Raw genomic sequence first — 56715 nt, forward strand, 5'->3', positions numbered from 1 at the left:
CGTACGGATCAAGGAGACACGACGTCAGCGAGCGACCAACACCCATTTTCAGCCCGGAACGGGCCACCTCGCCAGAGGCGACAGGGACTAGCCCCCTGAGCTACCACCGTTCCCAACGGTGGTAGCTCAGCGCGTCATTTGGGGCTCGGATGCCGCCCTGAGCTACCACCGTTGTGGGCGGTGGTGGGTCGGGGCGGTGTTTGGGGCTCGGATGGCGGGCGGGGCTACCACTGGGTGGGGTGACCGACTGGGAGGCTGGGCCGTTGCCGCGGACCGGCCTCCCAGGTCGGCGTCCTACTGGAGGAACGCGCCGAGCGGCGAGAGCAGCAGCTTGCCCAGTGACGCCGCGGTGTCGTCGAGCCGCTCGCGCTCCCTGGCCGTCGCGCCCAGGTCGTGCCGGCAGGCCCAGAGCTTCTGCGCGTTGCGCCAGGCGACGTTGCGGGTGTATTCCACCACCTCGCCCTGCCACCAGTCGTCGAGGTCGCCGTTCATGGTGTCGAGCAGGAGCTGCCACTTCTCCAGGTAGCCGCGGCGCAGCTCGGGGATGGCCTCGGCGAAGATGTCGTTGATCTGCAGGTAGTCGCGGTGTTGCGCGCTCTCGTCGACCGGGTCGGAACCGATGTGGTCGAAGGTGGTGACCAGCGCGAAGGCCAGGTCGAAGTTGATGTGCGCGTTGACACCGGCGGCGGCCGACGGCAGCGGGCGGGAGTCGGGCCCGGCGATCCGTGCGAACAGGATGTGCCACACCTTGGGGCAGACGGTGTTGCCGAAGCTGAAGCTGCGCAGCGCGTCGAAGTAGCGGGCCGCGAACTCGACGTCGAGCCGGGACAGGAACTGTGGATCCTCGAAGCTTCCCTCGTAGAGCCGTTCCAGCACGCTGCTCGTGATGCGCAGGTAGAGCCGGTTGAAATCGGCCAGCGGGTTGCTGTTCAGCAGCGGCGGGACCCGCTCCAGGACGTCCTGCAGCTTGGTGAGCTGGTCGACCACCGCGGGCACGTCCTCGGGATGACGTGTCAGCAGGGCGCACATGTCCTGATGCGCAGGTCCCCAGACCGACTCGGTCATCGGATCCTCCAAAGAAGTAAGGCCCCCAGCACCGACCGGCGTCGGCAAGACGCCGGTCGGTGCTCCCCCGTGGCTCGAAGCCTTCCACCGGGTACGTACGCAGGGATCGGTAGAACTACCTATATCCGGGTCAGGCCGCGCGGTTCTCGAGGAACACCCGGCTGGCCTGGACCCGGGTGCGTACCTGCAACTTGTCGAAGATGTGGCCGACGTGGACGCCGACCGTACGTTCGCTGATGAACAGCCGATGGCCGATCTCGCGGTTGGTGAGGCCCTCGGCGACCGCGCTGAGCACCTCACGCTCACGACCGGTGAGCGCGGACAACTTGTCGCCGGGCGGCTCAGGGGCGGCCGGGGCCGGGGTCTCCGGGTCGTCGGCCAGCGGGATGCGGGCCCGGCCGGCCACCGCGGCGACCTCGGCCCCGAGCGGCTTGGCGCCCATCGACTGGGTGGTGGTCCACGCCGCGCGCAACGCGGCCGTGGCGGCGGCCCGCCGCCGGTGGTGCAGCAGCGCCTCGGCCTGGCGCAGCCGTGAGTAGGCCGCGGGATAGGGGTGGTTGCGCTTGTCCCAGACGGCGGCCGCGCGCCCCCACACGGCCGGGTCGTGCTGGTCGTGGATGCGGCTCAGCTCGGCCGCGCAGAGGTCGAGGTAGCCGTCGATCACCGCGCGGACCGGCGGCGCGGCCTTGTCGACGCCCTTGGCCATGCGGTCGACGACCACGGTCAGCCGGCGGATGGCGCCGTGGTCGACCGGCATCTCGCCGCCGCAGTGGGCCTCGGCCTCGGCGCGCAGGCCGTGCCAGGCCAGCACCCCGAGCAGGACCAGGTCGTCGGAGCGGGTCTCGGTCAGGCCGCGCTGCACGGCGGCCCGGGCCTCGTCGTGCCGGCCCAGCCACATCGCCCGGCCGGCCCGGAGGGTGAGCATCGGCAGCACGTGCCGGGCGCCGCCGCCGGCCAGCACGGTCGCGACCGCGTCGAGGTCGCGCTCGGCCGCCTCGACGTCGCCGAAGCCCACCCACAACCGGCACCGGGCCAGCAGGATCTCGACCGCGTCGGCGCCGGACGGCCGCCGGCGCATGGCCGCGTCGAGCATCCGGTCGGCCTCGGCCCACTGACCGACCCGGAACAGGCCGTTGGCCGCGATGGCCAGCAGCCGGAGTTGATAGGAGCGGCCGACACCCAGGTCGGCCAGCCGCTGCGCGCCGCGCCGGGCGACCAGCACGCCCTCTTCCAGCGAGTTCAGCGGGCCGGTGAGCAGCTCGGCCAGGTGGAGATAGGCGCAGCCGAGGTCGTCGGGGTGACCGGACTCCTCGGCGATCGCCACCGCCTGCCGGATCACGGCCAGGCCGGCGTCGGGGTCGGCCCGGAACGCCTGGCTGAAGCCGAGCGCGGCCGACGCGCGGACCCGATCGGCGGTGGACCCCTCGACCTGCTCGGCCAGCTCGAGCGCCTCGCGCGCCCGCGCCCCGGCGTCGGCATAACGGCCCAGGTGGAGCAGCAGCTCGGCCAGGTGGGCGGCGGCGGTGACCTTCTCGGCCGGGGTGCAGCCGGGGACCGCCAGCGCCGCCCGGAACTCGGTCTCGGCGGTGGCCGAACGCCCGGCCGCGGCCAGGTAGCGGGCCCGGCGCAGGTGGATCTCGCAGGCGCCCGGTCCGTCGGGACGGGCGGCCAGCTCTTCCAGCCGGGCCAGCGCGCGCTGGTGTTCGCCGTTGTGGTGGGCCGACTCGGCGGCGTGCCCGAGCAGCTCGGTGCGGCCGGCGTCGTCGTCGGCGGTCAGCTCGAGGGCCAGTGACCAGTGCCGGTGGGCCTCGGCGAAGCCGTAGAGCGACTCGGCCGCCCGGGCCGCGGCCACCACCGAGGGCAGCGCGCGCTCGGGCTCGCCGGCCCGCTGCCAGTGGTGGGCGAGGCGGGCGTGGTCGCCGCCGCCGGACAGCGCCTCGGCGTACCGCCGGTGGAGCCCGGCCCGCTCGACCGGCAGCACCTCGCGCTCGAGGATCTCGGCGACCAGCCGGTGGCGGAGCCGGTAGCCGTCGTTGGCGCTGGTCACGATGCGGTGGGACACGGCGGCCCGGACCGCGTCGATGAGCTCGTCGCCGGCCACCGGCACCACGCCGGAGAGCAGCTCGTGGGGCACCGGCTCGACCCCGGCGGCCACCGCCCGGACCACGTCGTGAGCCGCCCGGGGCAGCTCGTCGACCCGGGCCAGGAAGATCTCGCGGAGCGTGTCGGACAGCTCGACCCGGCCGTCGCGCAGGTCGCGGGCCAGTTCCTCGGCCACGAACGGGTTGCCGCCGCTGCGCTTGAACACCCGGTCGGCGTCCTCGGCGGGCACGGCGGCGCCGGCGATCGCGGTGACCAGTTCCTGCGTACCCATGCGGTCCAAGGGGTTGAGATCGACCACCCGCACCGACCGCAACCGGCGCAGCTCGGCCAGCACCCGGCGCAGCGGATGGGTGCCCTGGAGCGACTCGGCGCGCACCGCGGCCAGCACCGACAGCCGGACCTCGCCCAGCCCGGCCAGCAGGTAGAGCAGCAGCTGGCGGGTGCTGCGGTCGGCCCATTGCAGGTCGTCGAGGATGAGCAGCAGGCGGCGGTCGCCGGCCACCTCGCGCAGGGCCCGGGAGACCCGGTCGAGCAGGGCGCCGGCGTCGGGACCCTCGGTGGCGAAGCCCGGATCTTCCCGGCGCAGCGCGGCCAGCACCGGGTGGAGCGGGGACGCGTCGCCGATGTCGAGGCAGGCGCCGGTCAGCACGGCCGTGCGGGACGGGGTCGCCTTGGCCGCAACCTCGCGCAGCAGCCGGCTCTTGCCCACCCCGCTCTCGCCGGTGACGAAGACCGCCGCGGTGCCGCCCGGACCGACATCGGCCAGGTCACGACAGATCTCGTCCAGCGTCTCGGCGCGCCCGACAAGGGGCGTGTCGTCCGGTTCGCTGGTCATGCACGGGAGCCTAAACCGGATCCCCCTACCACCTACTCGTCGGTTCAGGCTGATCTGCGTCACAAAAATTACCGCCGGTTTGTGTATCACGAGCATCTAAGTAGTTCTGCCGATCCGGGACCCTGGGGCTTCCTGCGAATCTTCAGTCTCACCAGCGCCGATCCAGGGAGCGTGGGAGATGGCCGTCATGGCAGGCGTACGCCGGCAGACCGTGTCCGTCCTGTTCGTCGACATCGTCGGATTCACGACGCTGGTCGACGAGCTCGACTGCGCGGATGTCCGGGCGCTGCAGATGGACTACTTCGCCCAGGTGTCGGCGGTGGTCCGCGAGCACGGCGGGATCGTCGAGAAGTACGTCGGCGACGCCGTGATGGCGGTGTTCGGCCTGTCGTCGCGGCGTCCGGAGGGGGGCGCCGCGGCGGCGGTCGGCTGCGGCTTGGCGATTCAGGAGGCGCTTTCGGGTGTACGCCTGGCCGGCCGGCACGAGATCAGCACGCGGGCCGGTGTCGCCACCGGCGAGGTCATGGTCGACGTGGCCGCGGCCCAGGACGGCGGCTTCGGCATGGTCAGCGGGAGCGTGGTCACCACGGCGGCCCGGCTCCAGGCGTACGCGCCGCACGACACCGTGGTGGTGGACGGCCAGACCCAGTCCTACTCGCACGCCGCGGTCGCCTACCAGGAGTTGCCGCCGGCCGTGCTGACCGGCCGCGCCCGCCCGGTCGATCTCTTCCGGGCCCTCCCGCTGGACGCTCGAACGTGTGTTCTAGCTCACCAGCCGTGACCTTTGTCCCGTTTGTCAGGCGACGTGCGGTTCCCCATCCGGCTCGTCGGCGCGAACTCGTCAGCCCGCCCCGGTAGGCTCGCCGCGACCTGATAGCGAACCAGCCGAGCGGGGAGTAACACACCGTGACCGCGCAACCCGAGATCTTGTACGGCGCCGACGACCTCACGCATCTCGAGGGCCTCGACGCTGTCCGCAAGCGCCCGGGCATGTACATCGGCTCGACCGACAGCCGCGGTGTCAACCACCTGGCCAACGAGATCATCGACAACTGCACCGACGAGGGCGTCGGCGGCCACGCGACCAACGTCGCGGTCTGGCTGCACGCCGACGGCTCGGTGCAGATCGACGACGACGGCCGGGGCATCCCGACGGCGATCAACACCAAGAGCGGCCTCAACGGCGTCGAGCTGGTGCTGACCCGGCTGCACGCCGGCGGCAAGTTCGGCGGCTCGGGCTACAAGACCTCCGGCGGCCTGCACGGCGTCGGCGCCTCGGCCGTGAACGCCCTCTCGCTGCGCTTCGACGTCACGGTCAAACGCGACGGCAAGGTCCACGCGCTCTCCTTCCAGCGCGGGGTGCCCGGCGTCTTCGACGGCGACGGCCCCAAGGCCCGCTTCACCCCCGAGTCGGGGCTGCGGGTGGTGCGCAAGATGAAGCGCGGCGAGGCCGGCGGAACCTCGATCAGATACTGGTACGACGCCCGGTTCTTCGAGACCGGCGCGCGGCTCGACGTCGACGTGGTCCGGGCCAAGCTGCGCAACACCGCGTTCCTGGTGCCCGGCGTGGCCTACACGCTGCGCGACGACACCGCCGAGGAACCGGTCACCGAGACGTTCCACTTCCCCCACGGCCTCACCGACATGGTCGAATTCCTGAGCCCGCCGGCCGACAAGCCGGTGTCCCAGATCCTGGTCGTGACCGGCGAGGGGACCTACAAGGAGAACGCCGCCGACGAGAACGGCGTGATGCAGTCCAACGTGGTCCGGCGGGCCGAGATCGAGATCGCCTTCCGCTGGGGTACGGGCTACGACCGTACCGTCGAGTGCTTCACCAACACGATCCACAACGTGCACGGCGGCACCCACCGCAAGGGCTTCGAGCGCGCGCTGGTCCGCGCCCTCTCCGACGCCGTCCGCAACACCCGCGGCCTGCTCAAGCCCAAGGAAGAGGCGCCGGTCCTCGACGACTACCTCGAGGGCATGACCGCGGTCATCCACGTCCGGGTGCCCGAGCCCCAGTTCACCTCGCAGACCAAGGACGAGCTGTCCACCGCCGGCCTCACCCGGGTGCTCCAGGGCCTGGTCGAACAACACCTGAAGGAGTACGTCGACGGCCGGCGCACCAAGTCCGAGGCGCGGACCGTGCTGCAGAAGGTGGTCGACGCCGCCCGGGTCCGGCTGACCCAGAAACAGCAGAAGGACGCGGCCCGCCGCAAGACCGCCCTCGAGGGCGCGTCGATGCCGCCCAAGCTGGTCGACTGCCGCAGCACCGGCATCGCCCGCAGCGAGCTCTACATCGTCGAGGGCGACAGCGCGCTGGGCACGGCCCGGATGGCGCGCAGCTCCGAATACCAGGCGCTGCTGCCGATCCGCGGCAAGATCCTGAACGTCCAGAAGGCCAGCCTCCAGCAGGTCCTCGACAACCAGGAGTGCTCGGCCATCGTGCAGGTGCTCGGCGCCGGCTCGGGCCGCACGTTCGACCTGCCCGCGATGCGCTACGGCCGGGTCATGATCATGGCCGACGCCGATGTCGACGGGTCACACATCCGCACCCTGCTGATCACGCTCTTCGCCAAGTACATGCGGCCGGTCGTCGAGCAGGGCCGGCTCTTCGCCGCCATGCCGCCACTGCACAAGGTGGTCACCAAGGGCCGCAACAGCGAGACGCTCTACACGTACACCCAGCAGGAGATGGAGTCGACCGTCACCCGCCTGGAGAAATCCGGCAAGCAGGTGCAGAAGCCGGTGCCCCGGTTCAAGGGCCTGGGCGAGATGGACGCCGACGAGCTGTGGGACACCACGATGAACCCGGCCACCCGGACCGTCCGGCGGATCACGCTGAACGACGCCGAGCAGGCCGAGGCCACGCTCGAACTGCTGATGGGCGAGCGGGTGGAACCGCGCAAGAACTGGTTGATCGAGGCCGCCGGCCGGATCGACCAGGAGACGATCGACGCCTGAGGGGGCAAGGTTCATGGCACGCCGCAAGAACGAGTCGCAGCGGGTGGACCTGTCGGCCTTCGACCAGGCAGGCGCCCACGTCATCGACAACTCCGTCACCACCGAGGTGGAAGACTCCTACCTGGAGTACGCTTACTCGGTCATCCACTCGCGCGCCCTGCCCGACGCGCGCGACGGCCTCAAGCCGGTCCACCGGCGCATCCTCTGGTCGATGACCGAACAGGGCCACCGCCCCGACCGCCCGTACGTGAAGTCGGCCCGCGTCGTCGGCGACGTGATGGGCCGCTACCACCCCCACGGCAACCTGGCCATCTACGACGCCATGGTCCGCCTGGCCCAGGACTTCTCCCTGAACGCGCCCCTGATCGACGGGCACGGTAACTTCGGGAGCCCAGACGATGGCCCGGCCGCCGAACGCTACACCGAATCGCGGATGTCGCGTGAGGCGATGTTGCTGGTCGGGGAGCTGGGCGAGGGCACGGTCGACTTCAAGCCCAACTACGACGGCTCCGAGCTGGAGCCCAAGGTGTTGCCCGCGGCGTTCCCGAACCTGCTGGTCAACGGCACGTCGGGGATCGCGGTCGGGATGGCCACGAACATGATTCCGCACAACCTGGGTGAGGTGGTCGCGGCGGCGCGTCATCTGATCACGCGGCCCGAGGCGGATCTCGACGAGATCATGCGGATCGTGCCGGGGCCCGATCTGCCGACCGGCGGGCAGCTGCTCGGGCTCGACGAGGTTCGGCGGGCGTACGAGACCGGGCGCGGTGTGGTCCGGATGCGGGCCCGGGCCGTTACCGGGCCGCTGGAGGGCGGGCGTGGGCGGCAGGCCGTCACGGTCACCGAGCTGCCGTACGGGGTGGGCACCGAGAAGATCATCGAGGCGATCACCGACGAGGTGAAGGGCAAGCTGATCGTCTCCGGGCCGCGGAAGGGCCAGCGTCAGGCCGCGCGGCTGCAGGGGATCGCCGACGTGAAGGACCTGACCGACCGCGAGCACGGCACCCGCCTGGTGATCGAGTGCAAGGTCGGCGTCAACCCGCAGGCGCTGCTCGCCGACCTCTACCGGCTCACCCCGCTGGAGAGCTCGTTCGGCATCAACAACCTGGTGCTGGTGGACGGGCAGCCGCGGACGCTCGGGCTCAAGGAACTGCTGGAGGTCTTCCTCAAGCATCGGTACGACGTGGTCACCCGGCGGACCCAACATCGGCGGACCAAGCGGCAGGACCGGCTGCACCTGGTCGACGGCCTGCTGATCGCGCTGATCGACATCGACCGGGTGGTCGCCATCATCCGGGCCAGCGACGACGCGGCCGCGGCCAAGGCGTCGCTGATGAGCGAGTTCGGGCTGAGCGACATCCAGGCGACGTACATCCTGGACACCCCGCTGCGGCGGCTGACCCGGTTCGACCGGATCGACCTGGAGACCGAGCAGGAGCGGCTGCGCGGCGAGATCGCCGAGCTGAGCCGGATCCTCGACGACGACGCGGTGCTCAAGGGTGTCGTCTCCGACGAGCTGGCCGAGGTGGCGTCCGAGTTCGGTGGCCCCCGGCGGACCACGCTGATCGACGGCGACCTCAAGGAGGTGCTGGCCGCGTCGGTGCCGGCCGGCCCGCTCGAGGTGGCCGACGACCCGTGCCAGGTGATCCTGTCGGTGACCGGGCTGATCGCGCGGACCGCGGCCGAGAGCGAGGAGTCGGCCGAGGGCCGGCGCCGCTCCGGCCGGGTCAAGCACGACGCGGTCCGTTCGGTGGTGCACTCCACCGCCCGCGGCCGGGTGCTGCTGGTGACCAACCGGGGCCGGGCGTTCAAGGTGGACGTGCTGCCGCTGCCGGTGCTGCCCGAGCAGTCCGGCACGGTGTCGGTGCGCGGTGGTATGTCGGTGTCCGAGCTGATCCCGCTGGACAAGGGCGAGAAGGTGATCGGCCTGTCGCCGCTGGCCGGTGAGGGCTCCCCGGGGCTGGCGCTGGGCACCCGGCTCGGCGTCGTGAAGGTGTGCTCGCCCGAGTGGCCGGTGCGGTCGGACGAGTTCGAGGTGATCACGCTCAAGGACGGCGACGAGGTGCTCCAGGCGACGTGGCTCGCCGACGGGGCCGAGTCGCTGGTGTTCGTCACCTCCGACGCCTCGCTGCTGCGGTTCCCGGCCAAGCTGGTCCGCCCGCAGGGCCTCAAGGGCGGCGGCATGGCCGGCGTCAACCTCGGCGCCGACGTCGAGGCCCTCTCGTTCAACGTGATCACCACCTCCGGCACCGAGCACGGCGAGCCGATGGTGGTCACCTCCACCGGCACCCAGGTGAAGGTGACGCCGTTCGCGATCTACCCGGCCAAGGGGCGCGCCACCGGCGGGGTGCGGGCGCAACGCTTCCTCAAGGGCGAGACGCGCCTGACGGTGGCCTGGGTCGGCCCGCGGCCGGTCGGCGGCTCCGCCACCGGCGACCCGGTGGCCCTGCCCGACGCCGACAACCGCCGCGACGGCTCGGGCGAGGCGGTGCTGATGGGCCCGCAGATCATCGGCCACCACATCGAGCGCGACTAGGTTTCACCGGGCATTCATGGCGATCATCATCTGCCCTCCCTAGGTTGGGCGCATGACTCGACGTGTACTCGCTGTTCTGCTCGCGGTCTGCGCGGCGGTGGTCTTCGCGCCGCCGGCCGCGCAGGCCCACTGGGTCCGGCCGCTGGCGCAGGCCCACGCGCACAACGACTATGAGCACGAACGCCCGCTCTACGACGCGCTTGCCCACGGCTTCACCAGTGTGGAGGCGGACATCTACCTGGTGGGCGGCGAGCTGCTCGTCGCGCACGACCCCGAGGACGTGGTTCCCGGGCGTACCCTTCAGAGCCTTTATCTCGACCCGCTGGCCCGTCGCCGGCACGCCTATCCGATCCAGCTGCTGGTGGACATCAAGAACACCGGTGCGGCGACGTACACCGAGCTCGATCGCGTGCTGCGCTCGTACCGCCGGATGTTGACCACCTACCGCAACGGCCGCGTCCTCCCCGGCCGCGTGACCGTCGTGGTCAGCGGCGACCGGCCGCGCGAGCTGATGGCGGCGCAGACCACGCGGTACGCGTTCTACGACGGCCGCAGCGCCGACCTGAACTCGGGGGCGAAGGCGTCGTTCGTGCCGCTGATCAGCGACAACTGGACCACCCTGTTCGCCTGGCAGGGCAAGGGCCCGATCCCGCCGGCCGAGCGAGCCGAGCTGCGCTCGTTCATCCGCGACGCCCACGCCGACCGGCAGCGGGTCCGCTTCTGGGCCACGCCGGACGTCGCCGGGCCGGAGCGCACCGCCGTCTGGTGTGAGCTGGTGGCCGCCGACGTGGACCACATCAATACCGATGACCTGGCCGGCCTGGAGACCTTCCTGCGCCACCGGGCCCGCGCCTGCGCGGCCTGACGATCACCAGCCCCAGCCCGGCCTGGAATCGGGGAACCGGTCCATGTAGCGGATGCCGGCGTCGCGGAACGGCAGGTCGGTGGGGGAGACCTTGGTCCCGGCGATGACCTCGGCCGGGTCGTCCAGGCAGCCCGGGCGCCACACCGTGAGCTGGGTGGAGAAGTGGCCGCCGCCCACGGTGGCGGCGGCCAGCGCCAGGCCGACCGAGAGGGCCATCGCCACGCCGGTGCGCATCGGGTCGCAGCCTAGGCTCGGGTGCAGCCAGAGGTCGTCCTCGTCGTCGGTGAGGGCGGCCGGGTCGACGGGCTGGTCGAGCAGGCGGTGCATGATCACCCGGACCCGGTCGTCGAAGCCGGCCGGCCTGATCTCCCAGAAGCGGTCGCCGTCCTCGATCCGGTCCAGGCCACCGAGGACGGTCGACTCCTGCTCGGGGCGGAGGACCGGGCGCCTCGCCGTGTGGACGTCGGTCTCCACGAGCAGGTCGGGCATCCGCGTGACACCCAGCAGGGTGTGCATCGTGGTGCGGGTGGCGTCCAGGACGGCGGCCAGGGTCACCGCGGTGGGCAGGTTGCCGGAGGAGTCGACGGACACCGCGTCACGGTAGCCGCCTCCACCTGGCCGGACTCACCCATTTACCAGGTGGGGCGAAGGCGGCCGGGGACGGCGAGGGTGGCCAGGTCGGCGCGGAGGGCGGTCAGGCGGCGGTCGCCGATGCGGTCGGACCAGGAGCGCAGGATCTCGGCGGCGGCCTCGTCGGCGGCCCGGGTGCAACTCCAGCCCTTGTCGGTCAGCACGATCAGTTTGGCGCGGGCGTCGTCGGGGTGCGGACGCCGTTCCACGTAGCCCTTCGCGGTCAGTTCCTCGACCATCTGGCTGGCCGCCTGCTTGGTGACGTCGAGGTGCCGGGCCAGCTCGACGACCGTGGCGCCGCCGTCCGAGATCAGCGTGAAAGCGAAGCCGTGGGCCGGGCGCACGTCGGTGAAACCCCGGGCGCGTACGCCCGCGTCGATGCTGTCGACCAGGCCGCGGGCGGCGCTGAGCAGGAGGTAGGGAAGGTCTGTGGTCACCGGTGCAGTTTGACACAGCGGTCAAGCTGCTTGACTATGTGGTCAAGGAGGTTGACTACATGGCGATTCTGAAGGAGGGCGATGCGGTTGCGCATCGCATGCACGGAGCGGTCTTTCATTCGTACGCCGCGCCGGCGCGCGGAAGCGCGGAACTCTGCGCGTGGCGGCTGGAGGTCGAGGCCGGGGTGACCGGAATGCCCCACCGGGTCAGCCGGGAGGAGGTGTTCCTGCTGCTGTCCGGGACGGTGACCGTCACGCTGGACGGAACGCCGGAGGTTCTCGCGCCCGGTGACGTGGCGGTCGTGCCGGCCGGCGCGTCGGTGTCGGTGGACAACCACGGTGATGGCCCGGCCGCGGTGTGGGTGACCACGAGCGTCGGTCTGGAGGCGACGACCGGCGACGGCGCGGTGATTCGTCCACCCTGGACACAGTGACGAAATGACACCGGTGACGCGGGAAGTCTGGAACCGTTCAGATCGAGCCGCCCGGATCCGCAGTGGACGCCTAAGTCACTCTTATCTCTGGCTTAAGCCAAGCTGCTGACCTGAACGGATGGTTAGCGTGAGTGGTCACTCGCTCCTGGAAGGTTCTCCCGTTGTCGCCCTGCCGTACGGATGCCGCACATCCCGGTCCGGCCCGGCCCCGATCGCGACGACCCGCGGCTCGGCCGCGGCGCCGGCCGCGTCGGCCCGGTCGTCCCCACGGCGGTCGCGCGACCTGAGATCTGGCGGGGTGAGGAACGCGCCCATGGCACCGGCGTGGCTCGTCACTCCGCCTGGGTGGGCAGGCGGGCGGCTGGGGCGCCGCCCGGAGGGTCACCTTCGGTGATACGGCCGCCCGGCTCAGGCCGGGCGGCCGGCGTCACATTTGTACAAACTGTTGCCGGCGTCGCCCCCGCCCCCACCCCGTTACTGGGTGGGCGCAAATGTAGCGAGTGGCGCCGACGAAAATGGGGGCGTTGTCCACAGGTCAGATGATGGAGCGTTGTCCACAGGTCACTTGCTGGGCTCGGGGACGTCGCAGTCGATCTTCGGGTTGACGCCGAGCCAGTTGAGCGGGCCGGCCACCACGGTGACCACAACCGTGCCGGCCTTGGCACAGCTCGCGTCACCGCTGTCGTTGAAGTAGCCGCGGGCGTACGCGGCGACGCCGCCCAGGATCAGCCAGATCAGGATGATCACGCCACCTATGCTTCCGAACCGCATCGGGTCTCCTCGGTCGTGGGGATGGACCGCGAGTTACCCCGTAAGCATCGATCTCTAAACGGCCGGGCGCACCGCCTGCAACGTGTACGTGTGCGGAAGCCGCTCCGGCCGGGCCGCCACCTGGAACTCGCCGCCCGGCAACTGCCGCATCCGGCCGCCGAGCCCGTCCCACGGGACGGTGGTGTGCTCGGTCAGCCCGGTGATGGTCAGGCCGGCGTCGAGCAGCGCCGTCACGATCTCGCCGAGGCCGTGGTTCCACTCGTGCGTGGTGTTGTGCTCGAAGTCGGTGCCGGTGTGCACGTACGTGCCGGGCTCGTCGAACACCGTCGGCTCGTCGAGCTCGAAGTACGGGTGGTCGAGCACGTGCAGGTCGTCGGCGCGTTCCCACTCGAGCGACCACAGCACCGGGTGCCCCTCGCGCATGAAGAACCGGCCGCCGGGCTTGAGCAGGCGGGCCACCGTCTCGCCCCAGCGGGTGATGTCGGGCAGCCAGCACAGCGCGCCGATGCCGGTGTAGACGAGGTCGAACCGGCTGGCGCCGAGCACGTCGGGGGCGGCGTACACATCCGCCTCGACGAAGGTGATGTCGGCGCCCGCGACCGAAGCCACGGCGCGCGCCTGGTCGAGCGACTTGGGCGAGAAGTCGAGCCCGGTCATCGTGGCGCCGAGCCGGGCCAGCGACACGGTGTCGGTGCCGATGTGGCATTGCAGGTGGACGCCGCGGAGGCCGGTGACGTCGCCGAGCAGCGGGCGGTCGAAGCGGACCACGTCGCTCAGGAAGCCGGGGTCGGAGGCGAACGCCGCCACGTTGTAGTCGCTGGAGGCGGCGTGCGCGGCGGCCCGGTCGTCCCAGTTCGCCCGGTTCACGTCACGGTAGTCAGTCACTGAGCCTGCCTTAGGTATGCACTTCTGGCCCTCGCCTGCGAGGCCGTCCGTCGCTGAAGGTGGGTGCCGCTCGGTGCAGTCGTTCATACCGGGAAGACCGTACCCGGGCGACAGCGCCCGAAGGCATAGCGTTAGATGGCGGGCGAAGGGCGATGAACAGGGGAGATGCAGTGGATAGCAGGCGGACTACGGTGCGTGATGTCAGGCGCGCGAATCGCTCCAGCCTGCTCACCGACCTGTTCCATGGCGGCCGGCAGAGCCGTCAGCAACTCGGCGACACCACCGCGCTGAGCCAGGCCAGCGTGAGCAACCTGGTCGGCGAGATGATCGAGGAGGGGCTGGTCGAGGAGGCCGGCCTGGTCGGCTCGGACGGCGGTCGGCCACGGGCGCTGCTGCGGGTCGCGCCCGGCTACGGGTACGTCGTGGGCGCCGATCTGGGCGAGACCCGGGTCTCGGTCGAGCTGTACGACCTGGCCATGTCCCGGCTCGGCTCGGCCGTCTACCCGCTGGCCGATCCGTCCGACCACCAGCGCGCCACCCGGCTGCTGATGCAGGGGCTGTCCGACACCTCCGCGCAGGCCGGCATCGACCCGGGCGAGGTGATCGGCTACGGCGTCGGGGTGATCGGCGTGGTCGACCGCGCCGGCCTGGTCCATTCGCAGACCACGTCCTGGGACGCGGTGCCGCTGGGCGAGGTGCTGGGCGCGGCGACCGGCCTGCCGGTGTTCGTGGAGAACGGCGCGAAGACGGTCGGCCAGGCCGAGATGTGGTTCGGCGCCGGCCGCGGGGCCCGGCACGCGGTGATCGTGATGATCGGCCGCGGCGTCGGCGCGGCGGTGGTCCGGGACGGGCGCGGGCAGGGCCGCCCGGATTCGGGCGCGGGGGAGTGGGGCCACACCATGCTGGTGTACGAGGGACTGCCCTGCCGCTGCGGCGCCCGCGGCTGCCTGGAGGCGTACATCGGGTCGGACGGGGTCAGCGCCCGCCTGGCCGAGGCCATGGGTGTCGAGTACGACCCGCGGCTGCTGGCCCGCACCCTGACCGGTGAGCTGCCGGCGGCGGCGGCCACGGTCGTCGCCGAGACGGTCGGCTATCTCGGCGCGGGGATCTCGAACCTGGTCAACCTGTTCAGCCCCGAGCGGATCGTGCTGGGCGGGCCGATCGGCGCGGCGCTGGGCGAGCGGTTCCTGCCGGAGATCCGGGCGTCCGCCGCGGAACACAGTCTGCGGCAACCGTATTCGACCACCCGCATCGACGTCTGCCAGCTCGGGCCGGACGCGGTCGCGATGGGCGCGGCCACCCTGCCGCTGGCCCGGCTGCTCGCCGACGGCGGCATGGCCGTGACCGACTCGCACACCGTGGTGTCCCGGGCCGCGCACCGCCGGCAGATCAGCCGTATCCGAAGCTGAAAGGGGCCGCGGCAAGCCGCGGCCCCTTCGAAAAACGAGCTCAGCGGTACTGGGCGATGGTGTCCCGGTACCAGAGAGCGCTCTGTTTCGGCGTGCGCTTCAGGGTGTCGTAGTCGACGTGCACGATGCCGAACCGCTTGTCGTAGCCGTACGCCCACTCGAAGTTGTCCATCAGCGACCAGGCGAAGTAGCCGCGGATGTCCGCGCCCTGGGCCCGGGCCTCGGCCACCGCGGCCAGGTGGTCGGCGAAGTAGGCGGTGCGGTCGTCGTCGGACACGTACCCCTGCTCGTCGGCCGTGTCGTCGAACGCCGCGCCGTTCTCGGTGATGACCAGCGGCAGCCCGGGGTAGTCCCGGTGCAGCCGGACGAGCAGCTGGGTGAGGCGTTCCGGCGTGACCGGCCAGTCCATCGCGGTGCGGGCGGTGCCCGGGAACACCTGGCGGACCACCGGGTTGCCGGTGTCGTCGTGCGTCCGGCCCTGCTCGTCGACGCCGCTGAAGTCCTGCCCGAAGTAGAAGTTCACGCCCAGCACCTCGAACGGCGTGGCGATGACCTCCATGTCGCCGTCCTCGATCGGCAGCGTGACGCCCTGCGCGGCCAGGTCGTCCACCATGTCCTGCGGGTAGTAGCCCTTGCGCAGCGGGTCGAGGTAGAGCCGCAGGCCCATCCCGTCGGCGCGGCGGGCGGCGTCCCGGTCGGCCTGGGTGTCCGCGGCCGGGTCAGCGGTGCCCATGTTGAGCGTGATGCCGTACCGGTGCGGGGTGGTCTCGGCCGCCCGCATCCGCTGGGTGGCCAGGCCGTGGCCGAGCAGCAGGTGGTGCACGGCGTCGATGGAGGCCTTGAAGTCCTTGCGGCCCGGGGCGTGCACGCCCACGTGGTAGCCCAGCCAGGCCGAGCACCACGGCTCGTTCAGCGTGGTGATGGTCTCGACCCGGTCGTGCAGCTTGTCGAACACCATCATCGCGTAGTCGGCGAAGCGGTAGGCGGTGTCCCGGTTGGGCCAGCCGCCGGCGTCCTCCAGCTCCTGCGGCAGGTCCCAGTGGTAGAGCGTCACCCAGGGCTTGATGCCCTCGCTGAGCAGCTCGTCGACCAGCCGGTCGTAGAAGGCCAGGCCGGCCGGGTTGACCGGGCCGCGGCCGTGCGGCTGGACCCGGGGCCAGGCCACCGAGAACCGGTACGAGTCCACGCCCAGGCTCTTGATCAGCGCCACGTCCTGCGGCATCCGGTGGTAGTGGTCGCAGGCGACGTCACCGGTGTCGCCGTCGTGCACCGCGCCCGGGACGCGGCTGAACGTGTCCCAGATGGACGGTGTGCGGCCGTCCTCGGCCACCGCGCCCTCGATCTGGTACGAGCTGGTGGCGACGCCCCACTCGAAAGTGGTCGGGAACGCGTCGCCGGGGAGGAGCAGAGTGGGGGTAGGGGCAGACTGGTTCATCGTTCTCCAGCGGAGGAAGCGGCTGAGGATGCTGCGGCGGGCGCGCCGACCGGCTTCACGTCGGGGTACAGGTGACACGCCACGGTGCGCGTGCCGCCGTCCGGGGTGGCCGGCCGGCCGAGTACCGGGATGTGCTCCGAGCAGGGGTCGAACGCTTTCGGGCAGCGGGGGTGGAAGGAGCAGCCGGACGGCATGCCCTTGAGGTCCGGCGGCGAGCCGGGGATGCCGGTCAGCTCCCGGCGCGGGCCGCGCAGGGCGGGGAACGAGCCGAGCAGCCCGTTGCTGTACGGGTGGAGCGAGTCCCGGTACAGCGTCGCGGCCGGCGCCTCCTCGACGATCCGTCCGCCGTACATGATGGCGATCCGGTTGGAGAACTCGACCAGCAGCGACAGGTCGTGGGTGATGAAGATGACCGAGAAGCCGAGGCGCTCACGCAGCTCGATCAGCTGACCCAGGATCTGCCGCTGCATCACCACGTCGAGGGCGGTGGTCGGCTCGTCCATGATGACCACCTGCGGCTGGAGGATCAGCGCCATGCCGATCATCACGCGCTGCCGCATGCCGCCGGAGAGCTGGTGCGGGTACGCCTCCATCCGGTCGGCCGAGATGCCGACCAGCTTGAGCATCTCCCGGCACCGCACGTTGCGGCTGTGCTGCGACATCTTCGGCTCGTGGGCCTGGAGCACGTCGTTGAGCTGGGTGGAGACCTTGTGCACCGGGTTCAGCGAGTTCATCGCGCCCTGGAACACGATCGCCGTCTCGGCCCACCGGAACTTGCGCAGGTTGGCATCCGAGAGGGCCAGGACGTCGTACGGGTCGCCCTTCTCCGGGTGGTAGATGACCTCGCCACCGGAGATCACCCCCGGCGGGGCGAGCAGGCGGGTCAGGCCGTAGGCCAGGGTCGACTTGCCGGAGCCGCTCTCGCCGGCCAGGCCGAGCACCTCGCCCTTGTGCAGGGTCAGGTTGACGTCCCGGACGGCCTGCACCGCCTGGTCGCCCAGGCCGTAGTCGACGTTGAGGTTCCTGATCTCGAGCACGGGGTCGTTGCTCATGACGACTGCCCCTCTTTTTTCAACACGGGGGTAGCCCCGTTCAGGTTGATCGGCAGCGGGCGCGCCTGCGTGCGCGGGGCGGCCGTGTGGGCCAGGACCGGCGTGAAGCCGACGCGCATGCGTACGGTGTGGCCGTCCGCCGTCTTGATCTTGGTTTTGCCCGCGCTGCGGAGCCGGGGGCTGACGAACTCGTCGATGCCGAAGTTGATCAGCGACAGCGCGGTGCCGAGGAACGCGATGGCCAGACCGGCCGGCACGAACCACCACCACGCGCCCTGTGACAGCGCCTGCTGGCTCTGCGCCCAGAACAGGATCTCGCCCCAGTTCCAGTTGGAGATGCCGCCGATGCCGATGAAGGCCAGGGTGATCTCGGTGCTCACCGCGAAGATCACGGTGCCGACGAAGCCGGACGCGATGATCGCCGACAGGTTGGGCAGGATCTCGAAGAAGATCACCCGGAACGTGCTCTCCCCGGACGCGCGGGCGGCCTCGACGTAGTCGCGTTTGCGCAACGACAGCGTCTGGGCTCGAAGCACCCGGGCGCCCCAGGCCCACGCGGTCAGGCCGATGGTGAGCGCCACGATCGTGGAGCCGGCGTTCTCGAAGGTGGACGCCACGATGATGATCAGCGGCAGCGCCGGGATCACCAGGAAGACGTTGGACAGTGCGGACAGCGTGTCGTCCCAGCCGCCGCCGAGGTAGCCGGCGCTGACGCCGACCACCACCGAGACGATGGTCGCGGCGATGCCCGCGGCCAGGCCGACCACCATCACGCCGCGGGTGCCGACCAGCAACTGGCTCAGCACGTCCTGGCCCAGGTGGGTGGTGCCCAGCCAGTGCGCCCCCGACGGCGGCGCGACCAGGTCTTTGCCGCGCTCGTTCGGGTCGAACGGCGCGATCCACGGCCCGATGATCGCGAAGAGCAGGTAGATGCCCATGATCACCAGGCCGGTGGTGGCCTTGGCGTTGGCCAGGAAGCGGAACCGCTGCCGCTTGGCCTTGGTCGGCTTGGGGTCCGTCGGCTGCGCCATCGCGCCCTGGCCCGGAATCACCTGGTCGATGCTCGAGGTGGGAATGCTCATCGCTCAGCCCTCCTTCCGCGTACGCGGGTCGAGCAGCAGGTAGACGATGTCGGCGAGCAGGTTCGCCACCAGCACCGTGATCGTGATGATCAGGAAGATGCCCTGCATCAGCGGGTAGTCCTTGGCGCCGACCGCCCGGAACAGCAGGAAGCCCAGGCCCGGGTAGGAGAACACGATCTCCAGCACGAACGTGCCGCTGACGATGAAGCCGAGCGACAGGGCGAAGCCGGACACGTTGGGCAGCAACGCGTTGCGCGCCGCATAGCTCAGCGCCACCCGCCGCTCGGGCAGGCCCTTGGCGTGCGCCACGGTGATGTAGTCCTCGGCCGCGACGGTCACCATCATGTTGCGCATGCTCAGGATCCAGCCGCTGACCGAGGAGATCAGGATGGTGATGGCGGGCAGGATGCCGTGCTGGAGCGCGCTGGAGACGAACGCCCAGTCCGGGTAGGGGACCAGGCCGGCCTCGAAGCCGCCGGACGACGGGAAGAAGCTGTCCGGACCGGCCAGCAGGTAGATCGCCAGCAGGCCGAGCCAGAAGTACGGCACCGAGGACAGGAACGTGGTCACCGGCAGCAGGCCGTCGACCCAGGAGCCGCGGCGCCACCCGGCCAGCACGCCCAGCCCGGTGCCGAGCAGGAAGCTGATCACCGTGGTGATGCCGACCAGCGCCACCGTCCACGGCAACGCGTCCCCGATCACCTCGGACACCGGCGTCGGGAAGGCGCTGAACGACAGGCCCAGGTCGCCGTTGAACAGCTGCTTCCAGTAGTCCAGGTACTCGGACCAGAGGCTGGCGTCCTTGTCGATGCCGAAGAGCACGTACAGCGACTCGATCGCGTCGGTGTTCATCTGACCCTGGAACCGGGCCAGCAGCGCGCTGATCGGGTCGCCCGGGATCATCCGGGGGATGAAGAAGTTCAGGGTCATCGCCGCCCACGCGGTGAACACGTAGAACGCGATGCGCTGGAGGATGTACCTCACCGTCCGACCCCCTGCTCGTCGTAGAGCCAGCAGGCCGCCCAGTGCCCCGGCTTGTCACCGATCACCAGCGGCACCGGCAGCTCGGTCTCGCAGCGCGGGCCGGCCATCGGGCAGCGCGGGTGGAACCGGCAGCCGGCCGGCGGGTTGATCAGGCTCGGCGGCTCGCCGTTGCCGCGGTCGCGGGTGTCCGGTTCGAGCTCGCCGAGCAGGCGGTCCGGGTCGGGGGCCGAGTCGATCAGGAGCTGGGTGTACGGGTGGGCCGGCGACTGGGTCACCGTCTCGCTGTCGCCGCCCTCGACCATCCGGCCCGCGTACATGACCATCGTGTCGTCGGCGAAGTACCGGGCCGAGGCGATGTCGTGGGTGATGTAGAGGATCGCCAGGTTCAGGCGTTCCTTGAGGTCCCGCAACAGGTTGAGCACACCGAGCCGGATGGACACGTCCAACATGGACACCGGCTCGTCGGCGAGCAGCGCCTCCGGGTTCGCGCCCAGCGCCCGGGCGATGGCCACGCGCTGACGCTGGCCGCCGGACAACTCGTGCGGGAACTTGTCCAGGTAGCGCTCGGGCGGCGTCATGCTGACCCGGTTGAGCACGTCGTGCAGCGCCTGCTCGAGCTCGGCGGCGTTGGTGCCGGCGTTGCCGTGGATCTTCAGCGCACGGGTCAGGTGGTACCGGATCGTGTGCACCGGGTTCAGCGACGCGAACGGGTCCTGGAAGATCATCTGGACGCGGGCGGCGTACCGCCGGAAATTGCGCCCGCCCCTGACCCGGGTCGAGGTACCGTGCAGCTTGATGTCGCCGTCGGTGCGCGGGTAGAGCTGGGCCAGCAGCCTGGCCACCGTGGACTTGCCGGAGCCGGACTCGCCCACCAGGGCGGTCACACGGCCACGGCGGAGAATGAGATGCACGTCGTCGACGGCGTGCACGGCGGCGCGGTCGCGCCGGTTGAAGAGGTCGCGCAGACCCCGGCGTACGGGGAAGTGCTTGGTCAGCCCTTGAGCCTCAAGCACCACCTCGCCGGCCGGCGCCTCGGCGTCTTGCACAGACGTCATGCCGGGTCCTTTACGAGGGGAAGGCCGCCCCCGCGCGCTCAGCAAGCGTGCGGGAGCGGCCGCGAGATCAGCTGGTGGGCTTGAGGTGCAGGATGACGTCCAGCGCGTTCGCCTGGGTGGGCTGCCCGGCGGCGTACGGGTTGGAGTCGTCCGGCCAGCCGGACCAGTTCTTCGTGCTGTACGCCATGCCGATGTTGTCGGCGCCGACCGGCACCATCGGGACCTGCTCGACGAAGACCTTCTGGAGCGTGTCCATCGCGGTCTTGCGGGCGGCGTCGTCGCCCGCCTCCTTGTAGGCCTTCAGCGCGGCGGTCGCCTCGGGGTTGTCGAACCGGCCGAAGTTGCCGGCCGGAGAGGGCTGGCCGACCGGCTTGAGCAGCGTGCCGTCCATGATGGTCTGGTAGATGTCGAACGGCGTGGAGCCACCGTTGGTCCAGCGGAAGGTCGCGTCGAACTTGCCTTCCTCGACGTTCTTGAACCAGGCGTCCTGGTTGGCCTTCTCGACCGTCGCGGCGATGCCGATCTGGGCCAGGTTGTCCTTCACGATCTCCAGCGAGGTCTGGTAGTCGGACCAGCCGGCCGGGTCGGTCACGGTCAGCTTCACCGGCTTGCCGCTCGGGTCGGTCAGCGTGGTGCCGTTCAGCTTGAACCCGGCCCCGGTCAGGACGGTCTTCGCGCCCTCGACGTCGACCTTGTGGGTCTGTCCCTTGTAGGCGTCGGCGACGAACGGGTCGCCGGCCGGCGACGGCAGACCGGTCACGCTGCTGACCAGCGGGTGGAAGTAGGCGGCCTCGGCCTGGTTGAAGATGTCCTCGCGGTTGATGACCATGTTCATGGCCTTGCGCAGCGCGACGTTGTCGAACGGGGCCTTGGTGGTGTTGATGTAGAGGCCGTGGATGCCCAGCACCGGCGGCGCCCAGACCTTGTAGTGGTCGGGGTTCTTGCCGACGAAGACGGTCTTGTAGTTCGGGATGAACACGAACGACCACTCGATCGAGCCGTCGGCCAGCGCCGTGGTCTGCGCGTCGTTACCGGTCGGCGAGCTGTAGCGCAGCTCCTTGACGGTCGGCGCGGTGCCCCAGTAGCCGTTCTCCCGGGCGACCAGCGTGGTGGTCTGCGGGGTGAAGGACTTCAGGGTGTACGGACCGGAGCCGATCGGGGTCTTGTTGGTGTCGGTGGCCGGGTCCTTGATCGCCTTCCAGATGTGCTCCGGGACGATCGGGGTCTGCCCGAGGAACTTCTCCTTGTAGACGAACATCGACGAGGTGAAGGTGATCGTCACGACGTTGCCCGCCGCGGAGATGTCGCCGTACGGCGTGTTGTTGGTGTTCAGCGCCTTGTTGCCCTTGATCAGGGTGTGCGTGTAGACGACGTCGTTGGCGGTCACCTTCTGACCGTCCGACCAGGTCGCGTTGTCCCGCACGGTGATCTTGACGCTCTTGCTGTCCGGCGCCCACTCGGCCGCGGTGGCCAGCCACGGTTTCGACGGCTCGGCCGGCTTCACCGGGTTCCACATCATCAGGGGCTCGTAGATGACCCAGCGGTAGCCCAGCGACGCGGCGGCCGAGGTGGAGAGGAAGGGGTTGTGGTTCTCCGTCTGCGGTCCGTTCGGCATGCCGACGGTCAGCACCGTCGTGCCGGCCTTGTTGCTGTTGCTGTTCGGGCTGCTGTTCGGCGAGTCGCCGCAGGCGGCGAGGGCACCCGTGGCGAGCACGCCCGCCAGGGCAGCCGAGAACAACTTCCTTCTCTGCATTACAGATACTCCTCAGGGGATATCAGGGGTGGCCCGGATGAGGGCTGCGGATTTCAGGAGGGATCGGCGGCGGTGACCGTGGTCGAGCCACGGGCCATGAACGTCGCCGGGATGACGGTCGGACGATTGGGCAGGGGTGTGCCCTCGAAGTGGGCGAGCAGCGTGCGTGCCGCGGCCTCGCCCATCTCGCGCAACGGTTGGTGCACGGTGGTGAGCGGCGGCTGGGTGTGTGCCGCCATCGGGATGTCGTCGAAGCCCACCACCGCCACGTCCTGCGGGATGCGGCGGCCCGAGTCGAGCACCGCCTGCATCGCGCCGGTGGCCGAGAGGTCGTTGTGGGCGAACACCGCGTCGAAGTCGATGCCGGTGTCGAAGGCGTGTTGCACGCCCTCGAACCCGGACGCGATGGTGAAGTCGCCGGGGAGCAGTCGCTCCTGCGGGATCGGGTGGCCGGCCTCGGCGTACGCGGCGGCGAAGCCGTCCAGCCGCTGCTGGGTGCAGCCGAAGTGACCGGGACCGGCGATGACCAGGGGCCGGTTGCGGCCGATGGACAGCAGATGCCGGGCGGCGGCGCCGGCGCCGGTGTGGTTGGTGGTGCCGACGCTGGGAATCTGCGCCGGCTGGGTGTCACGGTCGTCGATCAGCACCACGGGCAGGCCGCGCGAGTGCAGCTGCGCGATGTAGTCGAGGGTGCCCTCGGGCTCGATCACCAGCAGCCCGTCGAACGACTTGGCCGAGACCTGGGCCCCGAACTGCCGCATCGACTCCTCACCCCGGTTGCAGGTGAACAGCAGCAGCCCGTACCGCTCGGTCTCGAGCACGTCGACCGCGCCCTGCAGAACCTCGCCGATCCACGGCCAGGTGAGCGAGGGGACCAGCATGCCGACGACCCGGGTACGCCCACGGGCCAGGCCGACGGCCCGGGAGCTGGGCACGTAGCCAAGTTCGTCGATCACCGCGCGGACCCGGGCGGCGGTGGATTCGTCCAGCTCACCCTTGCCGTTGAGGACCCGCGAGACGGTGGTCTTGCTGACCTTCGCCCGGGCCGCCACATCGGCGATGGTGATCGGCACTGGTCCTCCGCATGTTCCGGCACGCATGTCCCGCGGGTTGCAGACCGGTTTCGGAACCGGTTTCGGGAGCGGTTCCGGGCAGTTAACAACAGTGAGCCGGGTCACGTCAATGTGAGGATGACTTTATTTAAGTTGCGAGACTGTAACGCGTGTGTGTCACCAGTTCATCGAGTGTGATCAGCGCGTGAACCCGTCCCGGCCCCGGGTCAGATCGGCCAGGAAAGCCACCACGGCACTGCCCACCGCGCAGCCGATCAGCACCAGCACGCCGCCGATCAGGAACAGGCCGGACCCGTCCTGGGAGGCGGCGTCGATCGTCCACGCCGCGGTGAACGCCACCGTCGTCGCCGCGGTGGCCGGCAGGGGGTGCACGTCCAGGAACCGGACGGCCAGCGCCAGCAGCACGGCGATGGTCAGCACGCAGAAGGCGACCTGAGCGGTGGTGTACGGGCCCTGCTGGTTGCCGTTCGCGTCGACCTGATAGCTGCGGTCGTGGCCCAGCCAGCCCCACCACGCCACCACGGTCGCGACGGCCAGGGCGACCGCGCCGGCGACGCCCTTGGAGGAGAACTTCATGCCCAGACGCTAATGCGTGGGCGCGTACCCGCTCTCGGCCAGCCTCGCCACCTCGGGCAGCACCTCACCCAAAGGCGCGTCCACGACCAGGTCGGCGTACGGCTCACCGCGGGTCACGCCCTGGTTCACGATCGCCACCCGGATGCCGAGCTTCGCCGCCCGCAACACGAACCGCCGCCCCGACATCACGGTCAAGGACGAACCGAGGACCAGCAGGGTACGCCCACCGCAGACCAGCTCGAAGCTCCGCGACACCCGCTCCGGCGGCACCGACTCGCCGAAATACACGACGTCGGGCTTGAGCATCCCGCCGCACCCGGCACAGTCGACCACCACGAAACCGGCCAGGTCGTCGTCGTCCAGCTCGACGTCGCCGTCCGGGTTGATCTCGGTCGGCGTCTTGTCGAAGGCCGGGTTGGCGGTTCGCAGCCGGTCCTCGAGCGTGCTCCGGTCGCTCGGCTCCCGGCAGTCCAGGCAGGTGACCCGGGCCAGGTTCCCGTGCAGCTCGACCACGTCACCGGCGCCGGCGGCCTGATGCAGCCCGTCCACGTTCTGGGTGACGATGCCGCGGAGCAGGCCCAGCCGCTGGAGCCGCGCGACGGCCCGGTGCCCGTCGTTGGGCCGGGCGTCGCCGATCGTCCGCCAGCCGAGGTGGCTGCGCGCCCAGTAGCGGCGCCGCGCGACCGGGTCGCGCGTGAAGGTCTGGTAGGTCATCGGGGTGGCCCGCCGCGCGACGCCGCTCGGCCCGCGATAGTCGGGGATCCCCGACTCCGTCGACAGTCCGGCGCCGCTGAGCACCACCACATCGCCCTCGGCCACCCACCGGGCCAGCTCGGCCACCCGTTCCGCCACATCACTCACCCACCCATGTTCCGTCGCGCCGGCCGGTGTTCCCACCACGCCCGTCCGAACGGGACAGATCTATCGAGTGATGCCTTTTACCGGCCACAACGGTAGGTTGTTCACGTGGCCGACGTCGCACGCCTGCTTCCCCGTCTGTGGGACGGGCAACGCGCGCTGCGCTTTCTCGCCGGGCTGGCCATGCTCGCCCTCGCCTTCGCGGCCAACGCGGGGCTGATCGGGCCCTCGGTCCAGCCGGTCGCCGAGCCGGTCCAGGTCTCCGCCTCGGCTCAGGTGAGTGCGGTCGAGACGGTCGACGCCGCTGAGGTTTCGGTCACGGTCGCCCGGCCGGTCATCTTGGTGGTCCTGGTGGGGCTGCTCGGGGTGGTGGTCCTCGCGGGCGGCGCTCGCTCGCTGGGGTCGGGACGGGTCGCCGGTGGGGCGCCCGTTCAGCGCGGTCCGCCGCTGCTCTGATCAGAATCAGCCACGTCTCGGTGACGGGGTCGGACGGGTGGGGTTGGATGCGCCCCTGCTCCGACAGCCGTCAGCCCCGTGCCTGCTCCTGGTGAAGAGGACAGGCGTACCGGAAGAGAACCGTGACCCACCAGCCACCGCGAGGGAAGACCCATGGAGATCGTCGCTGCCGTCTGGATGATTCTGATCCTGTCCATCGGGGCCGTCGCCGCCGTGTTCGCGCTGCCCCGGCGGCTCACCACCACCGCCGTCACACTCGCGCCACAGCCGGCCGGACCCACCGACGAAGAGACCCGCTACGCCGCCGAGGTGGCGGTCGCGGCTGATCGCGCGGCCGTCACCGCCCAGCGGGCCCGAGCCGCCTGGGCCGAGGCCCAGGACCAGGTCGACGCGGCATGGATCGCCTACGAACAGGCCGATCGCGAGGCGCGCCGGGTCGCCGCCGCGGCCGTCTACCCGGTGCAGCGCCGGCGCCGCGCCAAGGGCGAGAACGCCGACCGGGAGCGGTTCCTGCACCGCTCCGCCCTGTCCGCCTGCCGCAACCGGGAGATCTCGATCGTCCAGCTGAACGACATCCTGGCCCACCGCGGCTGGAACGAGCGGCTGCACCCGGCGACCCAGGAGTCGGCGCTGCGGATGGCCGTTCGTGATCACCGCTACGACGGCTACCTGAAGGCGGCCGAACGGGAGCGGCTCGCCTGGCGGGACGCGGAGCGGGCGGCGGTCGCCCTGCGCAGCCTGCGGGCCGAGGCGTGCCTGGCCACGGTGCGCTCCGATGAGGAGGACACCCTGTCGATGGACGTCTCCTGGTGGTCACGTCAGTGGTCCACCGCCGAGCCCCGCGCGGCCGCCGCCTGATGTAGCGCGGTCATCGAGAAACTGTCAGACATGCCGGGTACCGTCACGGGACAGGACGCCCGAGATGGGGAGGCACCAGCGTGACATCGAGTCCGACCGGCCGGCCGCCGGCCGTGCGGCCGCTACATCGCGCCGCGCGCTTCGAGGATGCGATTCACGAGGTCGTCGAGCGACGGCTGCGGCAGCGTGGCTGGGTGCCGGTGATTTCGGCCTACACCGGCTACGGCGGTCCCGGCTGGGCCCGGGTGATCGCCCGGGTCGTGCTGACCCGCAATCCCCGGCTGCGGCGCAAGAAGCTCGACAAGACGCGCGGCTGGCGCAACTTCACCACCTCACCGGTCAACGACGAGCGGGTGCTGATCCAGGTCGGCGACCAGGTGCACGAGACCCACACCGACCGCAGCGGGTACGTCGACTGCGTGGTCAAGGGCGACCTCGCGCCGGGCTGGAGCCGGGTGCGGCTGAGCGCCGAGGGCGCCGAGCCGGTGGAGGCGCCGATCCGGGTGGTCGACCCGGCCGCGCGCATCGGTGTGATCTCCGACATCGACGACACGGTGATGGTCACCGCGCTGCCCCGCCCGCTGCTCGCCGCGTGGAACACGTTCGTGCTCGACGAACATGCCCGGATGGCTGTTCCCGGCATGGCGGTGCTCTACGAACGGCTGGTCACGGCCAACGCGGGCGCGCCGGTGTTCTACCTGTCGACCGGGGCCTGGAACGTCGCCCCGACGCTCAGCCGGTTCCTGTCCCGCCACCTCTACCCGGCCGGCCCGCTGCTGCTGACCGACTGGGGCCCGACGCCCGACCGCTGGTTCCGCAGCGGCCAGGAACACAAGCGCAACACGCTGCGCCGGCTGGCCGTCGAGTTCCCCGACGTCAAGTGGCTGCTGATCGGCGACGACGGCCAGCACGACCAGGAGATCTACTCCGAGTTCGCGCACGAACACCCAGAAAACGTGCTCGCCGTCTGCATCCGGCGGCTGTCGCCCACCCAGTCGGTGCTGGCCGGCGCGGTCCCCGGCCCGTCCGGCGAGGCCGAAGCGGTCGGCTCACACGGCAAGACCTGGTTCGCCGCCCCCGACGGCGCCGGTCTGTGGTCCCTCCTGCGCGACTCCGATGTGGTGTAGTTACTTGTCCGCCTCGCCGCTGTCCGCTTCGCTGACCCGCGCGTGCAACCTCTGCCGGACCTCGTCGGGCGTGTACGCCCGGCGTTGCCGCTCGGCGCGCGCGAGCACGATGCCGGTCGCGGCGACCCCGGCCAGTCCGGCCAATCCGACTACTTTCCACCAACGCATCTGCTGAGGATAGACACGTGGACGCCGACCTGACGCTCGACGAGGCCCTCGACCTGACCCGGACGGGTGACATCTGGATCTTCCGCGGCCGCTCCGGCCCCGACCGCGCGATCCAGACGCTGACCAACAGTCCCGTCAACCACGTCGGCATGTCCCTGGTCATCGAAGACATGCCCCCACTGATGTGGCACGCCGAGCTGGGCCGATCCCTTCCGGACATGTGGTCCGGCTCCTTCCAGCGCGGCGTCCAGCTGCACGACCTCCGCGACGCGGTCACCAGATGGGCCCGCCGCTACGGCCAGCGCGGCTGGCTGCGTCAGCTCGAGCCGACCGTGCCGAAGGAGATGGAAGACCGCGCCCTGCGCACGGTGGCCCGCCTCGACGGCACCCCGTTCCCGTCCTCGGCCCAGCTCGCCTGGCGCTGGGTCCGTGGCCGCGTCCCCCAGGTCCGCCTCCCATGGAAGCCGCCGTCCGGCGACCCGGCCGCGCTCGAGACGGCCTACTGCGCCGAGGTGGTCGCGATCACCTACGAGGACATGGGTCTGCTGCCCCGCGGCCGCAAGCCCAACTGGTACGACCCGGGCCGCTTCTGGAGCGGCGACGAACTCGACCTCTCCGGCGGGCACCGCCTGGGCGCGGAGATCGCCGTCGACATCCCCGACTAGAAGCGGCGTCTTCCAACCAGAGGCGTCTTCCGGCCAGGGCTCGGCGTCTTCCGGCTAGAGGCACCGTGGGGTCGGGCAAGACGTTCGTGGCCGATCAAGTTCAAGGGCTTGATATTCCCGCGTCCGTCGGGGTGCAGACCGTATGCTCCCGCGGGCTACGGGCTGGGGCCCATCGGAGATGGCCCGAGCCCTTCCGGGTCCGTGCGCGCAAGACCAAAACCCCGCTCCGCCCCCGCTCGGACCAGCCCACGCTCAGACCCGCCCCGCCCACCGGCCCGCCCTGGTCCCGCCCCGGCCACTGCCCGCCCCTCCCCGTCGCGGCCCGCAATGCCGTGGGGCTGCCACTGTGGCGGGCGGTGGTGGGGTGGCGCGGCTTTGTGGCGCGGAATGCCGTCGGGGCGTACCACTGCGGCGGGCGGTGGTGGGGTGGCGCGGCTTTGTGGCGCGGAATGCCGTCAGGGCCTGCCACTGCCGCGGGCGGTGGTGGGGTGGCGCGGCTTTGCGGCGCGGAATGCCGTCAGGGCGTACCACTGCGGCGAGCAGTGGTAGGGAGGCACGGCATTTCGGGCTCAAATGCCGTCAGGGCCTACCACTGTTGTGGGGGCAGCGGGGGTGAGTGGCGGCAGTGGGGTGAGTGGGCAGCCCGGGCGCCTGGCAACCCAGCTCTGCCCATGATCAGCGCGAGGGCGGGCACGCAGCGCGAGCGGGCATGGACGTGGGGGCGGGCATGGACGTGGGGGCGGGCATGGACGTGGGGGCGGGCACGAACGCGGGAGCGGGCACGGATGTGGGAGCGGGCACGGATGTGGGAGCGGGCACGGATGTGGGAGCGGGCACGGACTCGGGAGCGGGCACTCACGCAGCGTGGGCGGCTTGTGGGCGGGCGCCTGCGTGGGCTGGCTGCCGCAGGATGCGGCGCAACCCACCCCCTACCGAGGTGGGGAGTGGGTTGCGGGATGAGCTGGGTCAGACGCGGGCGCCTCGGCGGCCGCCGACGCGGGTGCCCGAGGAGAAGGCGGCCGCGCCGCGGGAGCCCTGGCGGCTTGACGTGCCGGCCTGGCCCGCACGGGCGGGCTGGGCCGACCGTGACGGCTGACCGGCCCGGGCGGGCTGGGCCGTGCGCGAGGACTGGTTGCCGCGCGAGGCCGTGGTCGGCTGCTTGTCGTTGGCGGCCGATCCGGTGCCCCGGCCGCTGCCGCCGCGGCGACGGCCGCCGGAAGGCGCACCGGCGGAGGCCGTGGCGCGGCGCGGGCGGGACGCGGCGGGACGCTCCGCCATCGCGGTGACCGGCGGAGGGCTCTGCAGGACGCGCTCGCCGGGGGCGAGCTGGTTCAGCAGGGCGTCGCCGGGGCGGGTGCGGGTCGTGGTCGGGCGGATGCCCGCCTTGCGGGTCAGGTCGCGCACGTCGTGCTGCTGGTCGTCGGTCATCAGGGTGATGACCGTGCCGCTGGCGCCGGCCCGGGCCGTGCGGCCGGAGCGGTGCAGGTAGGCCTTGTGCTCGACCGGCGGGTCGGCGTGGATGACCAGGGCCACGTCGTCGACGTGGATGCCGCGGGCCGCGATGTCGGTGGCCACCAGGGTCGGCGCGCTGCCGTCCGAGAAGGCCGACAGGTTGCGGTCGCGGGCATTCTGGGCCAGGTTGCCGTGCAGCTCGACGGCCGGGACACCGGCCGAGATCAGCTGCCGGGTCAGCACCTTGGCGCGGCGCTTGGTGCGGGTGAAGACGACCGAGCGGCCGGGCGCGGCGAGCAGATCGACGAGCACCGGGAACCGGTCGTCGTGGCGCACGTGCAGCACGTGGTGGGCCATCTCGATCGGCGCCTCGGAGGCCGAGTCGACGTGGTGTGTCACCGGTCGCTGCATGAAGCGCTTGACCAGCACGTCCACGCCGCCGTCGAGGGTGGCCGAGAAGAGCAGCCGCTGGCTGTTGCGCGGGGTGGCGTCCATCAGCCGGCGGACCACCGGCAGGAAGCCGAGGTCGGCCATGTGGTCGGCCTCGTCGAGCACGGTGATCTCGACCCCGCCGAGGTCGATGTGGCCGTGCTCGAGGTGGTCGAGCAGCCGGCCGGGGCAGGCGACGACGATGTCGACGCCGCTGCGCAGGGCCTTGATCTGGGGGTTGGCCCCGACCCCGCCGAAGACGGTGAGGGTGTTCAGGCCGAACGCCTGGGCCAGCGGCGCCAGGGCGGCGTCGATCTGGGTGGCCAGCTCGCGGGTCGGCGCAAGGATCAGCGCCCGCGGGCGGCGGGGCCGGCGGGTGGTGCCGGAGGCGGCGAGACGGGCGACCACCGGGAGGGCGAACGCGTACGTCTTACCGGAGCCGGTGCGGCCGCGGCCGAGGACGTCCCGGCCGGCGAGGGAATCCGGCAGCGTCGCGGCCTGGATCGGGAATGGCTCGGTGATACCGCGGGCAGCGAGAGTCGCGGCGAGCTTCGTGGGCACACCGAGGTCGATGAAGGAACTCATGTAGGGGTTTAACTCCGAACGTCTGAATGGTCGTCCTGCCCGGCGCAGACCCGTCGCGGTCGCGGCGCGTGGTGGTCGATCCGAAGGCGGCCCGAGGCAAGACTGTGCGGGCCGCGAGATCAAGTGTACGCCGTCCTCAGTTGCAACCGTGCTGCACCCGGATGTGACCGGCCCCGCACTCATCGCGGCGGACCTTGTGAATCAGTGCCGGACCCCCCGCCCCGGCCCCGGTCGCAAGGAGCCCCCCATGAGTGACCGTCGCCGTGACGACACCGTGAAGGCACACATGCCGCTCGTCGGCCACCTGGTCCGCGAGATGCTCGCCCGGGTGCCGGCGCACGTGAGCCGTGACGATCTGCTGTCCGCCGGGTACGCCGCCCTGGTCGCCGCCGCCCGTGGCTACGACGAGGGGCGCGGCGTGCCGTTCGCCCGCTTCGCCGCCGCCCGGGTGCGTGGCGCCCTGCTGGACGAGCTCCGTGGCCTGGACTGGGCCAGCCGTTCGGTCCGGCAGCGGGCGCGGCGCACCGACACGGCCCGGCAGCAGCTGACCGCCGAGCTGGGGCGTACCCCGAGCGTGGCCGAGGTGGCCGAGCGCCTGGGCTGTTCGGTCGAGGACATCGAGGCGGCCGACGACGACGTGCAGCGCGCGGTGGTGTTCAGCCTCCAGGGCTTCGCCACGGCCGGCGCCGAGGACATGGTCACCGAGCCCGGCGTCGGCCCGGAGGACATGCTGATCCGCCGCGAGCGGATGGGCTATCTGGCCCACGCGATCGAGGCCCTGCCCGAGCGGCTCCGGGCGGTGGTCCGTGGCTACTTCTTCGACGAGCGGCCGATGGCCCAGATCGCGGTCGAACTGGGCGTCACGGAGTCGCGCGTGTCGCAGCTGCGCTCGGAGGCGCTCGGCCTGCTCCGGGACGGCCTGAACACGCACCTGGACCCAGCCCTGGCCGCCCCGGTGAAGGAGGGCTGCGTGGCGCGTCGCCGGACGGCGTACTTCGACTCGATCGCGGACCGCGGCACCCTCCGGTCCCGCCTCGCGATCACCAACCTGGACGGCCTGCCGGTCGCGGCCTAGAGCAACACACGAAGATGGGGCGTGGCCGTCATGGCCACGCCCCATCTCCATTAGCAACGGGGTTACGCGTTGGCGCAGGTGCCGGCCTTCTTCTGGGCCGCGATGGCCTTCGCCGCGCCCTGCGAGTAGAGGGCCAGGCCCTCCTTGGCGGGCTCGAGCTTCCAGGCGTTCTGCTCGTACACCATGGTGTACGACTGAGCCGCCACCAGCTGCTTGGCGATCACGACCGCGCGGTCCGCGCCCTCCATCCGGGCGCTGGTCAGGCTGATCGCCAGGCCCTTGCGGGAGCAGGCCTCGTTCAGCTTGACGTAGTCGGCCTTGGAGATCGCCGCCTTGCCCTTGGCGGTGTACATCTCCCAGGCGCCGGCGAAGTCCCCGCCGCTGAACCGGTCGAACATGGTCTGGGCGGCGGCCTTCGCGCCGTCGAGGGACTTCGGCTCGGGACCGCCCGCCGCAGCGGCCGCGGAGTTGCCGGCCGGGTCCTCGTCGTCGCCGGAGCAGCCGGCACTGAAGCTGAGGGCGGCGGCTGCGATCAGGGCCAGCGCGCCGAGACGTCGGAACGGGTGGTGTTTGCGCATGACCGGGTTAATCGAGATCGGCCGTTCGACGTAACGGGGATCGACGATACTGACGGATTGCGGACACTTGCCGCACCGGCCGTAACCTGAGGGGGACGCGCTATTCTGAGGTCTTTGCCAGACACAAAAAAGGCGACCAAGAATGGTCGCCGACTGCGGAATGCTACCACATCAAGGAGCGGTTTTGTCAAGCTCGAACAGCGCTGACATCCGAGACGAACAGCACTATCTCGACCGCCTCTATGCCCGGCTCGACGGTCTGCGCGAGCAGGCTGACCAGCGGCTCCGTGCCATCCTGCTGGAGGGCGGGGGTACGCCGCAGGGCCGCTCGCTGCGCGAGGCCAACCGCGCCCATTACGCCGAGCAACTGGCCCAGATGAATGCGGTGGAGAACGGCTTGTGCTTCGGTCGGCTCGATTTCGACGCCGATCATCCCCGCTATATCGGCCGGATCGGGCTGTTCGCCGAGGACCGCGACGCCGAGCCGTTGCTGATCGACTGGCGTGCCCCCGCCGCGCGCCCGTTCTACCTGGCCACGGCCGTGTCGCCCGAGGGCGTGACACGCCGGCGACACCTGCGCACCAAGGGCCGTGAGCTGACCGGCATCGACGACGAGGTGCTCGACCTGGCCGCCGGTGGCGCCGGGCGGGAAGACGTGACCGGCGAGGCGGCGCTGCTCTCGGCGCTGACCGCGGGCCGTACCGGCCGGATGCGCGACATCGTCGAGACCATCCAGGCCGAGCAGGACGAGGTCATCCGGTCCGGGCTGCCCGGCGTACTCGTGGTCCAGGGCGGACCCGGCACGGGCAAGACCGCCGTGGCGCTGCACCGCGCCGCGTACCTTCTCTTCACCCACCGCGCCCAGCTCACCAAGCAGGGCGTCCTCATCCTCGGGCCGAACGCCACCTTCCTCCGCTACATCTCCCAGGTCCTGCCGTCCCTGGCCGAGACCGGCGTGCTGCTGGCCACGCTGGGCGACATGTTCCCCGGGGTGCGCGCCCGGGCCGAGGAGCCGCCGGCCGTCGCCGCGCTCAAGGGCCGGCTGCCGATGACCGAGGTGCTCGCCCGCGCCGTCGCCGACTGGCAGACCGTGCCCCACGACTTCGTCGAGGTCGACCACGACGGTTACCCGCTGCGCATCGACCGCGCGACCTGTGAGGACGCCCGGGCGGTGGCACGCCGGACCGGCCGGCCGCACAACATCGCCCGCTCGGTCTTCGTCACCGAGGTGATCCACGCGCTGTCGCTGCAGATCGCCGAGCGGATCGGCGCCGACCCGCTGGGCGGCGACAACCTGCTGTCCGACGCCGACCTGGCCGAGACCCGCCGAGAGCTGCGCGAGGACATCGACGTGCAGGTCGCGCTCTTCGACATGTGGCCGGTGCTCACCCCGCGGCGGGTGTTGCGCGAGTTGCTGACCTCGGCCGAGCGGCTGGCCTCGGCCGGCGCGCCCGACGTGCTGCTGCGCGACCGCGACGCCCGCTGGACCCCGGCCGACGTGCCGCTGCTGGACGAGCTGGCCGAGCTGCTGGGCCAGGACGACACGTTGCGTAAGCGGGCGGTCGAGCGGGAGCGGGCCGAGGCGGTCGAGTACGCCGAGGGTGTGCTCGAGATCGTCGAGGGCTCCCGGTCGCTGGACTTCGAGGACCAGGAGGAGGAGATCCTCTCGGCCATCGACGTGGTCGACGCGAGCGCGTTCGTCGAGCGGCACGAGGTGCTCGACACCCGCACCGCGGCCGAGCGGGCGGCGGCCGACCGCACCTGGGTCTTCGGACACGTGATCGTGGACGAGGCGCAGGAGTTGTCGCCGATGGCGTGGCGGCTGCTGATGCGCCGGGTGCCGAGCCGGTCCCTGACCGTGGTCGGCGACGTCGCGCAGACCTCGGAGCTGGCCGGCACCACGACCTGGGAGCAGGTCTTCGAGCCGTACGTGGCCCAGCGCTGGCGCCTGGCCGAGCTGACCGTCAACTACCGCACCCCGGCCGAGGTGATGGCCGTGGCGTCCGACGTGCTCAACGCGGTCGACCCGTCGCTGCAGCCGCCCCGCTCGGTGCGCGAGGCCGGCGTCGCACCCTGGGCCCGCCGGGTCACCGAAGACGATCTGCCCACCGCCCTGGTCGCGGCCGTGCGGGCCGAGATGGCCGAGGTCGGCAGCGGCCGGGTCGGCGTGATCGTGCCGCAGGGCCGCGAGGGCGAGCTCGGCCACGAGCTGATGAAGGCGCTGCCCGAGGCGGCCGTCGGCGAGCAGACCGACCTGCTCAACCAGGTGGTGATGCTGACCGTACGGCAGGCCAAGGGTCTGGAGTTCGACGCGGTGCTGGTGACCCAGCCCGACGAGATCATCGCCGAATCGCCGCGCGGCCTGAGTGACCTCTATGTCGCGGTCACCCGGGCCACGCGGCGGCTGGGCGTGCTGCACAGCGCCGACCTCCCGAAGGAGCTCAGCGCCCTGCAATGACGGTCAGACCGGCACGCCGAGGCCCGCGCGGGTGTGTCCGATGACGTTGGTCAGGCTGAGCCGGCTGCGCAGCGAGGTGTGGCCGGCGATGTTCGAGTAGTACGTGGCGCGGCGCCGGGCGACGATCGACTCCGGGTTGTCCGGCACCGGCGCCAGCTCCGGGTCCAGGTGCGTGTTCATGCCGTCCTTGAGCAGGCTGAGCGCCTCGGCCCGGAGCTGACTGATCCGGCTCTCGGTCACGCCCAGGTCGGCGGCGATGTCGGCCATCGGGCGCTCGTTCAGGAAGTACTCGGTGATCACGACGCGCAGCCGCTCGGGCAGGGCGGCGATCGAGTGGTGCAGGTAGCCGATCTGCTCCCGGCGCAGCAGCATGTCCTCGGGCCCCGGGTTCTTCTCGGTGACCAGGTCGTCGCCCGTGCTCGTGGTGAAGCCCTGCAGCGACAGGACGGTGGCGCGCTGCACGTCGGTGTCGGTCCGCTTCAGGTCGCTCGTGGTGGTGCCGAGCGCCTGGGCCAGCTCCTCGGCCGTGGGGGTACGGCCCAGCGTGCCGGTCAGGTGCTGGCGGGTGGTGTCGGTGGCCCGCGCCTTGGTGCGCACCGAGCGGGTGGCCCAGTCCAGCGAGCGCAGCTCGTCCAGGATCGCACCGCGGATCCGGGTGCTGGCGAAGCGGTGGAAGGGGATGCCACGCTCCGGGTCCCAGCCACGGGCGGCGGTGACCAGCGCGTGCAGGCCGGCGCTGGTGAGGTCGTCGCGGTGGATGTGGTTCGGGATGCGGGTGAGCATCTCCCGGACGAGGTGACCGACCAGCGGCATGTGCTGACGGATCAGCTCCTCCTGCTCGCGGGCGGAGAGCACCGTGGCCTCGGCGATGTCGGCTTCGAGGTCGGCAACGGCGGTGGTGACGGTGCTGGTCATGTGAGTCCCCCGTGTGTCTGGCGCTCGCTGTTCGGCGTCAGGGAGAACTTTCAGTGACTCTGGGTACGGCTTCAGGTCGCTGTCAGTTGCTGCTCGGTTGTTTGGAGATCCCACACGAAGCGGGTCGGCGCGAAGGCCTCGGTGAAGCGGACGCGGGCCAGGGCGCCCGAGGCCGTCGCCATCTCCCGCTCGGCGACAGCACGGTCACCGAGTCACCGGCGGCGCGATGGGGCGGCGAGCGTACCCGCGCACCCCGCTTCGAAAGCCCCCGCGTGCGCACCCACCGCGAGCACGCTGCGCATCAGGCGTTCCCACGCTTGCGCAGCACGAACCCGCCGGCCGCGACACACAGGCTGAGCACCAGCGCGGCGATCGGACCCATGGCAACCTCCTCAGCGACCCAGTTGGTTCTCCTTCGGTCCCACGGGCGCCGAGTTGAGGTTTCGCGGTGAGCCGGGGCAGGCCCACGGGCGCCGGGTTGAGGTTTCGCGGTGAGCCGGGGCAGGGCAGGGTGTGCGGCATGGATCTCACCGACACCGGGAACCTGGCCGTCCTGATCGCCGCCGTCCTGATCGTGGCCGGCATCCTCGGCGTGGTCATTCCCGTGCTCCCCGGCCTGATCCTCTGCTGGCTGGGCGTCCTGGTCTGGTCCTTGCTGAGCGACGCCGGCGGCGCGAAGTGGCTGGTCCTCGGCCTGACCACCGGCGTGGCCCTGGCCGGGACGCTGATCAAGTACCTCTGGCCGGGCCGCCGCCTCAAGGAGAGCGGCGTCCCGAACCGGTCTCTGGTGCTCGGCGGGCTGCTCGGCGTGATCGGCTTCTTCGTGGTGCCGGTGGTGGGCCTGGTCCTCGGCTTCGTGCTGGGCATCTGGCTGGCCGAGCGCACCCGTTTGGGCCCCGGCCAGGCGTGGGCCTCCACCCGGCGGGCCCTCGGCGCCGTGGGCCTGTCCCTGCTGATCGAGTTCGCGGCCGCCCTGGCGATCGCCGTGATCTGGCTGTTCGGCGTCCTCAACGCCTGACCCTGTGGACAGTTCTCCGGACTGTCATTTTCGGCCGCTACGTTTGCGCCCACCCAGTGCCGGGGTGGGGGAGGCGGCGGCTCGTCGCGCAGCGCAACCCACCCCCCAGCGAGGCGGGGTGGCGAACGCTTCGTCTGTCAGCTCGGACCTGCGTGGTACTGCGCCCGGGGTCTCCGCCTGACCCGCTGACGCCGTCGCTGGGTCAGCAGGAGGAGCAGGGGCGTCGCCGCGAGGATCACGGCTACCGCTGCGGCCGCCGCGAAGGTCAGGGTTCGGGATGAGTCGCGCTGGGGTGCCGCCGCCGGTTGCGGGGCCTTGTTGGTGGGGCCGGGGGTCACCGGAGCGTTCTCGGTCGTCTTGGTTGTGGCCAATGATTCCGGGTTGACCAGTTTGCCGACGGAGGCGTCCTTCGGGAGTTTGAAGCCCCAGTCGAGCAGGGCGGCGCCCTGTTGCCAGCCCTTCAGCGGGTTGTTCTCGGCGCCCAGCAGGGTCACCACCAGGCGGCGGCCGTTGCGTTGGGCGGCGCCGACGTAGCTGTGCCGGGCCAGTTTGGTGAAGCCGGTCTTGCCGCCCAGGGCGCCCGGGTAGTTGAAGATCAGGCGGTTCTCGTTCTGGAACTGGAAACCGCCCTTCTTCAACGCTTTCTGGGCGGGCATCGTGGCGCTGCGGGTCAGGGCGTACTTGCGGAAATCGGCCCGGTCGAACAGGCGCCGGGAGATCAGGGCCAGGTCGTACGCGCTGGTGAATTGGCCGGGGCCGTCCAGGCCGGACGGGGTGACGGCGTGGGTCTGGTAGGCGCCCAGACGCTTGGCCTCGTCGTTCATCGCCTTGACCGTGGCCGGCACGCCGCTGCGGCCGCCACCCACCCGGGCCAGGGCGTTCGCCGCGTCGTTGCCCGAGTTGAGGATCAGGCCCAGCCACAGGGTCGCGATCGAGTACGAGCCACCGCGCACCAGGCCGACCGCGGAACTGCCGGGCTCGATGTCGAGGTCCGACTGGGCCACCTTGATCGTCTGCCGGGGATCGAGGTGGGGCATGACCGTGGCCGCCAGCAGCAGCTTCTGCACGCTCGCCGGGGTCTGGTAGACGTGCGGCCCGCACCCGCCGAGCACCTCGCCGGTGTCGAGGTCGGCCACCAGCCAGGTGGCGGCGGTGAGGGCGGGCGGCGCGGCGACGCCGGCCGGGACGGCCAGGCCGTTGGTGGCCAGGGCGTCACCGCCGACCGCGCGGGCCACCGGGTCGTCCGGCGGCGGCACCGGCCGGGCCGGACGGCCGGTCGGCGGCTTCACCTTCGGTCGCGGGCACGGGACGACGGCCTTGGCGGCCGCGTTCAGCGGCGAGGAGGGCGAGGCGGCCGCACTCGGAGGCGAGGAGAGGGCAAGGAGGGTGAACGCGGTCAGGGCCGCCGCCACGGCCCGACGTCGTCGGATGAGGGTGAGGAGAGGAATGGAACCAAGGATCACGGCCAGGAAGCTCCCAGGTCGAGACGGCGCCGCAGGAGCTGCGCCAGGGGGATGGTCTCGCCGTCGCCGCCGCCCGCGCCGACCACGAGCCTGGGGACGCTCGGTCGCAGGTCGGCGCCGGTGAACCGGGCGCGCAGGGAGGACGGCACGGCCATGACGTAATACTCACCGTCGGCGCCGACGGCCACGGTCTTGTTGCTCTTCAAATACCAACCACGAATCTTCGTACGGTACGTCGACCGCCCGTCGAACGACGTCGCGTTCAGCCGCGCGGGGGAGAGGCCACGCTCGGTCGCCTCGCGGACGAACTCGGCCAGCAGCCCGGCCGCTTCGGCCGCCTCGGCGGCCCGGCCGGCATCGAGGGCCGCGGCGTGCCCGGCGATCGCCCGTCGCCGCTGCTCGTGCCAATCGGCGGCGGCGCCCGGATCGGCCCCGGTCGCTCGCTCGTCCTCCATGGCGACGACCCTAACCTCATCCGGACGGTTCCATCCACCCGCCCTTTCGGCCGACCGGCCGGACGCCTCCGGGACCGCCGATTTCCCGCTGAATGCGCCATCGCATTTAATGACCAAGCGACCCTGGACGAAAAAGAATGGTTGAATCCGAGGGAAGAGTTGCGCGCGACGCCGCCGAAGGGCGACACTGAGCGCGGCTATTCCGGATAACCAACGGGAGTCGGCATGGCGCGCCAGGTAATCACCACTCTGATCGACGATCTGGACGGAAAGAAGGCGGACCGCACCGTCGAGTTCAGTCTGGACGGAACGAGCTACACGATCGACCTTTCCGACGCCAATGCCGGAAAGCTGCGCAAGGCTCTCGACCCGTTCATCACCGCGGGCACCCGGGTCGGTCGCGGCGGCGCCCCTCGGGCCCGGGTCGCGTCCGGCGGGCGCACGGCGACCAGCCGCGACGAGAACAAGGCGATTCGGGAGTGGGCGGTGGCCAACGGCCATGAGATCTCCGAGCGCGGCCGCATTCCCCAGGGCGTGAGCGACGCCTACCGCGCGGCCCATCGCCGCTGACCGTCCCATTGCGCAATAGCGCAACCCGACTCCAGGCCTTGGCTTAAGTCAACCGGCGCAGCTTCGGCAACAGCCCGGCGACCGTTTCCAGCGTCTTCTCAGAACCGGCGTACCACCCGCTCGCCCGCGGCCAGTGTGCGACGACATCGGTGAAACCGAGGGCCGCCGCCCGGCCGGTCAGGTCGGTGAATGCGTCGCCGCTGCTCATCGGGGAGACCGGCGCCGAATCGAGGTTGAGATATCGGCGCACGGTGGCCGGGTCGCGGCCGGCCTCGGCCAGCGCCGCCTCGAAGCGGTTCCGCTGCCGCTCCAGCGCGACCCACCACGCGTCGGTGCCCTCGACCGAGGCGTCGCCGTACGTCACCCAGCCGTCGCCGTACTTGGCCGCCAGCCGCAGCGTGCGCGGGCCGGAGGCGGCCACGAGCAGCGGCGTACGGCCCGCTCCGGGCCGGGTCCGCGCGTCCACCGCGGTGTAGTGGTCGCCCTGGTAGGAGACGTGATCCGAGGTCAACAGGCGGCCGGTCAGCTCGAGGAACTCACCGAACCGGTCGACCCGTTCGCGCGGGCTCAGCTCGGGAGCGCCCAGCACGCTGCTGTCGTGCCCGGTGCCGCCGGCGCCCACCCCGAGCAACAGCCGCCCCTGCGAGATGTCGTCCAGGGCGAGCACCGAGCGGATGAACGGGACCGGGTGCCGGAAGTTCGGCGAGGCGACGTAGGTGCCCAGCCCGATCCGCCGGGTCACCATGGCCGCGGCGGTGAGGGTCGGCACGGCGTCGAACCACGGCCCGTCGACCAGGTCGCGCCAGCCGATGTGGTCGTAGGTCCAGGCGTGATCGAAGCCGTATTCCTCGGCGCGTTGCCACCGCCGCCCGGCGATGGACCAGCGTTCGTCGGGGAGGATCACGATGCCGATGCGCATCGGATCAATCTAGAGAGCGGGTCAGGCCGTGCGTAACCCGGTCTCGTTCTCGCCCTGGTCGCGGGCGGCGGCCGCGTCGAAGGCGCCCAGCGCCCGCGCCAGATCGTTGCGGGCGGCCGGCGTCATCCGCTCGAGCACGACGGCCAGCGCGGCCTGCCGGGCGGCCCGCAACTCGTCGAGCAGCCGCTTCGCCGCGGGGGTGAGCAGCAGCCGCACCTCGCGCCGGTCGCGCGGGTCGGGCACCCGGCGGACCAGCCCGGTGGCCTCCAGCCGGTCGCACAGCCGGCTGGCCGAGGACGGGACCACGTCGAGCGCCTCGGCCAGCCGGCTCATGTTCGTCTCGCCGGTGGCCCGCGCGATGATCGTCAGCACGCGGAGCTGGGTCGGCGGTATCGCGGGGGACTGCGCCAGCCGCGCCGTGTCGAGCACGGACAGCAACGACTCCACCGACGACTCGACCGCCGCCGCGGTGTCGGGCGCATGATTCATGCCGATCCCTAGTGCTCCGTCCAACCTGGGTGCGAGCTGGCAACTACCCGCTCGGGGTGTGGTCCAAGCGTCGCTCGGCCGATCAGCGGCGCCAGTCGAGGCACACGATGACGGCGTCGTCGGCCGGGTCCTCGCCCGCGTGGTAGTCACGCAGACTACGCATCACCGTACCGACAGCCTCGGTGGCCGGCTGCAGGCGAGTCCGGCGCAACGCGGTCAGCAGCCCGCCACCGCCGAACGCCGCGCGTCCGGAGGGGGTCGCCGCGTGCACTCCGTCGCTGACCACGAGCAGGCGGTCACCGGGCTCGAGGCGGAAGCGCTGGGTCTCGTACCGGGAGTCGCCGAACATGCCGAGCGGGAGTTGCTGCTCGAGCTCGATCGGGCGGATCTCGCCCTCGCGCGCCACCATGGCCTTGGGCGACCCGGCGTCGACCGCCTCGACCTGGCCGCCGACCACGTCGATCTCCAGCAGCAGGGTGGCCGCGTGGCCGTTGCCGCCGGCCCGCGACCAGATCGCGTCGGAGGCCAGCTCGGCCTGCTCGACCAGGTTGGCCCCGGAGCGGCGGGCGTTGCGCATCGCGTTGACCGCGGTCGTGGTGAGCAGGGCGGCGGCCAGGCCGTCGCCGGACCCGTTGAGCACGGTCACGGTGAGCCGGTCGCCGTCCAGCGACCAGTCGAAGTGGTCGCCGTGCACGTCGTACGCGGGCTCGAGCTGCCCGGCGGCCAGGAACCGGTCGTCGCCCAGGGACGAGCCGGGCAGCAGGTCCCACTGGAGCTCGGCGGCCATGGTGAGGCGCTCCCGGCGCTGCACCCGGACGTAGCGGTCGGTGTCGGAGGACGCGGCGCGGATGGCGACGGCCAGCTCGTCGGCGAACGCGGCGAGCGTGTCCGACAGCCCGGTGCCGGCCGGCTGCGCGGTGTCGACCACCAGCACGCCGAGCCGTTCACCCCAGACGGTCAGGGGCAGATGCACCCGGTTGGTGCCGGCGATGCCGATGTCGGTGACCGGGCGCTGGCTGCCGAAGCAGCGCAGCGCGAGGGCGTCGCCGGGGGCGGCCTCGGTGTCGAGGACGGGCCACAGCCCGGTACGGGTCAGGTCGGCCAGCAGCACCTCGACCCGGCGGGCGGCATGATGGTGGCGGAGTTGCTCCGCCGCCAGTTCGGGCAGCCGGTCGGGGGGTGTGGCGCGCAGCAGGACGCCGATCGGCGTGGGGCCCTCGGACAACTGCGGTCACTCCTTCCGTGACTGAATTTGCTGTGCAGCAAGATTTGCTATGGGGCAAAAATGATGGCACGCCTGTCCCCGCCGAGCGCCAAGGGGGTGGCACTCGGCCGGCGGGGGCCGGGAACGGCCTCAGGCGAAGGACTTCTCGAAGTGGATCAGGCTGCCGCGCCGGGGCGTCGAGTGCAGGCGGACGTTCTCGCTGAGCGCGCGGATCAGGAACAGTCCCCGTCCGTTTTCGCCGCTTTCGTCCGGTGAGTCGTTGTCGGTGACGCCGGGATCGAATCCGGGGCCGTCGTCGCGCACCTCGATGGCGCACCGATGGTCGTCGACGTCCAGGTGGACCTCGAACTTCTCGGCCCCGCCGGCGTGCTTGACCACGTTCGCGCACGCCTCGGTGAGCGCGATCTCCAGGTCGTCGCCGGAGGCCACATCCACCCGGATGATCGACAGGGCGGTCCGCAGCAGCCGCCGCACGGCGGGAACGCTGCCGGCCTCGATCGGCAGGTTGAGTCGGACCGACATGCGCATGCCAGGTGAATGCCCGAACACGCCGATAGCTAACCCAGGCTGTGTCCCGGTTCCGGCACCGGGGTTTGTGTTATTCGGCCCGACCTGGACCGTCTCCTCCTCCTGAGCCATGATCTGATGCGCCACGGAGAGGTCAGCACATGCCGGATCAACCCGACACCGCCACCGTCGTCGCCGCCCGCGCGGGCGATCCCGCCGCCGTGGACCGGCTCGTCGCCGGGTACCTGCCGCTCGTCTACACGATCGTCGGCCGGGCCATGGACGGCCACGCCGACGTCGACGACGTGGTCCAGGACGTCATGCTGCGGGTCCTGCGCAACCTGGGCGACCTGCGCGACCCGGCCGCGTTCCGGTCCTGGCTGGTGGCGATCACGGTGCGCCAGATCCGGGAGCGGTTCCGTGCCCGCCGCGGGACGCCGGACGTGCTGCTGCCGGACGACGTCCGCGACCCAGGCGCCGACTTCACCGACCTGGCGATCACCCGGCTGGAACTCTCCGGGCAGCGCCGGGAGACCGCCGCGGCGACCCGCTGGCTGGACGAGGACAACCGGGAACTGCTGTCGCTGTGGTGGCTGGAGGCCTCCGGCGAGCTCACCCGGGATGAGATCGTCGAGGCGATCGGGGTGACCCGGCAGCACGCCGCGGTCCGCGTCCAGCGGATGAAGGGCCAGCTCGAGACCGCTCGGGTGGTCGTGCGCGCGCTCGACGCCGACCCGGTCTGCGCCGAGCTGCGGGTGGTGCTGACCGGCTGGGACGGCCACCCCAGCCCGCTGTGGCGCAAGCGCGTCGCCCGGCACACCCGGGACTGCCGGGAGTGCTCACCGGCCTGGTCCGGTCTGGTCGCGGCCGAGCGCCTGCTGGCCGGCATGGCGCTGGTGCCGGTGCCGCTCGCGATGAAGGGGGCGGTCATCGGCGGCGCGCAGGCCGGTGGCCACCTGGCGCTGGCCGGCAAGATCGCCTTCGGGATGAGCCGCCGGGTCCTCACCGTGGTCCTCTCCACGACCGCGGTGGCCGGTGGCGGCGCGGCCGTGGTCGTCTACCACCAGCACGAGGAGCGACCGCCGGCCCGGGCCGCGGTGATCGTGCCCAGCACGGCGCCCGCGCCGAAGATCAGCCTGCCGCCGAGCGTTGCTCCGACCACACCACCGCCGAAGAAGCCCACGCCGAAGAAGAAGGCCACGAAGGCCGTGCCGGTTCTGAAGACCGAGAAGAAGGGCGCCGCGGTCTGGAAGTTCGCCGGCTCCAAGGGCGCGCTCGAGGACGTCGGCGCGAGCTGGTACTACACCTGGGGCTCGAACAACAACGAGATCCCCGGCCCGGCCGGCGTCGAGTTCGTGCCGATGATCTGGGACGAGCGCAACGTCACCACCAGCACCCTGGCCGAGGCGAAGCGCGAGGGCGACGGCACGCTGCTCGGCTTCAACGAGCCGGACATGGCGGGCCAGGCCGACATGACCGTGGAGCAGGCGCTGGCCAAGTGGCCCGAGCTGGCGAAGACCGGCATGCGGCTGGGCGCCCCGGCCGTCGCGTTCGGCGGTGACCAGGACAACGGCTGGCTGGACCGGTTCATGGACGGCGCCGAGGCGAAGAAGCTGAAGGTCGACTTCATCCCGATCCACTGGTACGGGTCGGACTTCAGCGCGGCCTCGGTGAACCAGTTCCTGGGGTACGTCGACGCGGTGCACCAGAAGTACGGCAAGCCGATCTGGATCACCGAGTACGGCCTGATGAACTTCACCGGCAGCCCGAAGTACCCGAACACCGCGCAGATCGTCGCCTTCATCAAGGGCAGCACCACCGGCCTGGAGAAGCGGTCCTACGTCGAGCGGTACGCCTGGTTCGGCCTGCCCGCGGTCGGCGACAGCGTCGACTTCGGCCTCTACCGCGACGCGAGCGCCCCGACCGAGGCCGGCAAGGCCTATCGCGCGGCGGGGTGACCTCCGCGACAGCATCGGACGCTGTGGATAACCGGCGGGGCCGGAACGGGCAGGGATAGGCTCGGATCCATGATTCGGTTCGGCTACAAGGCCTCCGCGGAACAGTTCCCACCCACCGAGCTGCTCGGCTACGGCGTCCTCGCCGAGGAGCTCGGTTTCGACTCGGTGTTCGTCAGCGACCACCTCCAGCCGTGGCGGCACGACGGCGGGCACGCCCCGGCCGCGCTGCCCTGGCTGGGCGCGCTCGCCGCACGCACCGAACGCATCGCCATCGGCACCAGCGTGCTCACGCCGACGTTCCGCTACCACCCGGCCGTGGTCGCCCAGGCCTTCGCCACGCTCGGCTGCCTGGCGCCGGGCCGGGTGATCCTCGGCGTCGGCTCCGGCGAGTCGCTGAACGAGGTGCCGCTCGGCGCCGAGTGGCCCGACGGCAAGGAGCGGTTCGCCCGCCTGAAAGAGGCCGTCACGCTGATCAAGCAGCTCTGGGCCGAAGACCGGGTCGACTTCGAGGGTCAGTACTACCGCACCGAGAAGGCCACCATCTACGACAAGCCCGAGACGCCGGTGCCGGTGTATATCGGCGCCTCCGGCCCGGCCGCCACCCGGCTGGCCGGCCGCATCTCCGACGGCTTCATCACGACCAGCGGCAAGGGCCACGAGCTCTACACCGACACGCTGCTGCCGGCCGTGAAGGAGGGTGCCGAGAAGGGCGGCAAGACGCTCGACGACCTCGACCTGATGATCGAGGTGAAGGTCTCCTTCGACCACGACCTGGAGCAGGCCCGGCAGGCCACCCACTACTGGGGCGCGCTGGCGCTGACGCCGGAAGAGAAGCACAGCGTCGACGACCCGATCGAGATGCAGCGCCGGGCCGACGCCCTCTCGGTCGACCGCACGGTGACCCGCTGGATCGTCTCCACCGACCCGGCCGAACACGCCGCCAAGGTGGCCGAATACCTGGACATGGGCTTCAAGCACCTGGTCTTCCACGCGCCCGGGCCCGACCAGGAGAAGTTCCTCAGGCTCTACAGCGGCGAGATCCTGCCGCGTTTGCGCGAGCGCGGCTGACCGTCGGACGCCCGGCGGGCGATCCGCCGCCGGGCGCCGATCCGCGCCGCGACCGCCGCACCGGCCTGGGCCGAGGTCAACCCCTCGGGGGGTACGCGCAGCAGAAGCTCGCCGATCGGCACCGGCCCGATCCGGAGCAGCAGCCAGGCCCGGGTGACCGCGCCACCGGCGATGTCCGGCATCGGCTCGCGCAGGTCCACGCCGACCACCACGGTCGGCTCGGGCTGCTCGGGCTCGCGCTGCCGGGGAATCAGGCCGGTCGGGCGGGCCGGCCGGCCGGGGAACGGGCGGTCGCCGCTGCGGCCCTGCTCGAGTCCTTTCGGCGGGGGCGGCCCGGCGTTCATGATGCGGCTCATCGACATGGTCAGCCTTCGGTGCGCAGGTAGCCGGGACGGCCCGCATACGGCATGTTCTCGTCGGGACCGAGATGCGCCGGCCCGGCGGTCAGCTGCGGCGGGCCGGCCATGAGCTGGGGTGGCCGGGACGCGAGCTGGGATGGTCCGGCGGTGAGCTGGGGCGGGCCGGGGGTGCGGTCCTCGGCGTCCAGCCGGCGGCGGCCACCACCGACCTCGCGCGGCACCCGGTCGTTGACCACCTCACCGGTGTCGTAGATCTCGGTGCGGTGCACCCCGGTGTCGTAGACCCCGGTGCGGTGGACGCCGGTGTCATACAGGCCGCTGCGCCGGATGCTGCCGTTCTCGCCCTGGTGCACGCCGCTCTCGTAGATGCCGCTGCGCCGCCGCGAGTTGCCGATCATGTCCTCGGTGCGGTGCTGGCCCACGGAGTCGGCCCAGTCCGGCCGTGGTCCGGGGTAGGGGCGGCGCGGGGCCTCGGGCCGGGCGTGCCGGCCGGTGGTGTGCTCGCCGGGCCGGTCGGCAGTGGTTCGCGTGCTCCGGGCGTACCCACGCATGGTTGTGCTCTTGCCCTCCTCCTGATCGAGCTGCGACACCCGGCGCCGCTCCGCACGCAGCACGCGCCGCCCCCGCAGGATGCGCGCGAGGGTACGCCGCGGCCGGGGAGCGCCGTGGATCCGCGGGTAACGCACCGTGGCGATCTCCACGACCCGCAGGCCGAGCGCCGCCATCCGCACCGGGATGAGCGGGTTGACCTCCGGGCCGTCGCCCCACACGGTCTCGCCGCGGCGCAGGCCGGGCAGTTCCGGATCGGGCAGGTCGAATTTGTCCAGGGTGGCGCGCCAGAACGCGTGGTAGCCGGAGCCGAGGTCGGTGTAGCGGGTCTGGAAGACCTTGTTCACGCGGTGCCGGAGCAGGTGCCCGCCGAGCCGCTCCAGGCGGCCCGACTCCAGATCCCCGCCGCGGCCGCGGAACCGGGACCCGTGTGCGGCGTCGGCGCCGCCGGCCAGCGCCTGCACGAAGCGGGGGATGTCGCTGGGGTCGCATGAGCCGTCCGCGCTCATCAGAACCACGATGTCTCCCCGGCTGGCCGCGATTCCGCATGCCAAAGCGTTGCCCTTGCCGGAGCGGGTCTGGCGGACCACATGTGTGCCCGCGCGGCTCTGCCGGGCCACCGCGACCGTGTCGTCGGACGAGCCGCCGTCCACGACGATCACCTCGTCGACCACGTCGGGCAGGCCGTGGAGCACGTGGGCGATGTTGGCGGCCTCGTCCAACGCGGGCAGGACAACGCTCACGGTCGGCCGCGAAGGAGGCATGGGCGGTGGCTCCTCAGCTTCTGTGTACGGGATCAAGGTCAACCTAACAAGCGACTACCGTCGGTCAACTCACCAAAACGGACGACCGTCTTCACCAACCGGCCCAAGGCTCCTAGCTGGGAATATCTAGGTTGCGGGCGGAACGTCAGCACCACTTAGAGTGATATTTGATCGGACGTGGGTGGGCAAGCCCGGGTAAAGCGGACGCCTGACGACCCCGGGGGTTCACGAAAACGGAGTAGGCTCCGGTTATGAGACTTGGCCTCCACATCTCCAACTTCACCTGGCCCGAGGGTCCCGCGCGCCTCGGTCCCGTCCTCGGCGAGATCGCCTCCGCGGCCGACGAGGCCGGCTTCGAGCGGATCAGCGTCATGGACCACCTGTGGCAGATCGCCGTCATCGGCCCGCCGGAGCACGACATGCTCGAGGCGTACACCACGCTCGGGTTCCTGGCCGGCCAGACCAAGCGCGCCAAGCTGCTCACCCTGGTCACCGGCGTCGTCTACCGTGACCCGGGACTGCTGGCCAAGGCGGTCACCACGCTCGACATCCTCTCCGGCGGCCGGGCCATGCTCGGCATCGGCGCGGCCTGGAACGAGGAGGAGTCCCGGGGTCTGGGCCTGCTCTTCCCGCCGACCGCCGAGCGGTTCGAGCGCCTCGAGGAGGCGCTGAAGATCTGCCGGCAGATGTTCGACGGCGACGAGACCGCGTTCGAGGGCAAGCACTACCGCCTCGGCCGGCTGCTCAACTCGCCCGCCCCGCTGGCCCGGCCCCGGGTGCCGATCCTGATCGGTGGCGGCGGCGAGAAGAAGACGCTCCGGCTGGTCGCGCAGTACGCCGACGCCTGCAACCTGTTCCCGGTGCCCGACATCGACCGCAAGCTCGACGTGCTCCGCCAGCACTGCGCCGACGTCGGCCGCGACTACGACGAGATCGAGAAGACCGTCCTCTACAACTGGGACCTGGGCGAGAAGGGCGAGCGGGTCGGCGAGATCATCGACGACCTGCGCCGCCTGGCCGGCCACGGGTTCACGGTCGCGCACGGTGGCCTGCGCAACGCGTGGGACACCAAGCAGTTCGAGATCTTCCAGAAGGAGATCGTCCCCGCGGCCGAGGCGTTGTGAGCGTCGAGGCGGTCGTCTTCGACCTCGACGGCGTGATCATCGACTCCGAGGAAACCTGGGAGGAGGTGCGCCGCGGTTACGTCGCGGCGCACGGCCGGGAGTTCCTCCCGGACACCCAGACCCGGATGATGGGGATGAGTACCGGGGAGTGGTCCCGCCACCTCGCCGAGGACGTCGGCGTCGGGCTGCCTCCGGAACAGGTTGCGTCCGAGGTGCTGGCGGCGATGGCCGGGCGCTACCGGGACCATCTCCCGCTGATCCCCGGGGCGGTCGACGCGGTCCGGCGGATCGCCGCGGTCTATCCGGTGGCGCTGGCCAGCTCGTCGGCCCGGGTGCTGATCGACAGCGTGATGGCCGCCTCGGGGCTCGACTCGGTCTTCCAGGTCGTGCTCTCCACCGAGGAGGTTCCCCGGGGCAAGCCCGCGCCGGACGTCTATCTGCTCGCCGCCGCCAAGCTGGGCTTCGAGCCCACGCACTGCGCGGGGATCGAGGACTCCAGCAACGGTCTGCGCGCGGTGGCGGCGGCCGGGATGAAGGTCGTGTGCGTGCCGCACGGCGTCTACCCGCCCGCCGACGACGCCCTGGCTCAGGCCGCGCTGGTGGTCCCGTCGCTGGCCGAGTTGTCGGTGGACGCCATCGCCGCGCTGTAGTTCCGCGGCGAGGTGTGAAGGATCTTCACCACGGGTAGACGCCCAGGGCGACCCCCTGGAGGTGCTTGTGTCTGGTGATGTGTTGCTCGCCGCAGAAGGTCTTCGGCTCGATCTCGACATCTTCGATTATCTGATCCTGGCGATCTATTTCGCCTTCGTGCTGGGGATCGGGTTCGCCGCGCGACGGGCGATCAAGACCAGCGCCGACTTCTTCCTCTCCGGCCGGTCGATGCCGGCCTGGGTGACCGGCCTCGCGTTCGTCAGCGCCAACCTCGGCGCCCTCGAGATCCTCGGCATGGCGGCCAACGGCGCCCAGTACGGGCTGCTGACGCTGCACTACTACTGGATCGGCGCGGTGCCGGCCATGGTGTTCCTGGGCATCGTGATGATGCCGTTCTACTACGGCTCCAAGGTGCGCAGCGTCCCGGAGTTCCTGCGGCTGCGCTTCAACCGGCCGACCCACCTGCTCAACGCGATCAGCTTCGCGCTGGCCCAGGTGCTGATCGCCGGCGTCAACCTCTACGCGCTGGCGCTGATCCTGGACGCGTTGCTGGGGTGGCCGTTGTGGCTGTCGATCGTGCTCGGGGCGGCGATCGTCCTGACGTACATCAGCATCGGGGGTCTGTCCTCGGCGATCTACAACGAGGTGCTGCAGTTCTTCGTGATCCTGGCCGGGCTGATCCCGATCACCATCATCGGTCTCAAGAAGGTCGGCGGCATCGACGGGCTGTTCGAGAAGGTGCGCAGCGGCCCGCTCGGTGAGGCGGCCCTGCACACCTGGTCGAACACCGGCAGCTCGGCCGACAACCCGCTGGGCGCCAACTGGATCGGCATCGTCTTCGGGCTCGGCTTCGTGCTGTCGTTCGGCTACTGGACGACGAACTTCGCCGAGGTGCAGCGCGCGCTGAGCGCCAAGGACATGAGCGCGGCCCGGCGTACGCCGATCATCGGCGCCTTCCCGAAGCTGCTGATCCCGGTCGTCACCGTCATCCCCGGCCTGATCGCGATCGTGACCGTCAAGGGGCTGGGCGCCGAGTCGGGCGACCTGGTCTACAACAACTCGATCCCGCTGCTGATGAACGACCTGCTGCCCAACGGCGTGCTGGGCGTGGCGGTGACCGGTCTGGTGGCCTCGTTCATGGCCGGCATGGCCGCCAACGTGTCCGGGTTCAACACCGTGTTCACGTACGACATCTGGCAGTCGTACGTGCGCAAGGACCGGTCGGACGAGTACTACCTGCGGATCGGGCGCTGGGCGACGGTCGGCGGCGTGATCATCGGGATCGGCACGGCGTTCATCGCGGCCGGCTTCAACAACATCATGAACTACATCCAGGCGCTCTTCTCCCTGTTCAACGCGCCGCTGTTCGCCACCTTCATCGTGGGCATGTTCTGGAAGCGGATGTCGGCGTGGGCCGGCTTCTGGTCGCTGCTGCTGGGCACGCTCTCGTCGCTCACGCTCTACTTGCTCTACCTCGGTGACGTGGTGCACTTCAACTCCGACCTGGAGGAGAGCTTCTACGGCGCCGGCCTGGCCTTCGGCACCGCGGTCGTGGTGGCCGTGGTGGTCACCCTGTTCACCCCGCCCCGGCCCGAGAACGAACTGCGCGGCCTGGTCTACGGGCTGGCCGGCACGGACACCTCGGGCGCGGCGGTGCTGGCCGCCGACAAGGTCTGGTGGCGCAATCCGGTGCTGCTCGGCGTGATCGCGGTCGTGCTGGCCGTCCTCCTCTACATCCCGGTCTGGTAAGGAGTCCCTGAGATGGCCGACGAGAAGATCCCTGACGAGCGGGCGAAGCGCTCCGCCGCCGCCCGGTTGTTCGACGTGCGCCGGGTGATCGGTCTGTTGTTCGTGGTCTACGGCGTGATCGTCACGCTGCTCGGCCTGTTCGACGGCGACGCCGAGATCGCCAAGGCGCAGGACATCCGCATCAACATCTGGATGGGCCTGGCCATGCTCGCGCTCGGCCTGTTCTTCCTGGGCTGGCAGCGGCTGCGCCCGACCCCGCCGCCGACCGAGGAGGAGCTGGCCGGGCAGAGCGAGCGGCCGTCCTCCCACTGAGCTCCGGTAAGCCGTTTGATGGAGGGGGCGGTGCGGCTCGGGTGCAACCGGGTTGCAGCGCCCCCGCTAATGGTCCAGTGCCGCTCCGGCCTTCCGATACTCGTGGGCATGGAACCCCTCGCCTCCGTCAGCTTCTCCACGACCGGCGGCCCCCGGACCGCCGGCTGGCAGCAGCAGCTCCGCGTCGACTTTGTCGTCAACAAGGTCATGCAGACCCACCGCGGCAAGTCCGAGGATGTGGTCAAACAGGCCATCCAGGACCAGCTCCGTTCCATCGGCGTGGTGCCGAACGGGCGGCAGGTCTCCCAGTACGCAACGGTGATCTCCCAGTTGCCGTTGCTCCCGCCGGCCAACGCCTGAGGGCCCGGTCTTCCGCGGTTCCCGGCCCTGGTCAGCCTGTCAGCTCGCCGTGGCCGGGAACCGCAGGATCCGGTCGTCGCCGTCCCGGACGTTCTCGTCCCGGTCGGTGTTCGACGTGGTCAGCCACAGGGCGCCGTCGGGTGCGACGGCGACCGTCCGCAGCCGGCCCCACTTGCCGGTGAAGTACGCCCGCGGCTCGCCCCCGCCGAGCGGCACGGTCCACAGGCGCTGCCCGCGCAGCGCGGCCACGTACATGGTGTCGCCGGCGATCGCCGCGCCCGACGGTGACGCCTCCGACGTGGGCCAGGTGACCAGCGGCTTGGTGAAGCGCGCGGGGCCGTCCTCGTCGCCCTCGACCTCGGGCCAGCCGTAGTTCTTGCCCTTCTGGATCCTGTTCACCTCGTCGAGCCGGTTCTGGCCGAACTCGGTGGCGTACATCGCGCCGTCCGCGGTCCAGGCCAGGCCCTGCACGTTGCGATGACCCGAGGTCCAGATCGGCGAGCCCGAGGCCGGGTTGCCGGGCGCCGGCTTGCCCTCCGGCGTGAGGCGGAGGATCTTGCCGTTGTTGCTGCCCTCGTCCTGCGAGCGCGGGGGCTCGGCGGCGTCCCCGGTGCCGACGTAGAGCATCCCGTCCGGCCCGAACGCGATCCGCCCGCCGTTGTGGTTGCCGGCCTTGGCCAGCCCGGCGAAGACCACCTCGGGCTTGTCGTCGCGGCCCAGCTTGAACCGGACCACCCGGTTGTCGTCGTCGGCGGTGGTGTACGCGTACACCCAGCGGGTCTGCTCGTAGTCCCGGTCCACGGCCAGGCCGAGCAGGCCGCCCTCGCCGGCCGGGTCGACATCCGGCACCCGGTACGCCTCCCGGACCTTCCCGCCCGGCGTCACCTGCACGATCGTCGCCTTGTCGCGTTGCGCGACCAGCGCGCTGCCGTCCGGCAGGAAGGCCAGCCCCCACGGCACGTCGATGCCGGTGGCGAGGGTCTCCGGCTCGGCGGCCAGGTCCGGTCGCCCGGCCGGCGTGGCGGGGGCCGAGGCCGAGGGCAGGACCGACGGCGCCGGGGGAGCCGACAAAGCGGGCGCGGGCGGCTGAGAGGAATCCTCCGAACAGGCCGTGAGCAGGGCGGCGCCGGCCAGCGCGGCAACGAGCTTCCGGGAGTGGGTCATGCCTCCAACGGTGCCACGCCACAACCGGGGACAACGCTCCGTTACAACATATTGACTGATCCAACCGTATGAATGATTGACACCGCCTCCCACCTGCATGAAGGGTCCACTCACGACCTTCCTTACCCTTCGGAGGCCATCCATCATGAGATCCAGACGCTGGCTCACCGCCGGAGCGGCTGTGGTCCTGGGCGCGGTCACGGCCGTCACCCAGGCCCCGGCCGCCACCGCGGCGCCGGCTCCTACCGCCGACACCCTCGGGGTCTACGTCGGCACCTTGGACGCGGCCCAGCTCGAGCAGCTGCGCCAGGCGGGCATCGACAGTCACGAGAGCTCGATCACGCCACCGGCCGGCGGCAAGGTCGTCGTGGAGACGATCCTCGGCGCCGGCCAGGCCAAGCAGTTGATCGCCAAGGGCGTACCCCTCAAGGCCAAGAGCGCGACCACCACGATGCGCAAGCAGGCCGCGGCCGCGCCCACCGTCTTCAAGCAGTACAACACGCCCGGCGGCATCCGTGACGAGCTCGCCGCGACCGCGGCGCGGTTCCCGCAGATCGCCAAGCTGGTCACCATCGGCACCAGCCTCAAGGGCACCCCGATCCAGGCGATCAAGCTGACCAAGGGCGCGCGCAACGTGCCGGACGGCGCCCGGCCGTCGGTGCTGTACGCCGGCGCCCAGCACGCCCGTGAGTGGATCACCCCGGAGATGAACCGGCGGCTGATGCACTACTACGTCAACGGGTACGGCAAGGACGCGGCGATCACCCAGCTGCTGAACACCACCGAGGTGTGGATCCTGCCGGTGGCGAACGTGGACGGCTACGACTTCACGTTCACCGAGGGCAACCGCCTGTGGCGCAAGAACCTGCGCGACAACAACGGCGACGGCCAGATCACCCCGGGCGACGGCGTCGACCTGAACCGGAACTTCGCCGAGAAGTGGGGCTACGACAACGAGGGCTCCGCGGACGACCCGTCGGACGAGACCTACCGCGGCACCGGCCCGAACTCCGAGCCGGAGACCAAGGCGCTCAACAGCCTGTTCCAGAAGGTCGGCTTCGAGTTCTTCGTGAACTACCACTCGGCCGCCGAGCTGCTGCTCTACGGCATCGGCTGGCAGGTCGACACGATCAGCCCGGACGACCAGATCAGCATCGCGATGGCCGGTGACGACGCGCACCCGGCGGTGCCCGGCTACGACCCGGACATCTCGGCTGAGCTGTACACCACCAACGGCGACACCGACACGCACGCGCAGGTCCGGTTCGGCACCATCGGCTTCACGCCCGAGATGACCACCTGCGCGACCGCGTCGGCGATCGACCCGGACGACCAGTGGGACCCGGCGGACTGCCAGAGCGGCTTCAACTTCCCGGACGACGAGGGCCTGATCCAGGCCGAGTTCGAGAAGAACATCCCGTTCGCGCTGTCCATCGCCCAGTCGGCCAAGGACCCGGCCAACCCGGTGTCCGCGGTCGGGCGTACCGCGCCCGACCTGGAGGCCGACCCGTTCGAGTACTCGTACGGCACCACCCAGACGGTGTCCGTGGTCGCCGAGCGGGCGCTCAAGGACAAGGTGCTGCACTACCGCATCAACAACGGCGCCGAGCGCACCGGAGCGGTCCGCCGCTGGGACGGCGGCAAGCGGTACGGCAACACCCACAACAAGTTCTACGCCGAGTTCCGCGGCCTGGTCCGCGGGCAGAAGCCGGGCGACAAGGTGACCGTCTGGTTCACCGCGACCGGCGGGCAGCCGAGCACGCCGTTCACCTACACGGTGTCCAACGACATCGGCGGTGACGTGCTGGTCCTCGCGGCCGAGGACGTCACCGGCATCTCGCCGGCCAACACCGACGGGGCCACCGCGGCCCGGTACGCCGACGAGCACGTCGCGAGCATCGAGGCGGCCGGTCTCAAGGCCGACGTCTACGACCTGGACACCCACGGGCGGAAGGCGCCGCACCCGCTCGGTGTGCTGTCCCACTACAAGGCCGTCGTCTGGGAGACCGGCGACGACATCATCCCGCGGGCGCCGGGCCAGGGTGGCGGCACCGCCTCCCGCAACGCCTGGCAGACCGAGCTGGCCGTCCGGGACTACGTCAACGAGGGCGGCAAGCTGATCTACGGCGGCAAGTACGCGGGCTACGCCAACGCCGCCAACGGCTCGTACGACTACGACCCGAACCCCGGCCCGGAGTGCCCGGTCGACAACGGCGCGACCTGTCTGCCGCTGTTCAACGACTTCCAGCAGTACTGGCTGGGGGCCTACTCGTACGTGGACAACGGCGGGGCCGGTCCGGACGGGCCGCGGCCGCTGGCCGGCAACGCCGGGAAGTTCGACGGGTTCGCCGCCGAGCTGAACGCGCCCGGGTCGGCGGGCAACCAGGACCACACCGGTTCGTTCCTGACCACGTCCAGCGTGCTGCCGGTCACGCAGTTCCCGCAGTTCGCCAGCCAGGGGCCGGTCGACTGGGACCTGGGCCGGAACCCGTACGAGCCGTACGACGGCGGCTGGTACCTCTGGAGCGGGCAGGCCGACGCCAGCTACAAGCGGCTGACCCGCACCGTGGATCTGAGCGCGGCCACCTCCGGCGCGCTGAAGTTCAACGTGTCGCACGACACCGAGGCGAGCTGGGACTACATGTTCGTCGAGGCGCACACGGTCGGCGCGGACGACTGGACCACGTTGCCCGAGACCGGCGGCCACACCCAGACCGGCACCGGCGACAGCTGCGAGTCGGGCATCCAGGAGCTGCACCCGTTCCTGACGCACTACCAGGGCGCGGACTGCTCGGCGACCGGCACCACGGGCACCTGGAACGCGGTCAGCGGCAACAGCGGCGGCTGGCAGGACTACGGCTTCGACCTGTCCGCGTACGCGGGCAAGCAGGTCGAGGTGTCGATCAGCTACATGTCCGACTGGGGCACCCAGGGTCTGGGCGTCTTCCTGGACAACGTGCGGGTCGAGACGAACGGCGCCGTCACCGCGCAGACGTCGTTCGAGACCGACCTGGGTGGCTGGGCGATCACCGGGCCGCCGGCCGGCTCCGGCCCGAACGCCAACAGCTGGAGCCGCAGTCAGAACGCGTTCGGTGACAACTTCGACCAGGGCGCCGTCACCACCACCAAGGACTCGGTCTTCCTCGGCTTCGGCCTGGAGGGCCTGTCCACGGCGAAACGCACCGACTTCCTCAAGCGGTCGTTCCGCCACCTCGGGGTGAAGTAGCCCCGATTACCACCGATCCCGCACGGGATCATGACGCAGGATGGGCCGGGTGCGAACCACCCGGCCCATTCTCGTGGCTCTGCTCGTTCCCCTTATCGTGCTGCTCCCGGCCCCCGCCTCGGCCGCCCGGGGCCTGGTCTGGGCCGCGTGCGAGGACGACCCCACGGCCCAGTGCGCGACCCTTCGGGTGCCGATCAAACCCGGTGACGGGTACGGACGGAAGGTGCCGATCGCCATCGCCCGGCGGGTCGCCACCCAGCCCGCCCGGCGCATCGGCGTCCTGGTCGTCAACCCGGGCGGCCCCGGCGGCAGCGGCGTCGACATGGTGCTCGGGGCGGAGAAGTTCTTCAGCGCCGAGGTGCGCGCACGGTTCGACATCGTCGGCTTCGACCCGCGCGGGGTCGGGCGCAGCAACCCGGTGGTGTGTGCCCGGTCCCTGCTCGACGCCGAGCCGTCGCCGCTGGTGGCCGGGAAGTCGGCGTACCGGAAGCTCCGGATCTTTCATCGCCGGCTGACCGAGGACTGCGCGCGGCGCACCGGCCCGCTCTTCAGGCACGCCGACACGATCAGCGTCGCGCGGGACATGGATCGGCTGCGGCGGGCGCTGGGCGAGGAGCAGATCACCTTCTACGGCGCGTCGTACGGGACGTTGCTGGGTGCGCAGTACGCGTCGATCCACCCACGCCGGGCGCGGGCGGTGGTGCTGGACAGCGTGATGGACCACAGTGTCAGCGCGCGCGAGTTCCTGGCCGAGGGCACGGCCGCCGTCGAGGACGCGTTCGACGAGTTCGTCAGCTGGTGCGCGCGGTCGGACGACTGCATTCTGCGAGGTCGGAATGTGCGCGCGTTGTGGGCGACGGTGCTCGCCCGAGCCGCCGCCGGGACGCTCATCGACCCGTACCGCCCGGGCTTCCGGCCGAACGAGTTCGACGTGCTCGACGTGGCGTTCGGCTCGTTCTACGACCCGCAGTTCGCCTCCCTGGCCACCTACATCCACGACGTGCTGGCCGACGCGCCCGCCACCCGCTCCCGCGCGCCCGCGACCGAGGAGAACAGCTTCCCGGCGATCTTCTGCGCCGACTTCTCCTTCCCCTCGGTGGGCTACGACTCCTACGCACGGCGGCTGCGTTCGCTGCGGGCGACGGCGCCGTCGATGCGGGTGTCCTCGCTGGCCCTGTCGTCGGCGGTGGCCTGCCTCGGGCCCACCGGGCCGGTCG

Annotated in this window: 51 protein-coding genes (1 of these 51 only partly in view); 23 read left to right on the forward strand and 28 right to left on the reverse strand. The window is 71.1% G+C overall.

All coding sequences use genetic code 11. From position 1 onward, the window contains the following. Positions 1-294 precede the first annotated feature (294 nt). Both AB0O15_RS42300 and AB0O15_RS42305 read right to left on the reverse strand, forming a co-directional pair. Positions 295-1065 (reverse strand): DUF5995 family protein, encoded by a 771-nt coding sequence (locus AB0O15_RS42300; RefSeq protein ID WP_364331836.1) that lies wholly within the window; start codon positions 1063-1065, stop codon positions 295-297. A 130-nt stretch (positions 1066-1195) separates the two neighbouring features. Next, positions 1196-4003, reverse strand: a complete 2808-nt coding sequence (locus AB0O15_RS42305) for an AAA family ATPase (protein ID WP_364331839.1) — start codon at positions 4001-4003, stop codon at positions 1196-1198. 178 nt (positions 4004-4181) lie between these two features. Here AB0O15_RS42305 and AB0O15_RS42310 point away from each other — a divergent pair, with 178 nt between their 5' ends. The 4 genes from AB0O15_RS42310 to AB0O15_RS42325 all read left to right on the forward strand — a co-directional run bounded on the left by AB0O15_RS42310 (position 4182) and on the right by AB0O15_RS42325 (position 10368). Then, on the forward strand, positions 4182-4784 hold the full coding sequence (locus tag AB0O15_RS42310; protein WP_364331842.1) for an adenylate/guanylate cyclase domain-containing protein: 603 nt from the start codon (positions 4182-4184) through the stop codon (positions 4782-4784). Between the two features lie 125 nt (positions 4785-4909). Continuing rightward, entirely contained in the window at positions 4910-6967 is a 2058-nt protein-coding gene (locus tag AB0O15_RS42315; protein WP_364331845.1) for a DNA topoisomerase IV subunit B, read from the forward strand. Between the two features lie 13 nt (positions 6968-6980). Continuing rightward, positions 6981-9503: a DNA topoisomerase IV subunit A gene (locus tag AB0O15_RS42320; protein ID WP_364331848.1), complete on the forward strand. Its 2523-nt coding sequence runs from the start codon at positions 6981-6983 to the stop codon at positions 9501-9503. 52 nt (positions 9504-9555) lie between these two features. Beyond that, positions 9556-10368, forward strand: coding sequence for a phosphatidylinositol-specific phospholipase C/glycerophosphodiester phosphodiesterase family protein (locus tag AB0O15_RS42325; RefSeq protein ID WP_364331851.1), 813 nt, complete (start codon positions 9556-9558; stop codon positions 10366-10368). A gap of 3 nt (positions 10369-10371) precedes the next feature. On the opposite strand, the gene AB0O15_RS42330 is transcribed toward AB0O15_RS42325, so the two are convergent. After that, on the reverse strand, positions 10372-10959 hold the full coding sequence (locus tag AB0O15_RS42330; protein WP_364331854.1) for a hypothetical protein: 588 nt from the start codon (positions 10957-10959) through the stop codon (positions 10372-10374). Between the two features lie 41 nt (positions 10960-11000). Further along, positions 11001-11435, reverse strand: coding sequence for a MarR family transcriptional regulator (locus AB0O15_RS42335; RefSeq protein WP_364331857.1), 435 nt, complete (start codon positions 11433-11435; stop codon positions 11001-11003). A 59-nt stretch (positions 11436-11494) separates the two neighbouring features. Here AB0O15_RS42335 and AB0O15_RS42340 point away from each other — a divergent pair, with 59 nt between their 5' ends. Further along, positions 11495-11869: a cupin domain-containing protein gene (locus AB0O15_RS42340; RefSeq protein ID WP_364331860.1), complete on the forward strand. Its 375-nt coding sequence runs from the start codon at positions 11495-11497 to the stop codon at positions 11867-11869. 561 nt (positions 11870-12430) lie between these two features. On the opposite strand, the gene AB0O15_RS42345 is transcribed toward AB0O15_RS42340, so the two are convergent. Then, a complete protein-coding gene (locus AB0O15_RS42345) occupies positions 12431-12640 on the reverse strand; it encodes a hypothetical protein (protein ID WP_364331863.1) in 210 nt (69 codons plus the stop codon). A gap of 54 nt (positions 12641-12694) precedes the next feature. Then, complete coding sequence (locus tag AB0O15_RS42350) at positions 12695-13525, reverse strand: class I SAM-dependent methyltransferase (protein ID WP_364331865.1); 831 nt, start codon at positions 13523-13525, stop codon at positions 12695-12697. Between the two features lie 191 nt (positions 13526-13716). Here AB0O15_RS42350 and AB0O15_RS42355 point away from each other — a divergent pair, with 191 nt between their 5' ends. Beyond that, entirely contained in the window at positions 13717-14934 is a 1218-nt protein-coding gene (locus tag AB0O15_RS42355; protein ID WP_364331868.1) for an ROK family protein, read from the forward strand. 40 nt (positions 14935-14974) lie between these two features. Here AB0O15_RS42355 and AB0O15_RS42360 read toward each other — a convergent pair whose 3' ends face one another. The 9 genes from AB0O15_RS42360 to AB0O15_RS42400 all read right to left on the reverse strand — a co-directional run bounded on the left by AB0O15_RS42360 (position 14975) and on the right by AB0O15_RS42400 (position 24805). Continuing rightward, the gene (locus AB0O15_RS42360) at positions 14975-16369 is read right to left on the reverse strand and encodes a GH1 family beta-glucosidase (RefSeq protein ID WP_364331870.1); all 1395 of its coding nucleotides are present in this window, start codon (positions 16367-16369) and stop codon (positions 14975-14977) included. Beyond that, positions 16366-17421, reverse strand: coding sequence for an ABC transporter ATP-binding protein (locus AB0O15_RS42365; RefSeq protein WP_364331872.1), 1056 nt, complete (start codon positions 17419-17421; stop codon positions 16366-16368). The genes AB0O15_RS42360 and AB0O15_RS42365 overlap by 4 nt, the downstream gene beginning before the upstream one ends. Continuing rightward, complete coding sequence (locus AB0O15_RS42370; RefSeq protein ID WP_364331875.1) at positions 17418-18503, reverse strand: ABC transporter permease; 1086 nt, start codon at positions 18501-18503, stop codon at positions 17418-17420. Before AB0O15_RS42370 ends, AB0O15_RS42365 begins: the two co-directional genes overlap by 4 nt. 3 nt (positions 18504-18506) lie before the next feature. Next, entirely contained in the window at positions 18507-19487 is a 981-nt protein-coding gene (locus AB0O15_RS42375; RefSeq protein ID WP_364331878.1) for an ABC transporter permease, read from the reverse strand. Then, positions 19484-20542 (reverse strand): ABC transporter ATP-binding protein, encoded by a 1059-nt coding sequence (locus tag AB0O15_RS42380; RefSeq protein WP_364331881.1) that lies wholly within the window; start codon positions 20540-20542, stop codon positions 19484-19486. The genes AB0O15_RS42375 and AB0O15_RS42380 overlap by 4 nt, the downstream gene beginning before the upstream one ends. Before the next feature lie 67 nt (positions 20543-20609). Further along, the gene (locus tag AB0O15_RS42385) at positions 20610-22295 is read right to left on the reverse strand and encodes an ABC transporter substrate-binding protein (protein WP_364331884.1); all 1686 of its coding nucleotides are present in this window, start codon (positions 22293-22295) and stop codon (positions 20610-20612) included. Between the two features lie 53 nt (positions 22296-22348). After that, a complete protein-coding gene (locus AB0O15_RS42390; RefSeq protein ID WP_364331887.1) occupies positions 22349-23368 on the reverse strand; it encodes a LacI family DNA-binding transcriptional regulator in 1020 nt (339 codons plus the stop codon). Between the two features lie 177 nt (positions 23369-23545). After that, positions 23546-23944, reverse strand: a complete 399-nt coding sequence (locus tag AB0O15_RS42395; protein WP_364331889.1) for a hypothetical protein — start codon at positions 23942-23944, stop codon at positions 23546-23548. 9 nt (positions 23945-23953) lie between these two features. Further along, positions 23954-24805 carry an NAD-dependent protein deacetylase gene (locus tag AB0O15_RS42400; protein WP_364331892.1) on the reverse strand — a complete coding sequence of 284 codons (852 nt, stop codon included), beginning with the start codon at positions 24803-24805 and terminating at the stop codon, positions 23954-23956. Positions 24806-24910: 105 nt separating this feature from the next. On the opposite strand from AB0O15_RS42400, the gene AB0O15_RS42405 reads away from it, so the two are divergent. The 3 genes from AB0O15_RS42405 (at position 24911) to AB0O15_RS42415 (ending at position 27243) form a co-directional block, all read left to right on the forward strand. Continuing rightward, on the forward strand, positions 24911-25258 hold the full coding sequence (locus AB0O15_RS42405) for a hypothetical protein (RefSeq protein ID WP_364331895.1): 348 nt from the start codon (positions 24911-24913) through the stop codon (positions 25256-25258). A 153-nt stretch (positions 25259-25411) separates the two neighbouring features. Beyond that, positions 25412-26116, forward strand: a complete 705-nt coding sequence (locus tag AB0O15_RS42410) for a hypothetical protein (protein WP_364331898.1) — start codon at positions 25412-25414, stop codon at positions 26114-26116. Positions 26117-26196: 80 nt separating this feature from the next. Then, positions 26197-27243 carry a phosphatase domain-containing protein gene (locus AB0O15_RS42415; protein WP_364331901.1) on the forward strand — a complete coding sequence of 349 codons (1047 nt, stop codon included), beginning with the start codon at positions 26197-26199 and terminating at the stop codon, positions 27241-27243. Here AB0O15_RS42415 and AB0O15_RS42420 read toward each other — a convergent pair whose 3' ends face one another. Continuing rightward, positions 27244-27411: a hypothetical protein gene (locus AB0O15_RS42420; protein ID WP_364331904.1), complete on the reverse strand. Its 168-nt coding sequence runs from the start codon at positions 27409-27411 to the stop codon at positions 27244-27246. Positions 27412-27428: 17 nt separating this feature from the next. On the opposite strand from AB0O15_RS42420, the gene AB0O15_RS42425 reads away from it, so the two are divergent. Continuing rightward, positions 27429-28076, forward strand: coding sequence for a hypothetical protein (locus tag AB0O15_RS42425; RefSeq protein ID WP_364331907.1), 648 nt, complete (start codon positions 27429-27431; stop codon positions 28074-28076). 966 nt (positions 28077-29042) lie between these two features. On the opposite strand, the gene AB0O15_RS42430 is transcribed toward AB0O15_RS42425, so the two are convergent. Beyond that, the gene (locus tag AB0O15_RS42430; RefSeq protein ID WP_364331910.1) at positions 29043-30542 is read right to left on the reverse strand and encodes a DEAD/DEAH box helicase; all 1500 of its coding nucleotides are present in this window, start codon (positions 30540-30542) and stop codon (positions 29043-29045) included. 247 nt (positions 30543-30789) lie between these two features. On the opposite strand from AB0O15_RS42430, the gene AB0O15_RS42435 reads away from it, so the two are divergent. Continuing rightward, positions 30790-31617, forward strand: a complete 828-nt coding sequence (locus tag AB0O15_RS42435) for a sigma-70 family RNA polymerase sigma factor (RefSeq protein ID WP_364331913.1) — start codon at positions 30790-30792, stop codon at positions 31615-31617. 62 nt (positions 31618-31679) lie between these two features. On the opposite strand, the gene AB0O15_RS42440 is transcribed toward AB0O15_RS42435, so the two are convergent. Next, positions 31680-32195 (reverse strand): hypothetical protein, encoded by a 516-nt coding sequence (locus tag AB0O15_RS42440; protein WP_364331916.1) that lies wholly within the window; start codon positions 32193-32195, stop codon positions 31680-31682. Positions 32196-32355: 160 nt separating this feature from the next. Between AB0O15_RS42440 and AB0O15_RS42445 the strand changes: the two genes are divergently transcribed. Beyond that, a complete protein-coding gene (locus tag AB0O15_RS42445) occupies positions 32356-34653 on the forward strand; it encodes an AAA family ATPase (protein WP_364331919.1) in 2298 nt (765 codons plus the stop codon). Positions 34654-34656: 3 nt separating this feature from the next. On the opposite strand, the gene AB0O15_RS42450 is transcribed toward AB0O15_RS42445, so the two are convergent. Then, the gene (locus tag AB0O15_RS42450) at positions 34657-35568 is read right to left on the reverse strand and encodes a sigma-70 family RNA polymerase sigma factor (RefSeq protein WP_364331922.1); all 912 of its coding nucleotides are present in this window, start codon (positions 35566-35568) and stop codon (positions 34657-34659) included. Between the two features lie 520 nt (positions 35569-36088). Between AB0O15_RS42450 and AB0O15_RS42455 the strand changes: the two genes are divergently transcribed. Then, positions 36089-36586: a DUF456 domain-containing protein gene (locus tag AB0O15_RS42455; protein WP_364331924.1), complete on the forward strand. Its 498-nt coding sequence runs from the start codon at positions 36089-36091 to the stop codon at positions 36584-36586. A gap of 137 nt (positions 36587-36723) precedes the next feature. Here AB0O15_RS42455 and AB0O15_RS42460 read toward each other — a convergent pair whose 3' ends face one another. Both AB0O15_RS42460 and AB0O15_RS42465 read right to left on the reverse strand, forming a co-directional pair. Next, positions 36724-37998, reverse strand: coding sequence for a D-alanyl-D-alanine carboxypeptidase (locus AB0O15_RS42460; RefSeq protein WP_364331927.1), 1275 nt, complete (start codon positions 37996-37998; stop codon positions 36724-36726). A 47-nt stretch (positions 37999-38045) separates the two neighbouring features. Next, a complete protein-coding gene (locus AB0O15_RS42465; RefSeq protein WP_364331929.1) occupies positions 38046-38504 on the reverse strand; it encodes a hypothetical protein in 459 nt (152 codons plus the stop codon). Between the two features lie 225 nt (positions 38505-38729). Here AB0O15_RS42465 and AB0O15_RS42470 point away from each other — a divergent pair, with 225 nt between their 5' ends. Continuing rightward, positions 38730-39074 carry an Lsr2 family protein gene (locus AB0O15_RS42470; RefSeq protein ID WP_364331932.1) on the forward strand — a complete coding sequence of 115 codons (345 nt, stop codon included), beginning with the start codon at positions 38730-38732 and terminating at the stop codon, positions 39072-39074. A 43-nt stretch (positions 39075-39117) separates the two neighbouring features. On the opposite strand, the gene AB0O15_RS42475 is transcribed toward AB0O15_RS42470, so the two are convergent. The 4 genes from AB0O15_RS42475 to AB0O15_RS42490 form a co-directional block, all read right to left on the reverse strand. Continuing rightward, positions 39118-39993: an LLM class flavin-dependent oxidoreductase gene (locus tag AB0O15_RS42475; protein WP_364331935.1), complete on the reverse strand. Its 876-nt coding sequence runs from the start codon at positions 39991-39993 to the stop codon at positions 39118-39120. Positions 39994-40014: 21 nt separating this feature from the next. After that, positions 40015-40482 carry a MarR family transcriptional regulator gene (locus AB0O15_RS42480; RefSeq protein WP_364331938.1) on the reverse strand — a complete coding sequence of 156 codons (468 nt, stop codon included), beginning with the start codon at positions 40480-40482 and terminating at the stop codon, positions 40015-40017. 82 nt (positions 40483-40564) lie between these two features. Continuing rightward, the gene (locus AB0O15_RS42485; RefSeq protein ID WP_364331941.1) at positions 40565-41707 is read right to left on the reverse strand and encodes a PP2C family protein-serine/threonine phosphatase; all 1143 of its coding nucleotides are present in this window, start codon (positions 41705-41707) and stop codon (positions 40565-40567) included. A gap of 129 nt (positions 41708-41836) precedes the next feature. Further along, complete coding sequence (locus AB0O15_RS42490) at positions 41837-42235, reverse strand: ATP-binding protein (RefSeq protein WP_364331944.1); 399 nt, start codon at positions 42233-42235, stop codon at positions 41837-41839. 140 nt (positions 42236-42375) lie between these two features. Between AB0O15_RS42490 and AB0O15_RS42495 the strand changes: the two genes are divergently transcribed. Both AB0O15_RS42495 and fgd read left to right on the forward strand, forming a co-directional pair. Next, on the forward strand, positions 42376-44172 hold the full coding sequence (locus tag AB0O15_RS42495) for a sigma-70 family RNA polymerase sigma factor (RefSeq protein WP_364331947.1): 1797 nt from the start codon (positions 42376-42378) through the stop codon (positions 44170-44172). A 69-nt stretch (positions 44173-44241) separates the two neighbouring features. After that, a complete protein-coding gene (fgd, locus tag AB0O15_RS42500; protein WP_364331950.1) occupies positions 44242-45240 on the forward strand; it encodes a glucose-6-phosphate dehydrogenase (coenzyme-F420) in 999 nt (332 codons plus the stop codon). Here the strand turns inward: fgd and AB0O15_RS42505 are convergent. Then, a complete protein-coding gene (locus AB0O15_RS42505) occupies positions 45198-45596 on the reverse strand; it encodes a hypothetical protein (RefSeq protein WP_364331953.1) in 399 nt (132 codons plus the stop codon). The two genes, fgd and AB0O15_RS42505, sit on opposite strands and share 43 nt — an antisense overlap. Before the next feature lie 8 nt (positions 45597-45604). Then, positions 45605-46912: a glycosyltransferase family 2 protein gene (locus AB0O15_RS42510; protein ID WP_364331956.1), complete on the reverse strand. Its 1308-nt coding sequence runs from the start codon at positions 46910-46912 to the stop codon at positions 45605-45607. A gap of 251 nt (positions 46913-47163) precedes the next feature. Between AB0O15_RS42510 and AB0O15_RS42515 the strand changes: the two genes are divergently transcribed. The 5 genes from AB0O15_RS42515 to AB0O15_RS42535 all read left to right on the forward strand — a co-directional run bounded on the left by AB0O15_RS42515 (position 47164) and on the right by AB0O15_RS42535 (position 51108). Further along, positions 47164-48036, forward strand: coding sequence for an LLM class F420-dependent oxidoreductase (locus AB0O15_RS42515; protein WP_364331959.1), 873 nt, complete (start codon positions 47164-47166; stop codon positions 48034-48036). After that, entirely contained in the window at positions 48033-48686 is a 654-nt protein-coding gene (locus tag AB0O15_RS42520) for an HAD family phosphatase (protein WP_364331962.1), read from the forward strand. Before AB0O15_RS42515 ends, AB0O15_RS42520 begins: the two co-directional genes overlap by 4 nt. Before the next feature lie 67 nt (positions 48687-48753). After that, positions 48754-50436, forward strand: coding sequence for a sodium:solute symporter family protein (locus AB0O15_RS42525; protein ID WP_364331965.1), 1683 nt, complete (start codon positions 48754-48756; stop codon positions 50434-50436). A gap of 12 nt (positions 50437-50448) precedes the next feature. Next, positions 50449-50748, forward strand: a complete 300-nt coding sequence (locus AB0O15_RS42530; RefSeq protein ID WP_364331968.1) for a hypothetical protein — start codon at positions 50449-50451, stop codon at positions 50746-50748. 108 nt (positions 50749-50856) lie between these two features. Beyond that, positions 50857-51108: a hypothetical protein gene (locus tag AB0O15_RS42535; RefSeq protein WP_364331971.1), complete on the forward strand. Its 252-nt coding sequence runs from the start codon at positions 50857-50859 to the stop codon at positions 51106-51108. A gap of 39 nt (positions 51109-51147) precedes the next feature. On the opposite strand, the gene AB0O15_RS42540 is transcribed toward AB0O15_RS42535, so the two are convergent. Then, on the reverse strand, positions 51148-52272 hold the full coding sequence (locus tag AB0O15_RS42540; protein WP_364331974.1) for a PQQ-dependent sugar dehydrogenase: 1125 nt from the start codon (positions 52270-52272) through the stop codon (positions 51148-51150). Positions 52273-52417: 145 nt separating this feature from the next. Between AB0O15_RS42540 and AB0O15_RS42545 the strand changes: the two genes are divergently transcribed. Next, entirely contained in the window at positions 52418-55498 is a 3081-nt protein-coding gene (locus AB0O15_RS42545) for a M14 family zinc carboxypeptidase (protein ID WP_364331976.1), read from the forward strand. Positions 55499-55547: 49 nt separating this feature from the next. Next, a protein-coding gene (locus AB0O15_RS42550; RefSeq protein ID WP_364331979.1) for an alpha/beta hydrolase crosses the window boundary here: on the forward strand, positions 55548-56715 show its 5' portion. The gene runs 275 nt beyond the window's last position; 1168 of the gene's 1443 nt are visible here — the first part of the coding sequence; its start codon is at positions 55548-55550; its stop codon lies off the right edge, out of view.

Origin of the sequence: Actinoplanes sp. NPDC089786, from assembly GCF_040684855.1 — a bacterium.
Classification (GTDB): domain Bacteria; phylum Actinomycetota; class Actinomycetes; order Mycobacteriales; family Micromonosporaceae; genus Actinoplanes.

Excerpts from the sequence above, each read along its gene's own strand:
- AB0O15_RS42300 (WP_364331836.1), bottom strand. The coding sequence starts at position 1,065 with ATGACCGAGTCGGTCTGGGGACCTGCGCATCAGGACATGTGCGCCCTG.
- AB0O15_RS42305 (WP_364331839.1), bottom strand. The coding sequence starts at position 4,003 with ATGACCAGCGAACCGGACGACACGCCCCTTGTCGGGCGCGCCGAGACG.
- AB0O15_RS42310 (WP_364331842.1), top strand. The coding sequence starts at position 4,182 with ATGGCCGTCATGGCAGGCGTACGCCGGCAGACCGTGTCCGTCCTGTTC.
- AB0O15_RS42320 (WP_364331848.1), top strand. The coding sequence starts at position 6,981 with ATGGCACGCCGCAAGAACGAGTCGCAGCGGGTGGACCTGTCGGCCTTC.
- AB0O15_RS42325 (WP_364331851.1), top strand. The coding sequence starts at position 9,556 with ATGACTCGACGTGTACTCGCTGTTCTGCTCGCGGTCTGCGCGGCGGTG.
- AB0O15_RS42340 (WP_364331860.1), top strand. The coding sequence starts at position 11,495 with ATGGCGATTCTGAAGGAGGGCGATGCGGTTGCGCATCGCATGCACGGA.
- AB0O15_RS42345 (WP_364331863.1), bottom strand. The coding sequence starts at position 12,640 with ATGCGGTTCGGAAGCATAGGTGGCGTGATCATCCTGATCTGGCTGATC.
- AB0O15_RS42360 (WP_364331870.1), bottom strand. The coding sequence starts at position 16,369 with ATGAACCAGTCTGCCCCTACCCCCACTCTGCTCCTCCCCGGCGACGCG.
- AB0O15_RS42365 (WP_364331872.1), bottom strand. The coding sequence starts at position 17,421 with ATGAGCAACGACCCCGTGCTCGAGATCAGGAACCTCAACGTCGACTAC.
- AB0O15_RS42370 (WP_364331875.1), bottom strand. The coding sequence starts at position 18,503 with ATGAGCATTCCCACCTCGAGCATCGACCAGGTGATTCCGGGCCAGGGC.
- AB0O15_RS42380 (WP_364331881.1), bottom strand. The coding sequence starts at position 20,542 with ATGACGTCTGTGCAAGACGCCGAGGCGCCGGCCGGCGAGGTGGTGCTT.
- AB0O15_RS42385 (WP_364331884.1), bottom strand. The coding sequence starts at position 22,295 with ATGCAGAGAAGGAAGTTGTTCTCGGCTGCCCTGGCGGGCGTGCTCGCC.
- AB0O15_RS42395 (WP_364331889.1), bottom strand. The coding sequence starts at position 23,944 with ATGAAGTTCTCCTCCAAGGGCGTCGCCGGCGCGGTCGCCCTGGCCGTC.
- AB0O15_RS42410 (WP_364331898.1), top strand. The coding sequence starts at position 25,412 with ATGGAGATCGTCGCTGCCGTCTGGATGATTCTGATCCTGTCCATCGGG.
- AB0O15_RS42420 (WP_364331904.1), bottom strand. The coding sequence starts at position 27,411 with ATGCGTTGGTGGAAAGTAGTCGGATTGGCCGGACTGGCCGGGGTCGCC.
- AB0O15_RS42430 (WP_364331910.1), bottom strand. The coding sequence starts at position 30,542 with ATGAGTTCCTTCATCGACCTCGGTGTGCCCACGAAGCTCGCCGCGACT.
- AB0O15_RS42435 (WP_364331913.1), top strand. The coding sequence starts at position 30,790 with ATGAGTGACCGTCGCCGTGACGACACCGTGAAGGCACACATGCCGCTC.
- AB0O15_RS42440 (WP_364331916.1), bottom strand. The coding sequence starts at position 32,195 with ATGCGCAAACACCACCCGTTCCGACGTCTCGGCGCGCTGGCCCTGATC.
- AB0O15_RS42445 (WP_364331919.1), top strand. The coding sequence starts at position 32,356 with ATGCTACCACATCAAGGAGCGGTTTTGTCAAGCTCGAACAGCGCTGAC.
- AB0O15_RS42450 (WP_364331922.1), bottom strand. The coding sequence starts at position 35,568 with ATGACCAGCACCGTCACCACCGCCGTTGCCGACCTCGAAGCCGACATC.
- AB0O15_RS42455 (WP_364331924.1), top strand. The coding sequence starts at position 36,089 with ATGGATCTCACCGACACCGGGAACCTGGCCGTCCTGATCGCCGCCGTC.
- AB0O15_RS42465 (WP_364331929.1), bottom strand. The coding sequence starts at position 38,504 with ATGGAGGACGAGCGAGCGACCGGGGCCGATCCGGGCGCCGCCGCCGAT.
- AB0O15_RS42470 (WP_364331932.1), top strand. The coding sequence starts at position 38,730 with ATGGCGCGCCAGGTAATCACCACTCTGATCGACGATCTGGACGGAAAG.
- AB0O15_RS42475 (WP_364331935.1), bottom strand. The coding sequence starts at position 39,993 with ATGCGCATCGGCATCGTGATCCTCCCCGACGAACGCTGGTCCATCGCC.
- AB0O15_RS42480 (WP_364331938.1), bottom strand. The coding sequence starts at position 40,482 with ATGAATCATGCGCCCGACACCGCGGCGGCGGTCGAGTCGTCGGTGGAG.
- AB0O15_RS42490 (WP_364331944.1), bottom strand. The coding sequence starts at position 42,235 with ATGCGCATGTCGGTCCGACTCAACCTGCCGATCGAGGCCGGCAGCGTT.
- AB0O15_RS42495 (WP_364331947.1), top strand. The coding sequence starts at position 42,376 with ATGCCGGATCAACCCGACACCGCCACCGTCGTCGCCGCCCGCGCGGGC.
- fgd (WP_364331950.1), top strand. The coding sequence starts at position 44,242 with ATGATTCGGTTCGGCTACAAGGCCTCCGCGGAACAGTTCCCACCCACC.
- AB0O15_RS42505 (WP_364331953.1), bottom strand. The coding sequence starts at position 45,596 with ATGAGCCGCATCATGAACGCCGGGCCGCCCCCGCCGAAAGGACTCGAG.
- AB0O15_RS42510 (WP_364331956.1), bottom strand. The coding sequence starts at position 46,912 with ATGCCTCCTTCGCGGCCGACCGTGAGCGTTGTCCTGCCCGCGTTGGAC.
- AB0O15_RS42515 (WP_364331959.1), top strand. The coding sequence starts at position 47,164 with ATGAGACTTGGCCTCCACATCTCCAACTTCACCTGGCCCGAGGGTCCC.
- AB0O15_RS42530 (WP_364331968.1), top strand. The coding sequence starts at position 50,449 with ATGGCCGACGAGAAGATCCCTGACGAGCGGGCGAAGCGCTCCGCCGCC.
- AB0O15_RS42535 (WP_364331971.1), top strand. The coding sequence starts at position 50,857 with ATGGAACCCCTCGCCTCCGTCAGCTTCTCCACGACCGGCGGCCCCCGG.
- AB0O15_RS42540 (WP_364331974.1), bottom strand. The coding sequence starts at position 52,272 with ATGACCCACTCCCGGAAGCTCGTTGCCGCGCTGGCCGGCGCCGCCCTG.
- AB0O15_RS42545 (WP_364331976.1), top strand. The coding sequence starts at position 52,418 with ATGAGATCCAGACGCTGGCTCACCGCCGGAGCGGCTGTGGTCCTGGGC.